Source organism: Microcoleus sp. AS-A8, assembly GCA_039962225.1.
Classification (GTDB): domain Bacteria; phylum Cyanobacteriota; class Cyanobacteriia; order Cyanobacteriales; family Coleofasciculaceae; genus Allocoleopsis.
The window spans coordinates 1-57,671 of the sequence record JAMPKV010000017.1 but is presented as its reverse complement, the minus strand read 5'-3'; the positions used below and the strand labels follow the sequence as shown (position 1 = coordinate 57,671).

Annotated in this window: 55 protein-coding genes, 1 tRNA gene and 1 pseudogene (1 of these 57 running past the window's edge); 19 read left to right on the top strand and 38 right to left on the bottom strand. The window is 47.0% G+C overall.

From position 1 onward, the window contains the following. Window positions 1–327: the final stretch of an McrC family protein gene (locus NDI48_23415; GenBank protein MEP0834117.1), read on the top strand. It extends 873 nt beyond the left edge of the window; the window shows 327 of its 1,200 coding nt (coding positions 874–1,200); its start codon lies beyond the left edge, outside the window; its stop codon occupies window positions 325–327. A gap of 29 nt (window positions 328–356) precedes the next feature. On the opposite strand, the gene NDI48_23410 is transcribed toward NDI48_23415, so the two are convergent. The 5 genes from NDI48_23410 to NDI48_23390 form a co-directional block, all read right to left on the bottom strand. Further along, window positions 357–578: a helix-turn-helix domain-containing protein gene (locus NDI48_23410; protein ID MEP0834116.1), complete on the bottom strand. Its 222-nt coding sequence runs from the start codon at window positions 576–578 to the stop codon at window positions 357–359. Continuing rightward, entirely contained in the window at window positions 578–790 is a 213-nt protein-coding gene (locus NDI48_23405) for a helix-turn-helix domain-containing protein (GenBank protein ID MEP0834115.1), read from the bottom strand. The genes NDI48_23410 and NDI48_23405 overlap by 1 nt, the downstream gene beginning before the upstream one ends. A 3-nt stretch (window positions 791–793) precedes the next feature. Further along, window positions 794–994 carry a helix-turn-helix domain-containing protein gene (locus tag NDI48_23400; protein MEP0834114.1) on the bottom strand — a complete coding sequence of 67 codons (201 nt, stop codon included), beginning with the start codon at window positions 992–994 and terminating at the stop codon, window positions 794–796. 3 nt (window positions 995–997) lie between these two features. Next, window positions 998–1,225 carry a helix-turn-helix domain-containing protein gene (locus NDI48_23395; protein MEP0834113.1) on the bottom strand — a complete coding sequence of 76 codons (228 nt, stop codon included), beginning with the start codon at window positions 1,223–1,225 and terminating at the stop codon, window positions 998–1,000. A 228-nt stretch (window positions 1,226–1,453) separates the two neighbouring features. Continuing rightward, a complete protein-coding gene (locus tag NDI48_23390; protein MEP0834112.1) occupies window positions 1,454–1,600 on the bottom strand; it encodes a hypothetical protein in 147 nt (48 codons plus the stop codon). Between the two features lie 16 nt (window positions 1,601–1,616). Here NDI48_23390 and NDI48_23385 point away from each other — a divergent pair, with 16 nt between their 5' ends. From NDI48_23385 to NDI48_23375, 3 genes are all read left to right on the top strand, one after another. Continuing rightward, on the top strand, window positions 1,617–2,111 hold the full coding sequence (locus tag NDI48_23385) for a hypothetical protein (protein ID MEP0834111.1): 495 nt from the start codon (window positions 1,617–1,619) through the stop codon (window positions 2,109–2,111). Between the two features lie 193 nt (window positions 2,112–2,304). After that, entirely contained in the window at window positions 2,305–2,772 is a 468-nt protein-coding gene (locus tag NDI48_23380) for a hypothetical protein (protein ID MEP0834110.1), read from the top strand. 60 nt (window positions 2,773–2,832) lie between these two features. Next, window positions 2,833–3,789 carry a type II secretion system F family protein gene (locus NDI48_23375; protein ID MEP0834109.1) on the top strand — a complete coding sequence of 319 codons (957 nt, stop codon included), beginning with the start codon at window positions 2,833–2,835 and terminating at the stop codon, window positions 3,787–3,789. Window positions 3,790–3,834: 45 nt separating this feature from the next. Here NDI48_23375 and NDI48_23370 read toward each other — a convergent pair whose 3' ends face one another. The 6 genes from NDI48_23370 to NDI48_23345 all read right to left on the bottom strand — a co-directional run bounded on the left by NDI48_23370 (window position 3,835) and on the right by NDI48_23345 (window position 10,245). Beyond that, window positions 3,835–4,737 carry a hypothetical protein gene (locus NDI48_23370; protein MEP0834108.1) on the bottom strand — a complete coding sequence of 301 codons (903 nt, stop codon included), beginning with the start codon at window positions 4,735–4,737 and terminating at the stop codon, window positions 3,835–3,837. 43 nt (window positions 4,738–4,780) lie between these two features. Next, window positions 4,781–5,302, bottom strand: a complete 522-nt coding sequence (locus NDI48_23365) for a DUF3368 domain-containing protein (GenBank protein MEP0834107.1) — start codon at window positions 5,300–5,302, stop codon at window positions 4,781–4,783. Further along, a complete protein-coding gene (locus tag NDI48_23360) occupies window positions 5,295–7,043 on the bottom strand; it encodes a tetratricopeptide repeat protein (protein ID MEP0834106.1) in 1,749 nt (582 codons plus the stop codon). The genes NDI48_23365 and NDI48_23360 overlap by 8 nt, the downstream gene beginning before the upstream one ends. Before the next feature lie 63 nt (window positions 7,044–7,106). Further along, entirely contained in the window at window positions 7,107–8,135 is a 1,029-nt protein-coding gene (locus NDI48_23355) for a tetratricopeptide repeat protein (GenBank protein MEP0834105.1), read from the bottom strand. A gap of 234 nt (window positions 8,136–8,369) precedes the next feature. Then, on the bottom strand, window positions 8,370–9,353 hold the full coding sequence (msrP, locus tag NDI48_23350; GenBank protein MEP0834104.1) for a protein-methionine-sulfoxide reductase catalytic subunit MsrP: 984 nt from the start codon (window positions 9,351–9,353) through the stop codon (window positions 8,370–8,372). 292 nt (window positions 9,354–9,645) lie between these two features. Further along, complete coding sequence (locus NDI48_23345) at window positions 9,646–10,245, bottom strand: hypothetical protein (protein MEP0834103.1); 600 nt, start codon at window positions 10,243–10,245, stop codon at window positions 9,646–9,648. Between the two features lie 562 nt (window positions 10,246–10,807). Between NDI48_23345 and NDI48_23340 the strand changes: the two genes are divergently transcribed. Next, window positions 10,808–12,556 (top strand): glycoside hydrolase family 9 protein, encoded by a 1,749-nt coding sequence (locus NDI48_23340; GenBank protein MEP0834102.1) that lies wholly within the window; start codon window positions 10,808–10,810, stop codon window positions 12,554–12,556. Between the two features lie 161 nt (window positions 12,557–12,717). On the opposite strand, the gene NDI48_23335 is transcribed toward NDI48_23340, so the two are convergent. After that, window positions 12,718–13,161: an Hsp20/alpha crystallin family protein gene (locus tag NDI48_23335; GenBank protein MEP0834101.1), complete on the bottom strand. Its 444-nt coding sequence runs from the start codon at window positions 13,159–13,161 to the stop codon at window positions 12,718–12,720. A 136-nt stretch (window positions 13,162–13,297) separates the two neighbouring features. After that, window positions 13,298–13,447: a hypothetical protein gene (locus NDI48_23330; GenBank protein MEP0834100.1), complete on the bottom strand. Its 150-nt coding sequence runs from the start codon at window positions 13,445–13,447 to the stop codon at window positions 13,298–13,300. 113 nt (window positions 13,448–13,560) lie between these two features. On the opposite strand from NDI48_23330, the gene NDI48_23325 reads away from it, so the two are divergent. From NDI48_23325 to glpK, 3 genes are all read left to right on the top strand, one after another. Continuing rightward, complete coding sequence (locus NDI48_23325) at window positions 13,561–13,935, top strand: hypothetical protein (protein MEP0834099.1); 375 nt, start codon at window positions 13,561–13,563, stop codon at window positions 13,933–13,935. A gap of 663 nt (window positions 13,936–14,598) precedes the next feature. Beyond that, window positions 14,599–14,904, top strand: a complete 306-nt coding sequence (locus tag NDI48_23320; GenBank protein MEP0834098.1) for an RNA-binding protein — start codon at window positions 14,599–14,601, stop codon at window positions 14,902–14,904. Window positions 14,905–15,516: 612 nt separating this feature from the next. Further along, window positions 15,517–17,121 carry a glycerol kinase GlpK gene (gene glpK / locus NDI48_23315; protein MEP0834097.1) on the top strand — a complete coding sequence of 535 codons (1,605 nt, stop codon included), beginning with the start codon at window positions 15,517–15,519 and terminating at the stop codon, window positions 17,119–17,121. 45 nt (window positions 17,122–17,166) lie between these two features. On the opposite strand, the gene NDI48_23310 is transcribed toward glpK, so the two are convergent. The 3 genes from NDI48_23310 to pdxA all read right to left on the bottom strand — a co-directional run bounded on the left by NDI48_23310 (window position 17,167) and on the right by pdxA (window position 19,900). Beyond that, entirely contained in the window at window positions 17,167–17,379 is a 213-nt protein-coding gene (locus NDI48_23310) for a hypothetical protein (protein ID MEP0834096.1), read from the bottom strand. Window positions 17,380–18,116: 737 nt separating this feature from the next. Further along, the gene (locus tag NDI48_23305) at window positions 18,117–18,572 is read right to left on the bottom strand and encodes a hypothetical protein (GenBank protein MEP0834095.1); all 456 of its coding nucleotides are present in this window, start codon (window positions 18,570–18,572) and stop codon (window positions 18,117–18,119) included. 218 nt (window positions 18,573–18,790) lie between these two features. After that, window positions 18,791–19,900, bottom strand: a complete 1,110-nt coding sequence (pdxA, locus tag NDI48_23300) for a 4-hydroxythreonine-4-phosphate dehydrogenase PdxA (GenBank protein MEP0834094.1) — start codon at window positions 19,898–19,900, stop codon at window positions 18,791–18,793. 280 nt (window positions 19,901–20,180) lie between these two features. Here pdxA and NDI48_23295 point away from each other — a divergent pair, with 280 nt between their 5' ends. From NDI48_23295 to NDI48_23285, 3 genes are all read left to right on the top strand, one after another. Further along, the gene (locus NDI48_23295) at window positions 20,181–20,291 is read left to right on the top strand and encodes a cytochrome B6 (protein ID MEP0834093.1); all 111 of its coding nucleotides are present in this window, start codon (window positions 20,181–20,183) and stop codon (window positions 20,289–20,291) included. Window positions 20,292–20,478: 187 nt separating this feature from the next. Further along, window positions 20,479–21,453 (top strand): SDR family oxidoreductase, encoded by a 975-nt coding sequence (locus NDI48_23290; protein ID MEP0834092.1) that lies wholly within the window; start codon window positions 20,479–20,481, stop codon window positions 21,451–21,453. A 263-nt stretch (window positions 21,454–21,716) separates the two neighbouring features. Then, entirely contained in the window at window positions 21,717–22,634 is a 918-nt protein-coding gene (locus NDI48_23285) for an NAD(+) kinase (protein ID MEP0834091.1), read from the top strand. Window positions 22,635–22,681: 47 nt separating this feature from the next. On the opposite strand, the gene NDI48_23280 is transcribed toward NDI48_23285, so the two are convergent. After that, on the bottom strand, window positions 22,682–23,410 hold the full coding sequence (locus NDI48_23280; protein ID MEP0834090.1) for a cupin domain-containing protein: 729 nt from the start codon (window positions 23,408–23,410) through the stop codon (window positions 22,682–22,684). A gap of 456 nt (window positions 23,411–23,866) precedes the next feature. Here NDI48_23280 and NDI48_23275 point away from each other — a divergent pair, with 456 nt between their 5' ends. Then, the gene (locus NDI48_23275) at window positions 23,867–29,443 is read left to right on the top strand and encodes a PAS domain S-box protein (GenBank protein ID MEP0834089.1); all 5,577 of its coding nucleotides are present in this window, start codon (window positions 23,867–23,869) and stop codon (window positions 29,441–29,443) included. 400 nt (window positions 29,444–29,843) lie between these two features. Here NDI48_23275 and NDI48_23270 read toward each other — a convergent pair whose 3' ends face one another. The 7 genes from NDI48_23270 to NDI48_23240 form a co-directional block, all read right to left on the bottom strand. Further along, the gene (locus NDI48_23270; protein MEP0834088.1) at window positions 29,844–31,046 is read right to left on the bottom strand and encodes a hypothetical protein; all 1,203 of its coding nucleotides are present in this window, start codon (window positions 31,044–31,046) and stop codon (window positions 29,844–29,846) included. Between the two features lie 205 nt (window positions 31,047–31,251). Next, window positions 31,252–31,557 carry an SH3 domain-containing protein gene (locus NDI48_23265; GenBank protein ID MEP0834087.1) on the bottom strand — a complete coding sequence of 102 codons (306 nt, stop codon included), beginning with the start codon at window positions 31,555–31,557 and terminating at the stop codon, window positions 31,252–31,254. Window positions 31,558–31,654: 97 nt separating this feature from the next. Beyond that, the gene (locus tag NDI48_23260) at window positions 31,655–32,113 is read right to left on the bottom strand and encodes a hypothetical protein (protein MEP0834086.1); all 459 of its coding nucleotides are present in this window, start codon (window positions 32,111–32,113) and stop codon (window positions 31,655–31,657) included. A 115-nt stretch (window positions 32,114–32,228) separates the two neighbouring features. Then, window positions 32,229–33,203, bottom strand: coding sequence for a hypothetical protein (locus tag NDI48_23255; GenBank protein ID MEP0834085.1), 975 nt, complete (start codon window positions 33,201–33,203; stop codon window positions 32,229–32,231). 144 nt (window positions 33,204–33,347) lie between these two features. Beyond that, on the bottom strand, window positions 33,348–34,955 hold the full coding sequence (locus NDI48_23250; protein ID MEP0834084.1) for an ATP-binding protein: 1,608 nt from the start codon (window positions 34,953–34,955) through the stop codon (window positions 33,348–33,350). A gap of 11 nt (window positions 34,956–34,966) precedes the next feature. Continuing rightward, window positions 34,967–35,407: a response regulator gene (locus tag NDI48_23245; GenBank protein MEP0834083.1), complete on the bottom strand. Its 441-nt coding sequence runs from the start codon at window positions 35,405–35,407 to the stop codon at window positions 34,967–34,969. Between the two features lie 101 nt (window positions 35,408–35,508). Beyond that, window positions 35,509–38,832, bottom strand: a complete 3,324-nt coding sequence (locus NDI48_23240) for a PAS domain S-box protein (protein ID MEP0834082.1) — start codon at window positions 38,830–38,832, stop codon at window positions 35,509–35,511. Window positions 38,833–39,098: 266 nt separating this feature from the next. On the opposite strand from NDI48_23240, the gene NDI48_23235 reads away from it, so the two are divergent. Beyond that, a complete protein-coding gene (locus tag NDI48_23235) occupies window positions 39,099–39,794 on the top strand; it encodes a response regulator transcription factor (protein ID MEP0834081.1) in 696 nt (231 codons plus the stop codon). 183 nt (window positions 39,795–39,977) lie between these two features. Then, the gene (locus NDI48_23230) at window positions 39,978–40,550 is read left to right on the top strand and encodes a DUF192 domain-containing protein (GenBank protein MEP0834080.1); all 573 of its coding nucleotides are present in this window, start codon (window positions 39,978–39,980) and stop codon (window positions 40,548–40,550) included. Between the two features lie 116 nt (window positions 40,551–40,666). On the opposite strand, the gene NDI48_23225 is transcribed toward NDI48_23230, so the two are convergent. Next, window positions 40,667–40,807, bottom strand: a complete 141-nt coding sequence (locus NDI48_23225; GenBank protein MEP0834079.1) for a hypothetical protein — start codon at window positions 40,805–40,807, stop codon at window positions 40,667–40,669. Between the two features lie 369 nt (window positions 40,808–41,176). Here NDI48_23225 and NDI48_23220 point away from each other — a divergent pair, with 369 nt between their 5' ends. Beyond that, window positions 41,177–41,368: a DUF2949 domain-containing protein gene (locus tag NDI48_23220; protein MEP0834078.1), complete on the top strand. Its 192-nt coding sequence runs from the start codon at window positions 41,177–41,179 to the stop codon at window positions 41,366–41,368. A 185-nt stretch (window positions 41,369–41,553) separates the two neighbouring features. Here NDI48_23220 and NDI48_23215 read toward each other — a convergent pair whose 3' ends face one another. From NDI48_23215 to lpdA, 4 genes are all read right to left on the bottom strand, one after another. Continuing rightward, complete coding sequence (locus tag NDI48_23215; protein ID MEP0834077.1) at window positions 41,554–42,705, bottom strand: alanine--glyoxylate aminotransferase family protein; 1,152 nt, start codon at window positions 42,703–42,705, stop codon at window positions 41,554–41,556. 423 nt (window positions 42,706–43,128) lie between these two features. Next, window positions 43,129–43,416, bottom strand: coding sequence for a DUF5340 domain-containing protein (locus NDI48_23210; protein MEP0834076.1), 288 nt, complete (start codon window positions 43,414–43,416; stop codon window positions 43,129–43,131). A gap of 148 nt (window positions 43,417–43,564) precedes the next feature. Beyond that, complete coding sequence (trpC, locus tag NDI48_23205) at window positions 43,565–44,452, bottom strand: indole-3-glycerol phosphate synthase TrpC (GenBank protein MEP0834075.1); 888 nt, start codon at window positions 44,450–44,452, stop codon at window positions 43,565–43,567. A 72-nt stretch (window positions 44,453–44,524) separates the two neighbouring features. Continuing rightward, entirely contained in the window at window positions 44,525–45,964 is a 1,440-nt protein-coding gene (lpdA, locus tag NDI48_23200; GenBank protein ID MEP0834074.1) for a dihydrolipoyl dehydrogenase, read from the bottom strand. A 422-nt stretch (window positions 45,965–46,386) separates the two neighbouring features. Here lpdA and NDI48_23195 point away from each other — a divergent pair, with 422 nt between their 5' ends. Beyond that, a complete protein-coding gene (locus tag NDI48_23195; protein ID MEP0834073.1) occupies window positions 46,387–46,635 on the top strand; it encodes a hypothetical protein in 249 nt (82 codons plus the stop codon). Between the two features lie 51 nt (window positions 46,636–46,686). Here NDI48_23195 and NDI48_23190 read toward each other — a convergent pair whose 3' ends face one another. Together NDI48_23190 and NDI48_23185 are read right to left on the bottom strand one after the other, a co-directional pair. Further along, entirely contained in the window at window positions 46,687–47,490 is an 804-nt protein-coding gene (locus NDI48_23190) for an RNA methyltransferase (protein MEP0834072.1), read from the bottom strand. A gap of 78 nt (window positions 47,491–47,568) precedes the next feature. Then, a tRNA-Leu gene (locus NDI48_23185) sits at window positions 47,569–47,652 on the bottom strand. Between the two features lie 174 nt (window positions 47,653–47,826). Between NDI48_23185 and murA the strand changes: the two genes are divergently transcribed. Then, entirely contained in the window at window positions 47,827–49,254 is a 1,428-nt protein-coding gene (gene murA, locus NDI48_23180; protein ID MEP0834071.1) for a UDP-N-acetylglucosamine 1-carboxyvinyltransferase, read from the top strand. Window positions 49,255–49,502: 248 nt separating this feature from the next. Here the strand turns inward: murA and NDI48_23175 are convergent, their stop codons facing one another. The 3 genes from NDI48_23175 to NDI48_23165 form a co-directional block, all read right to left on the bottom strand. Then, a complete protein-coding gene (locus NDI48_23175) occupies window positions 49,503–50,414 on the bottom strand; it encodes a TIGR01777 family oxidoreductase (GenBank protein ID MEP0834070.1) in 912 nt (303 codons plus the stop codon). Between the two features lie 3 nt (window positions 50,415–50,417). Beyond that, on the bottom strand, window positions 50,418–50,813 hold the full coding sequence (gene psb28, locus NDI48_23170; protein ID MEP0834069.1) for a photosystem II reaction center protein Psb28: 396 nt from the start codon (window positions 50,811–50,813) through the stop codon (window positions 50,418–50,420). A gap of 98 nt (window positions 50,814–50,911) precedes the next feature. Then, a complete protein-coding gene (locus NDI48_23165) occupies window positions 50,912–52,453 on the bottom strand; it encodes an FAD-binding oxidoreductase (GenBank protein ID MEP0834068.1) in 1,542 nt (513 codons plus the stop codon). Window positions 52,454–52,665: 212 nt separating this feature from the next. On the opposite strand from NDI48_23165, the pseudogene tnpA reads away from it, so the two are divergent. Continuing rightward, window positions 52,666–53,073, top strand: a pseudogene (gene tnpA / locus NDI48_23160) (IS200/IS605 family transposase). Between the two features lie 127 nt (window positions 53,074–53,200). Here tnpA and NDI48_23155 read toward each other — a convergent pair. The 4 genes from NDI48_23155 to NDI48_23140 form a co-directional block, all read right to left on the bottom strand. Then, window positions 53,201–54,286, bottom strand: coding sequence for an ATP-binding protein (locus NDI48_23155; protein MEP0834067.1), 1,086 nt, complete (start codon window positions 54,284–54,286; stop codon window positions 53,201–53,203). An 82-nt stretch (window positions 54,287–54,368) separates the two neighbouring features. After that, window positions 54,369–55,622 (bottom strand): beta-ketoacyl-ACP synthase, encoded by a 1,254-nt coding sequence (locus NDI48_23150; protein MEP0834066.1) that lies wholly within the window; start codon window positions 55,620–55,622, stop codon window positions 54,369–54,371. A gap of 113 nt (window positions 55,623–55,735) precedes the next feature. Further along, window positions 55,736–56,491: a peptidylprolyl isomerase gene (locus NDI48_23145; protein ID MEP0834065.1), complete on the bottom strand. Its 756-nt coding sequence runs from the start codon at window positions 56,489–56,491 to the stop codon at window positions 55,736–55,738. Window positions 56,492–56,578: 87 nt separating this feature from the next. Next, entirely contained in the window at window positions 56,579–57,145 is a 567-nt protein-coding gene (locus NDI48_23140) for a photosystem I assembly protein Ycf4 (protein MEP0834064.1), read from the bottom strand. 343 nt (window positions 57,146–57,488) lie between these two features. Here NDI48_23140 and NDI48_23135 point away from each other — a divergent pair. Then, window positions 57,489–57,671 (top strand): hypothetical protein (locus NDI48_23135; protein ID MEP0834063.1); only part of this gene is annotated, 183 nt, incomplete at its 3' end.

Genomic DNA, 57,671 nt, shown 5'->3' with positions numbered 1-57,671 from the left:
GAACAAGTCAATATCAGCAAAACCGTGTATTTTAAGACTGACTTAGTGGTGTACGATATCTCAACTGGAACAGCACGCTACATTCTGGACACAAAATACAAAACCCCCACTCAACCCGCAGCCGATGACATTGCTCAAGTGGTAGCCTATGCTGTGTCTAAAAATTGCCAGGAAGCGATTTTGGTTTACCCTGAAAATTTGGCTCATCCTTTAGATGAATGGGTAGGAGACATCCGAGTTCGTAGCTTAACTTTCTATTTAAAAGATGACCTCGATCACGCAGGACAAGTCTTTTTACAGAATTTACTTGTCTCCAAGAGTCGCTAGCGTCATCAATGCGATCGCTAATCTCCTTCTCACTCCGGCTTCTGTGCATCATTGAAGCTAGGTAATTCATCTAAGGAACATTGCAAGACCCGACATAGAGCCTGCATCTGACTAATAGTAAGCCTAGGTTCAAATCTCCCAGCTTCCCAATTACTTACACTTTGGTCAGTAACGCCTACTGCATCCGCTACTTGTTTTTGGGTCAGTCCCAGTCGTTTCCTTAGCCTCATCAGCTCACGGCCTGAGTTCATTATCCATCCTGCCACTCTGCTAAATCCTCTACCGTGAACTTCAGAATGTCACACAAGGCTTTCATCTGTTTTGGGTAGAGCTTAGGGATATGTCTGTCAGCTTCCCAGTTTTGCACAGTGGTTACAGTCACATCCAATTCAAGAGCAATTTGCCGCTGTGTCACATTCAGCGCTTCTCGTCGTTGTTTGAGCTTTTTCCCCAAACTAGTCATGAGTCAGTCTGCTAAATCCTCTAGTGTGAAGTTCAGAAGATCGCACAAGGCTTTCGTCTGTGGTAGATAGAGCTTTGGAATATATCTGCCAGCTTCCCAATTTTTCACAGTGGTTACAGTCACACCCAATTCATCAGCGACTTGCTGCTGCGTCAAATTGAGCAAATTGCGTCGTTGTTTGAGCTTTTCCCCCACACTAGCCATTGCTCAGTCTGCTGATTTCTCTCCATCCTGCCAGTCAGCTAGATCCTCGACTGTGAACTTCAAAACTTCACATAACGCTTTCATCTGTTTTGGATAGAGTTTAGGGATATGTCTGCCAGCCTCCCAGTTTTGCACAGTGATTATAGTTACACCCACTTCATCAGCAACTTTTCGCTGTGTTAAGTTGAGCGATTCTCGTTGTTGTTTGAGCTTTTCTCCCAAACTACCCATCAGTGTCTTATCCCCAGGGTTAATTTACTAAGTTGACTTAGTAAAAAGTTCCGCCTACTATGAAGGCATGATTTCAAACGGTCAGAAAGCCAGTGCGTCCCGGCGACCAACCTATCAGCACTGGCTCTGGCTCCAATTACATAAGGAGACAAGTTCATTATGCCTTACAAAGAACGTCTTACCCCTTGGGTGTTGATTCGCCTGCTGCCCAACATGCAACGATTGACGCTAAATATAGACATCTAAAGAAGAGCAGCGCTCCTTGAACTGATCAGAGCGCTCTAGAGTATCGCTGCCTTTTCTTAACCAGTTTGTAATTTTATGCAGTGCTGCGCTCACATAAGCAATCACTGCGATCGCCCTTTCTGAAGACATTACCCAGATTTTGACAATGAAACACTCCGACTGGCTGCGCCTTCAAACAGAAGGCGACAGAATCTGTGCAACCTTGCGCCAACAGGGATACAAATGCCACAAACAGACCCGACGCTTATCCTGGAAGCTTGGCAAAGAGGATCAGGAAGATTACGTTCTTACGCTTGCACCAGCACCTGTCAGCGATTGGACTTTGATACCCAACGATACCAGCCAACACCGGGAAAAGCTTTGGCAACTCATTGAACACACCCTAAGCAACCTCAGGGGTGAAGTCATAAAAACTCTGCCAAAACGTACTTCACAAACTGAAGACTACTCCCGTCCTTGGGCAATTATCCGACTCCTACCTGATGCCCGAAGGTATACAGTAGCCCGCTTTTTCAATCGTCAAGACGCGGAAGATCATCGACGCTTTCTAAAGCGCTTTATGCCTGCTGCTGAATTTGAAGTCCTCTTTGATGTTCCCGACGAACAACTTCAACAAGCAACTTACCAACAAGAAGATTAAGCCTCTTGCCAAAAGCTAGACCCCTCCCCAGCCCTCTCCTCACTAAAGCTCCGGTTAGCAAGGGGAGGGAGTAAGATTTATTTCTTCCCCATGAATAAAATTCTCTCTTTATAGTCCCCCCTTAATAAGGGGGGTTAGGGGGGTCAGATTTTGACTTTTGCAACAAGTTTATTAAACAAGAAATCAAGCAACCATGACAGCCTTATTTCGCCGCATCAACCCCGCACAAAAATTCCGCATCACCAAGCATCAAATTGCCAAATTATTGCGAATTCCAGAATCCCTAATTATCAAAATCGAATCCTGGCTCTACGTTATCTTCGTCCATCGCCTCGATAAAGGAGGACAATTCATCAGTTACCGCCAGATGGAACAATGGAAAAATGCCATTGCTTGTCAACTACAAAAATGCTCCACCCAGCAACAGCTACAACACTTGTGGAATGCAATTGAACGCGACCACACAAAACACAACTCTCAATACGCCAATTCCGTTCTGCCCTTCCTGAAAAAAATCAGGGCAAAATGCCTTTCCACAGAGGCTGAGCTTCTTCAAAACTACCTTGATGACAGCCAAACCTGCACAAATTCCATCGCCCCTGATCCACTGCAAGCACCAACCCCGCCGACTCGACCGAATATCAGAGACTTGGATTGCTAAGACTTCTGGCAACTGGGGTAAGGTAGAACTCAATACAATGGCAATGGTTGATGGCAAACAGTGGCTCTACCCAACCGATTAACGCTTCACCAAAAAGCCCAGTTCTTTTATCAGTTGGCATCTGCGCTCAACTCTGGCATGAGTGTGCAGCAGAGTTTAACCTTGATGCGTCAGAATGGGCATCCTTCATTCCAGCGCTATTTGCAACAGGTTAGTGTGGCGGTAGATGGGGGTCAAGACTTAGCTTCAGCACTGGCAGTTGACTCTGGCTATTTTGACAGTTGGACAATTAGCTTGATTCGCTTGGCAGAATATAGTGGTTCATTAGCCCAAACTTGTGAGCAATTAGCGATCGCAGCCGAAGCTCAAACCAGACGGAGACGACTGGGGCGTTCAGTGCGATTCTCAGTCATTACCACAATTTGGAGTCTACTGATTTTATCAGCCGCAATTCTTAATCCTAACGCCACAGGTCTGCTCAGACTGGAATTTTGGTTGAGAAGTTTAGCGATCGCACTACTGTTATGGGGCATCAGTTTCTTCCTTTCTCGCTATTCCAGTCAAGGTTCACGCCAACTCGCCATGAAGTTGCCGATTGTGGGTAAGCTAATTCAGGCGCGATCGCTGCTTGACTTAGCCCAGTTACGGTTACCTTTAAGTTGTGGTCTCTCCCCTCTCACCGCTGTAGAATTGCTCAAAGAGCATCTTCCAGACCCGATCATGAGAGCCAATCTCACCCGTGCTGCGCGACTCATCCGCATGGGGCAACCCCTCAGCCGTTCTCTGGAAGGTAAAGTACCGCCGACGGCGATGGAGATGATTCGCACAGGTGAAGCAACGGGCAATCTCGATACGGCACTGGAAAACGTAGCCCAATACTACGAAACAGAGTTAGAACAAGGACTAAAACTGCTACAAGCGAGTTTACGTCCCCTAAGCTTTGTGGCGATCGCAAGTTTGGTTGCCGTCGTAGGTATTCGGGGTTTAACCGTGTTGCTTGACTCACTACCCGGTTAAACCAGGATAGCGATCGCTATTCTGTTTAGCAGCCGCAAAGATTCGCTACCAATCCAAGTACACAGCCCCCCCCATATTCTCATCATCTGAACCTACAATCAGACCGCCATTCCGCCCCGGTACCAGTTCAATGGCTTCGATTTTGTGGTAGTTAAAGCGATACAGGGGAACAAGTTGAGAATTCTGGCGAAATATAATTTGCTGTTCGCGAATTCCAAATGCACCTGCCACATATAGAGCTGATGAAAAAGGCCCATCATCTCCGTTGTCTGTGGCGGAAGAGATGAACAGAACCCCGGCTGAGTCTACCTTTAGGTCGGAAATGTGGCGAACTGCTGAGAGAGGGAACGGTACTTTTAAGGGAACGGAACGGATCGAAGTAATCTGGTAAGTATTCAGGTCAAGCCGTCCCCAGTCAAGTACGGCTGGATCATCGTCTTCTCCCCGATGTGCCCATACCGCCATTAACTGCTCATCGATTTTCTGTACCGCAAATCCTTCAAAATTGCTGCCCTTGGCAATATTGGGTAAATCAAAAACGTTAAGAATTGAGATCGTTTGCTTCGAGGCATCCAAGCGGAAGTGATAAACCTTTCCCGCACTGGTAGCTGCCATAAAAGTAGGTTCAGATGTTCCAGGGACGGCAGTTAGAGATTCTAGATCGACAGGTAACGGGGCATTACTAGACCACTTTAAGGGGAAATATTGAGGTGACTCTTCACCCTTAATGGTAATAATTGCCAAACGTCCCTGATTTTTTTGTTTATTGTCATGAGCAACGAGAAAAGAATGGGAATCACTTTGCTGAGTGAGTAGCACCATCCCACTGATGCCAAACGCTATGCCACCGCGCACGGGACGCCACTGTTGGGAAAGAACGGGTTGGGGTACGAGAGAAAATGTTACCCAAGCAGCGAGGGTAATCAGGAATTTTGGAAATTGACGCATATTTTACCTGTGGGGGGCGCTCCTGAACCAAAGTCTAAAATTGCTAAAGGGTGCTGTCAAAGCCCTCACTCTCACCAGCTTGGTTAAGCGCAAAAGTGACGACTTTTTCACTCAGTCCAATACCTCGGTTTTTCATCCGCTCAATGGCTTCTTGCATAGAGAATGAGTACCCTTCCTTTTTGGCACGCAGCAAAATGCCAATAGAACCTGTGAGTAAAAGCCCATTTAATTTAGCAAAACGCCTGCCCACTGTCTCGTCGATGCAGACAGTCTTGATGCTTTCATTTATGGCTAGTTGAATCACAGCTGCCTCACCTCGATCCAGCGAAGACGTGAGCAAAGGCAGGGAAATCTCCAGAGGATTCGACCATTTCTCTAACCAAGTAGCAGCCTCAAATTCTGCTACTGCAAAACCACTGGAACCGCCTACAAGTATCTCCTGGCAGACTTCAAAAGGAACTAGCACTTGATAGTAAAGAGATTGTAGGACTTTTAAATCACCCAGAGCTGCTACAAGCGAAATGAGTGGCGCAGCATCAATTACAATTTTTTCAGTTTCAGGCATTCTCCAAGTCAGATAAAAGTTCCTCTTCTTCGAGGTCAATCATGGCTGCGCCATAACGATACAAGTTCAGCAGAAAAGTAACTCTATCTGTACCTAATAATTGAGCTGCTGTCCCCGAAGATATACGTTTCATTTCAAATAACTTGACTGCCATTGCCCATTTAGCTTCTTGCTCAAACTGTTCCCTTGTTTGTTGTAGAGCATCTGGAAGTGTAGCTGGATATTCGATTATGAGCTGTAAGGAAGTAGCTGAGTTGTACGTGTCTTCTTCAGGGTCTTTGAGGAAATCAAATGCTGGACTGCTGGCTGCTGCTCGAAGCCATTCTTGTTCGTCTATTTCTCCTTCTTCCCAATCGCTTTCTTCCTGAATTAAAGCCTGAAACCGCTCATCCTCTCGAATGCTGTCAAAATCTGAGTCAGTTTTTGCCTTCTCTCGGTATTCATCAGGACTCAGATTGATGGCTTGTCGTAAGTTCTCAATAGCTTGCTCAACATTGCCTTGAAAGGCATAACAGCAAGCTTTGTTGTACCAGGCTTCGTGGTAGTCCGGTTCGACTTCTAAGGCTTTGTTGTAGCTAGCGATCGCCTCGTCGTAGCGCCCCAAATTCACCAACGCATAACCCCGGTTGCTCCAGGCTTGGTGAAGGTCTAGTTTCATTCCTGTAGCTTTGTCAAAGCTAGCAATCGCCTCTTGAGAATATCCTAATTTCAAAAGAACAGTACCTTGGTTGTACCAGGCTTCGTACTTGTCTGGTTTAATTCCTATGGCTCTATTGAAGCTGGCGAGCGCCTTTTCCAGATATCCCAATTCCCCCAGCGCAGTACCCCGGTGGTACCAGACTTCGTACTCATTGGGTTTAATTGCAAGGGCTTTGTCGTAGCTAGCGACCGCCTCTTCTAGCCGTTCCAAGTTCCTTAACTCGATGCCTCGGTTGTACAAAGCTTCGTAGAAGTCTGGTTTGATTTTGAGTACTTTATCATAGCTAGCGAGCGCCTCTTCATGGTGTCCCAAGTCAGACAAGGCAATGCCCCGATTGTACTCAGCTTGATAGAAAGTGGGTTTCAATTCCAGAGCTTTGTCATAGCTAGCAATTGCTTCTTCATAGCATTCCAAGTCAGACAAGGCAATACCTCGGTTGTACCAGGCTTCATCTTTATCGGGTTTAATTTCAATGGCTTTGTTATAGCTAGCGATCGCCTCTTCATAGCGTCCCAATTTTCCCAGTGCAGCGCCCCGGTTGTTCCAGGCTTTGTCTTTGTCGTGTTTAATTGCAATGGCTTTATCATAGTTAGCGATCGCCTCTTCATAGCATCCTAACTTAAGCAGTGCATTGCCCCGGTTGTACCAGGCTTCGTGGTCATCAGGTTTAATTGCAATGGCTTTGTCGTAGCTGGCGATCTCTTCTTCATAAGCTCCCAAGCTAAACAGCGCAATGCCTCGGTTGTACCACGCTTCGTGAGAGTTTGGTTGAATTTGCAGGGCTTTGTCGTAACTGGCAATCGCTTCTTCATAGCGTCCCAAGTAAAACAATGCATTGCCTCGATTGTACCAGGCTTCATAGAAATTTGGTTGAATTTCTAGGGGTTTGTCGTAGCTAGCGATTGCCTCATCTAAGCGTCCTAAATTAAATAGTGCATTGCCCTGGTTGTACCAGGTATTGTCTTTATCGGGTTTATTTTCTAGAAGTTTTTCGAGGCTCGCAATTACTTCATCCTGACGTTCTAAAAGGAGGGTACTCATAGGGGTACTTCTTCGATTCAAGTTTTGCTAAATTGGTCATTAAGGTATCAATGCGATCACCCTTCACCTCCCCTTACCCTTACTATCCTCAATTAAAGCCTGAAACCGCTTATTCTTCCGCAGACAATCCAAACCTGGATCGGTTTTGGCAACTTGCCGATATTTATCTGGATTAATCTCAATCGCCTGTTCTATATAATTAACCGCTAATGTCACCTTACCCTGTCGAGCATAACAGTAACCTTTGTTATAAATAGCATTGACATGATTAGCATTAATCTCTAAAGCCTTCTCGAAATTTGCCATTGCTTCCTTGTACCGCCCCAACAAAACCAAGATATAACCCTGATTGTCCCAAGCTTCATAGTTCTCAGGCATACATTTCACGGCTTGTTCATAGCTGGCTACAGCTTCTTTCAAACGTCCCATCCGCCGCAAGATGAATCCACGATTATTCCAAGCGTGAGAGTCATTTGGCTGGATTTTTATCGCTTTTTCATAGCAAGCTAATGCCTCTTTTTGATTGCCTTGATTTGATAGTGAATTGCCGCGATTCATCCAAGACGGGACATGCTTTGGATTGATTTCTATTGCTTTGTCATAACTTGCGATCGCATCCTGTATTCTCCCCTCTGCCATCAACGTACAGCCCCGGTTGTACCACACTTCTGGGTCATCCGACTGAATGGATAGGGCTTTGTCATAGCAGGCAATAGCCCGCCGAAAGTGACCTAAGTTAAACTGTGCATTGGCTCGATTACTCCAAGCCTTATAGTAATTTGAATTAAATTTTATCGCCTTGTCATAATCAGCGATCGCATCTTGATGGCGACCCAATAACACCAGGGAATTACCCCGATTCGTCCAAGCTTCAGAGTCCTTGGGTTGAAGGGCTAAAACTTTATCAAAACTGGCAATTGCCTCTTCCTGTTTTCCCCACTCGGACAGAGAAATACCTCGATTTAACCAAATTCGCACATCCTTCGGATTCAACAGTACTGCGCGATTAAAGCTCTCAATTGACTCGGCGTAGCGCTGCAAATGCCCTAGCGTTAACCCTCGACAAGCCCAAGCCTCGGCATCATCAGGGATAAGTTTAACCGCATCATCGAAAAGAGCGATCGCGACTTCAAAATCTTGTAATTATAAACAGCGAACACCCTGTTGAAAAATGAGTTTAGCCGTGTTTGGGTCAGTCATATTGCCAATAAGCGCAATGCTCAACTATTTCAAGTAATAGCCATTTTCAACAATCCTAGGGGCGTTTCTAGTAGAGATTTCTTAGCTTCCCTTAAAAAGGGGGGGTAGGGGATCGATAGGTAAGCTCTAATACAAACTCGCCACATATTCTCCATAACCGTTATAAGGAAGCGTTGGGCGTTTTTTCCATTTCAGATCCGGCCCTTGGCTAATAAATTTCTCCGTCGCTTGTGACCAACGAGGGTGAGGTTTTTGGGGATTAACGTTGGCCTCAAAATCATATTCATGGGAATCGATAGTGTTCCAAAATGTTGCAGGCTGAGCCTCAACAAACTCAATTTTGACAATCGACTTTGCTCCCTTGAATCCATACTTCCAAGGCAACACGGCTCGAATTGGCGCACCATGCTGCTTCGGTAGCAGATGACCGTAATTGCCAATGGCAAAGAATGCCAGATCATTTGCCATTTCCTCAAGTCGCAACCCTTCCGTATAAGGCCATGGTAGCCTTTGCCCTAATGTCCAGAAAGGGCCGGCTGTGATTTTAGAATCATAATAAGAAATAAACCTGACAAACTTTGCTTTATCCATTGGCTCGACCGCCGCAATGAGCGATTTCATGGGGAATCCAATCCAGGGAATCACCATCGACCAAGCTTCGACACAGCGAAAGCGATAGAGGCGCTCTTCCATGGGAAAAGCTTTCTGCAAATCATCTAAATCATAAGTGCGCGGATTCTTCACCAAACCCCTCACCTCAACTTTCCAGTCTTCGGTTGGCAATGCCTGAGCCGCTTGCCAAATGGATTTGGTCATGCCGAACTCATAGTAGTTGTTATACTGTCCTGCCAGAATTTGCTCTGTAGTCGGTCGGTCAACCTCAGAAAAAGCGGGATTACGCTTAGCCTCTAAACTGGCGGTATCCAGAGTTACGGCTAATTTGCTATTGACTTCCTCTCTCTTCTCACAGCCGAGAATTGGCATCAGGCTTGCTCCGATACCAGCCCCCATCAGGGTTTTCAGGAATCGACGACGATTGAGATAGGCGGATTCTGGGGTAACGTCTCGCTCTGGGATTTCCCAGGATTTAGGCACGCGGATAATTGTCATTGGATATAAAGAAGCTTACGGCTGAAGTTGATTGCTCCTGTAGGCATGGAAGCAATCTGGCGATCCTTTAGAATCGTGTTACTGCTTAGATCCTATCGTTTCTGCCTCACTCGCAGGGGTTGGCAAAAAACAACCCACCCTTAATCAGGGTGGGCTGAACTTCAGTTATGGTAGGCGGCTAAACATCTAAGTCACCATAGCCTGGACAGGCAAAATGCCCCTTCCACAAGAAAGCTACGACTCATTCAGTTGTAAGTTAAACAAGCAAACGCTTAAAGCTCTTACTCTCTCCTTAGCGAGACCAAGATGAAGGAGTATATGCGGTGCCCTTACGGCAGGCTGGAGATGCACCAGCGTCAGGAAGTTGGCTCACATTGTAGTCCTGACCGTTAACTGTGATACTTCCAGAAGCACCCTTTATAGTCCCAAATCCGCAGGCGTTGATGGAAACTCGTCGAGTGGTGGGCGTTGGAATCCCTACAGCCACGCTTTGACTTGGCGTAAATCCTACTACCACAACCTTGCCTTCAGCCGTTTTGAAGTCAGTTGTCCGGGCTTCTGTAAATTGCCCATTTTTACAGCTAGGTAAACTTTGAGTGGGCAAGTTGGCAATCGTTAATGTTTTCGTGCCTACTTGTACCGTTGCAGGGGAAGTTTTAGGTAAAGTAATCTTGACTTCTCCACAACTCCCAGCCACTACAGCTTTGTTGCGTACACGGGCACCTAACCCGACTTCAACCTTGCTGCTTGCAGGAGCGCTGATGATTACATCCTGCCCAACCCGATACACTTTATTCGAGCCAAAGGGAATTGCCCCACCCGGTAATGCGGCGAAAGCCAATGCACTCAAACTCACAAGTGAAGCTTTTGCAAATTCTTGTAGATGTCCCATAGTTCTTCTGTACTGCCTTTTGACGTGGTTGTAGCTATCTTAAAAAGCTTCCCTTTGAATCAAAAACAGGTAAATTACGGAAAATTTTCTAGGCGCGGTGAGAAACTATTCCGAATATTTACTGATGAAAAAAAATTCCTCTAATGGCAGACAGCACTATCGCAGGACTAGCCTTTTTAGATAACATTTGAGCGGAATGCACGATTTAACTAGCTTTTTGGCTATCTAGTAATACGTCTCTCCAAAAGTAAAGAGACATTAAATGTATTGCTTTACACTCTTTTTTCAAAATTTTTATGCTAAGTCACGTCTCCTGACTTTTCTGTTGACCAAAGGAACATTAGGAGGGGTGGAGACGACAGGAGATTCTGATGGTCTCCCAATTGGGTAGTCTCTTTTAGCTCCCTCTCTTCCTCGTATGAGTTCCGGTGAAAAGGGGAGAAGCCAGATGTTGCTTGCGCTCTTTGTTCTGTGGAGAGCTGGGGTATCTCCCGGTGTTAAATCTCACGCTACCGAAGAGTATTGAGATCCCAGTCAGCTTGAAGGTAAAGCTTCAGACAAAATGAAAATCAGCAAAATGTTAATTTTTATTATCGTAATTGCGCTCAGCTGCGTTTTTGCGATCGCATACGGCTTCTCAGCCAAGAGTAATGCTCAAACTCCCAGTAAAGCTGCCGCCTCAAAAATTGTTATTAATCAAGTTGGCTACTATCCTAATACTACTAAGACAGCTCTATTGCTCAATTTGAGCGCTCCCCAACCGGGCAAAGTCCAACTGGTTAGCAACAGAACTAAACGGGCTGTTTTTGAAACTGAATTGAGCGCACCGCAACAAGATGCCGCCAGTCAGGATATCATCCAGACTATTGATTTTTCCAAATTTAATAAAGAAGGTTCTTATTACCTAAAATCCGGCGATATTAAGTCCTATCCTTTCCAGATTGGGAAAAACATCTATCGAGAATCCTTGAGCAAACTCCTGCGTTCTTACTACTTGCAGCGGTGCGGTGTTGCTGTAAGAGATTCGGCGAGTGGGGTGAATCATCCCCCCTGCCATATCAGCGATGGACTGGTTGCTCATACAGATGCCTTCAATCAAGATGGGAAGCCAAAACGCGCTACAGGTGGCTGGCATGATGCTGGGGATTACGGCAAATATGTTGGGCCAACTGCCGTGACTGTTGGTCGATTGTTAAGCCTGTACGAGCAATATCCTAATTTATTTAGCGATCGCCAACTTGCCATTCCTGAGAGTGGGAATCGTCGTCCCGACATCCTGGATGAAGTTAAAGTTGGATTGGATTGGATGCTGACGATGCAACGGGAGGATGGCGCTGTTTACCGCAAGCTCTCAGGAAAAGAGTGGCCTGGAGCAATTGTGCCCCATGAAGATAAACAACCCCGATATCTCTATGGCATCTCTACTCCAGAAACGGCCAAGTTTGCCGCTGCAATGGCAATGGCGAATAGAATTTATGCACCCTATGACGCTAAATTTGCTCAGAACTGTTTGAAAGCAGCTCAGAAAGCTTGGAGTTTTCTACAAACAGAACCCTCAACGAAAGTAGATTGGGTTCAAGGGGACGATAACGGTTCTGGTGGATACCTAAATCAGTCTCCTGAAGGTCGTCTGCAAACAGATACAAATGATAGGCTTTGGGCTGCCGCAGAATTGTTAATTACTACGGGTAACTCAGCCTTTGAGCAATACCTAACTCAAAACATCGCTTCTTGGACTTATAGCCTCTATGAATGGAGTGACCCTTCTCCTTTGGGCATGACTGACTATCTGATGCTGACAGGTCGGAAAGGTTCAGATCCTCTAAAACAACAAATTAAGGAAAAGCTCCTACAACGGGCAGACTCTCTGATGCAAAAGGTTGCTTCTAGTGGCTACCGTTTGGCTAATCAAGATTTCATCTGGGCTTCTAATAAAAGGGCGGCTGAAGAGGGAATCACTCTACTTTATGCCTATCGTCTCACAGGCAATCAAGACTACTTGAAAGCCGCCGTTGACCAGTTGGATTATCTAGTAGGACGAAATCATTTTAATAAATCCTTCATTACGGGGGTAGGCTCCAACTCGGTGCGGAACGTACATCACCGGATAGCACAAGCCAAAAAAATCGTAATTCCCGGTTTAATGGTGGGTGGGCCTAATGCTAAGGCGGAGGATGGAATTGCACCAAAAGGGTTGGGGCCGTTGAGCTATCTCGATGATGAACGGTCTTATGCCACAAATGAATATGCGATTGATTACAATGCTTCTGTGATTGGACTAATGGGAATGTTAATGGCAGAGGCGAATTGAATTCCACATTTTCAGAAGGGGCACGGCATGAGCACTATCGGGCCTAAGCCGAAATATTATGCTCGCCGTGCCTTTACCAAAGATGGATGGGTTTTGGGCTATCCCCCTTAACTCATCTAAAATTATGAATTTAGATTTGCTGAGACCAAACCCAAACAAGATTAACCGATGTTGACTTTAACGACTTTAGTCTTTTCGGCTTCAACTTTTGGTAAAGTCAAGCTCAAGATGCCATTCTTGTAATCCGCTTTAACTTTGTCATTTTGAATGGGAGTCGGTAACGGAATGACTCGCCGAAATTGACCGTAGCGGAATTCGCTGCGAGTAACGCCTTTTTCCTCCGACTGAATTTCAGATTGGCGTTCCCCGCTAATTGATACGGCTTCAGCCGTCACATGCACATCCAAATCTTTCGCCTCCATGCCAGGAATTTCCAGTTTTAACTGAATCGCTTCTGGAGTTTCGTGGATTTCAGCAGGAGGGATAAAGGCAACCCCCATGTTTTCATTGGTGGTAGGGGCGGGTGAAAGACTATCAAACAAACGGTTCATTTCCCGTTGTAGGCTGTCAATTTCTCGGAAAGGTTCCCAACGAATCAGTGCCATAGCTGTTTCCTCTTAGTTTGATGTTGTGGTTTCAGAGAATACAGTTCTGAATCTCTGTTTCTGATATTTAGAGTATTGCAAAGGGCAGAGTTCATCAATTCGGCTTTGACGAGCGAGTTGTTCGTAATTCCCGAACTCAGGTTGACCCTTGAAAAGCCATTAGTTCTACTTGTGTGTAATTTGCCGTACTTTGATTAAAGCCAACAGGTTGCCCCCTTGAGAAGAGGAGCGACACCAGGTTCGGATGAGCGATCGCAAGAATGTTGTTAAAATAATATGTATTCACATCAGCTCTCTCTAACATTATTGGTATATGTAGCCATAGAGGTCGAGCTTTAATTAATATCAGCGCACGGCAACCAAGAATAAAAAAAAATTAAATACAGGGAGCAGTTTGCCATGATACGTCAAATCCTTCTCATTTTAGGAACCACAGCAGTACTCACGGGTTTAGCCTCAACAGCCAACGCTCAGTCCACTAGCCCGTCTAGATCAAACAACAGTTCAGTGACGCTGTCGGGTCAATCTCTGCGTACTGTGGAAAATCGCTCGGTCTCCGACGATTTCCAAAACTTTTTCAGTGGAGCTTCCCAGGGAGGAGAATATCCTACGACAACGAATGTGGGTAGAGTGAGGCAATCTCCCTCAAGCTCCCCCATTGGTGATGGGGTAGAAGTGATTTTCAATGATACTCTCGATCCCAATAATCCCCTCAGCTTCCCCAATTCGGGATATACGAATGACAGCAGACAGCTAAGGGTACTCGTTCGTTGAGGCGGAAGTTGACCGATTAACAGAGTCAATATGCGCTCGAAGTGTACAAGGGTGGGCCAATATACGTTAGCCCATCCTTCGATTTCTAGTTTTCGATTTCTAGTTGTGGAGGGTCAACCCGTCTGCATGACCTATAGCAAAAGGCAGAAGGCAGAAGGCACAGGGCTTTTATATTTATTACTGGCACATCGTCGTTTCAACCGTTAAAGCGGTCCTAACCTTTATGGCGACAGCTATATATAAATGTATCCCCCATGACCCCTGCTAATGAAAGAACCGTCGTGCTGAGGCACGGCAAGAACTTTTATCGCAGTAGCAGCACCAGAACCGCTCCACTCAGCACCATTGTTTTTCAAGAAGCTAATGGGCACAAAAAACATCAATTAAGTCTGTCCCATCATCGAAATTGACAAAAATTATTTAGAGCTGTAATGCTCTGTGAATCAGCTTTCCAGTAATGTATAGCCCAAGTATTTCCTCTAAATTAGCCATTTTGCCCGTGACATCGAAACCATTTTCATCACTACCGTGCTACATTAGTAAGTGAGAATAAATTCGGTTGCAGTGTTTGTTGATAGTATTAATCGGCTTTTCCCTTTTGGTCTTGGCAGGCTTCTCTCCGAACTCTAAATCTCTACACCCCTCAGATTTTGGAGAAAATCTATGTCAATTTATGTAGGCAACTTGTCTTACGACGTTACGCAAGAAGACCTTAATGGTGTTTTTGCAGAGTATGGTTCGGTCAAGCGGGTTCAGCTACCCACTGACCGTGAAACAGGTCGTGTACGCGGCTTTGCTTTTGTGGAAATGGGAGCAGAGTCTGAAGAAACAGCTGCCATTGATGCACTTGATGGTGCTGAATGGATGGGTCGTGACCTGAAAGTTAATAAGGCCAAGCCTCGTGAAGACAGAGGGTCTTTTGGTGGTGGTGGTGGAAACCGAGGAAACAACAGTTTCTCTCGCCGCTAATAAGCTCAATGGCTCTCGCGCTAGCGAGTCCGTCTTTGCCTTGCTAAGCTATGCAGGGCTAACTCACAATTAAGCTGAATCAGTCTCATGACTGGATTCAACTGCTAAAAGGTTTAGGCATAAAAGCTTAAGCCTTTTTTGTGTGACATAGAAAGAGAACGCAAGAAAAATCCCCCAGCAGGAGCAGGGAGACAATCTCGAAGATAATAGCCTGTTGGGTTCCTGAAGTGGGAATGCCTATTTCAACAGCGCATGAAGGAATTCAATCCCCCATAGGTAACGAGTTAGTTAGACGGGTTATGGCGTTTGACAAAATTGATAGCTTTATCGGCTTGAGCCGCAGACATTTTTGTGCTCGAGCCGATTTTCAGATATTTGCACTCAGTGGTTTGTGATGTCATAGCTCGACGTGTACTCCAAAGAGGTTGTAATTATACTTATTGTTCCCACTGAGGAGTGGGGGGTATCAGCAAGCTTTGAAAAAAGAATTGCATAAGGTCAGCTCCCCTAGCAATAAATTGTTTCAAAAAGGGGGTAATCAACCCAGATTTGCTATAACACGGCTGTTGGAAACTATTAGTACTATAGGTACTAACAATCGCCAGCTAAACCATGACCGATCGCGCACCTGCCTATATTCTCGCCCTCGACCTTGGTACTACAGGCAATCGGGCAATTCTGTTCAATGCTGAAGGCGCAATTGTTAGCCAAGCGTATAAAGAACTGACTCAGTATTACCCGCAACCTGGTTGGTTAGAACATGACCCCAGAGCTATTTGGGAAGATACGTTGTGGGCAATGCAGACAGCATTGCAAAAGGCGGGGGTAGCAGCTTCTGCTGTTGCGGCAATTGGAATTAGCGTGCAGCGAGAAACCTGCTTGTTATGGGACAAAACTACAGGACGACCCTTGCATAATGCGATTGTATGGCAAGACCGTCGCACGGCACCCCTGTGCCATCAATTAGCTAAGCAGGGTTATGCCGCTGAAATTAGCGATCGCACAGGCTTAATCCTCGATGCCTACTTCTCTGCTACTAAGTTGGCTTGGTTACTAGAGCATATTCAAGGGCAGCAAGACCCCTCTATTGACCTCGATAACGTCCTGGCTGGAACCATTGATACTTGGATTCTCTGGAACTTGACAGGAGAACAGGTTCATGCAACAGAACACAGTAATGCCAGCCGCACGATGTTGATGAATCTGGCAGAACAGCAATGGGATAGCAAGTTGTTAGAACTTTTTGGCATTCCACGGCATTTGATGCCGAAGATTCAGCCAAGTTTGGGGTTGTTTGGTTACACCCAGCCTGAGGTATTGGGAGATGCGGTACCGATTACCGCAATGTTGGGCGACCAGCAGTCGGCCTTATTTGCTCATGGTTGCAATCGCCCTGGTTTGCTGAAGTGTACCTACGGGACGGGATGTTTTCTCATTGCTCATACGGGTGAACAGTTGCCGCGATCTGCGCGACGCTTCGGCAACGCCAAGGGCGAACGCAGCAGCGCTTCGCTATCGCAAAATCAGCTCCTCTCCACTATCGCTTGGACACAGCCAGAGATTGAGAGGAGGCAAGTCGGAGAAAATTCTCTCCATTCCTCGGATTACAAGGTCGGCTATGCCTTGGAAGGCAGTATCTTCACAACAGGAGCTTGTATTCAGTGGTTGCGAGATGGGATTAAGCTGATTACGGCGGCGGCGGATACAGAACTAATGGCGCAGCGAGTGGCAGATACCGGTGGTGTTTACTTTGTCCCGGCGCTGAGTGGATTAGGTGCGCCCCACTGGGATATGAGTGCCAGAGGAGCGTTCTTTGGTATTACAGGCGGGGTGCAACGGGAACACATGGTGCGATCGGTACTAGAGGCGATCGCATACCAAGTCAAAGAAGTCGTACAGGCTATTAATCAAGATACCAGTACTGAAATTGCTCGGTTAAAAGTAGATGGAGGAGCCTGTCAGAATAACTTCTTAATGCAATTTCAAGCGGATGTCTTGGGTATTCCTGTAGAACGTCCAAAAGTCCTAGATGCCTCAGCTCAAGGAGCAGCCTTTGCGGCTGGCTTGGCGGTGGGATTTTGGCAAGATTATGCGGCACTCACGTCAAGCCGCCAAATTGATCGCGTTTTCCAGCCCGGTGAAGGGGTTACCCAGGCGCAGGGGAGTTTTCCAACCTGGCTCGAAGCGGTTAAAAGAGCTAAGCACTGGGCACAATAACACTTTCAGAGGACGCCAAGACGTGGCGGCAGACAAATGATAGTCTCAACGGCTGTGCCTGTTGCCTTGATGGCTTTCAACACCACGAACTGTTCTAATCTCTCTGAGCAATATGAACAGTTTGATTCTTGCTGCGCCCTGAATGCCATGTTCATCAGCAAATCGCTGAATATCTTGAATCTCTTCTTGGGTGAATCCGGCTGCATCGTGGTGTGGCGTGGGACATCGGTTTCCCCTGGACTTCGTTTCAATAGTCATTGATTTCCCTCTCGTACTAATCACGATTAATTTTTCGTGTTCAGACTAGCCTTGGCCTAGTTTGCTGTTCATCTATTACTGAAAAGTTTTGTTATAAAATTTCTGGTTTAAGAGTTGCTATATCCTTGAACTTTGCTAATCTAATTCTAACAGATATAAAACGAATTTTGCTCTAGCTAAAACCTAGATCATCCGAATTCAAATTAGAGATTTTTTGTGTCAATTGTGAAAAGCGGCGAGGCTTGATTGATTGAGGAAACCAATGATTATAGGAATGCTCTGCTAAAAAATGAGATTTTCACAAATTCTTCACACTCATTTTATAGACTCAGAACTACTGCTTATATGCCCTCACCATTGGAAGATACGGGAGGGCATTTTTTTCAGAAAAACTCTCATGTTTTTTGTTTCCGATTTGCCGAATTCACAAAATTTTCACAACCGATTAGTAAATTGTTAGTTGGAAGCTTTTGGACTACTAATTTGCCCTCCTTCCGTGCTTGGGGGGCAGTTTTTTTTTCTTATTTTCAGCCCAAAGCCCAGCCGACCGTCTAACTTGGCTGCTCGTAAGGAACTTGTAGATGCCCCTTGGCCAGGATATAACTCATTGTGAGTGGCAGCAGACAATTGTGTACTCTGTATTTTTAAGATGGTTGTGCTTATCCTTTGAGGCAATGCCTTAGGTTTGAATGTCTACTACACAACTGGGCAATCACTCTGGCTCGAATTGCTCACGTCTATCGCTTAGCAAAGATTCCCAATCCAAAATAACAAGACTGTAGGGAGCATTTTTCCATTTTCACCGTGATCTGATATCTGTTCTCGGATGGTGGCTTAAAGGTGACGACAGCAACAGGATCAGCCGTGGGAGTGACCATAATGCTTTTGCCATCCTTGTCTTTAATCGCCAACTTAAGCTGCTCGCAATTGCGATCGCACACAGCAACGAAACTATACTCGCGATTCGGATAGAGCATTACCATCTTGGGTGCTTCTGCTTTGCGAGCCAACTTCGCCACATTAGGAGGGAACGATAGCTGATAGCCCTCATTTTTGGCGGTTTGAATAGCGTGTTGAAGCTGATTAGTCACTTCTTGCTCATATTGCTCTAGAGGTCCGGCTGTTGCTGCTCTATTGAGCAGAGTGCTAAACAGCACAGCGATAGTCAGAAAAATGAGAGGCTTAATCTTCATTGTATTTTTTGGCTGTTCTAAACATCTGTAAACCTGTCAATGACAGGGAATTTTATCCTCAGTACACAGTAGACTAAAACACGTCTATATGGTGTGCGCCCCAAGAACTGTCGCCATATTGTAGGAGCAATGATGAGTCTGTTGTTAAACGTTCCCTGCGCCAGCTTGTTGAAGCAATCTGCACAACTGGCTCGCTAGCCTACACAACAGAAAGCGTTCTAAACCTTCCTTAAACGCTGATTGACGAGTTCAGCGGCTAGCTGAATAGCCGCTTTCATACTTGTGGCATTGGCAATACCTTGACCTGCAATATCAAACGCTGTGCCGTGATCGGGAGAGGTACGCACAAAGGGTAGACCAATGGTGGTGTTGATCGCTCGGTCAAATGCCATGAGTTTGACAGGAATTAAGCCTTGGTCGTGGTACAGCGCCAGATAGGCATCCGGGAGATTTTGGATGTTAGATTTTGGGTGTTGGATGGAAGATCCGTACCAGGCTTGCCCAGCTTTAACCCACAGCGTATCGGGTGGAACTGGCCCCTCAAGCCACACTTTAGGGCGTGACTGACGCTCTTGCTCTAGCCAAGGCATGAGCCAATCTTGTTCTTCACGACCCAACTGCCCTTGCTCACCACTATGAGGATTTAAGCCAGAAATGGCAATCCGAGGTGTCTCGACACCAAAATCAACCCGCAAGCACTCCACGAGCAAGTCCAGTTTTTTGGTCATTAATTCCGGTGTTAGGGTATCTGGGACTTGACATAGTGGAATATGTGTGGTTGCCAGAAGAGTGCGAAGTAACCAAGCGGTGTGGGGCGATCGCGCCACAAATAACATCCCAAATCGCTCAACTCCGGCATACTTTGCCAGTACTTCAGTTTGTCCCGGATAATTATGTCCTGCGGCCTTCCATAATGACTTGGCGATGGGGGCGGTAACAATGCCATCAAACTCACCTGCAAGAGTACCAGCGATCGCCCTTTCTAAATAGGCAAAACTTGCGGCACCACTCGCGGCTGTCCCAACCCCTGCCGTAATTTGATGCTCAAGGGCTGCCTCTACAGGAATATCGAGAATCGATAATCGTTCTGGATCAACCAATGCCTCTTGATGTTCCAGGGTTTGCCGCAGTTGGGTGTAGGTGGTTTGCAAAAGCGCCCGACTGCCTATGACCGTCGTGTCACAATCGTTCATTACTTCTGGGTCTGCCAATGCTTTGAGTATCACCTCTGGGCCAATTCCCGCAGGGTCTCCCAATGTAACCGCTAAGCGAGGACGCCCTGGCTGTGAGCGGTTTTTTTCTGTAAAGAAAGTTTTCCCGGTCTTCATTTTTGGCTTTCCCCTCCAATTCTGAGCCACGACAACCATTGGTAGCACCTATTCCTGGAGATTGACTCTCGCGCTGTTCTACAATACACCCAATGAGTCTGGATGCTTTAAAGCATCTGGTTCCAGGCGGGATGAGCAGGCTTACTGATTAGGTGTAAGCTTTCAAACGGCTCCAACGGTTTGGCGATCGCACGATGCACACGCTTGGCAAATACCTTTGCCCCGTGGGGCGCTCACCCTTTGACACACACTTTACCAATCCATTAGGAGATTAAAAAGAATGAACGGTGAGATGTTTAACGCAGCAGTATTGTCTTTTACTCTGATTTTGGTTGGTTTGGGCTTGGGCTTTTTACTGCTCAAAATCCAGGGAGGCGAGGAGGAAGCTTAAGGCTTGAGCCGATGTGAGGTGAGCAGGGCAAGCCACAGTACCGCTTGGTTTTGTGCCTCCATCGGCCTGCTGCAAAACTAGAGTTTTGGCAAGGTTAGAGTGCTTTGACTGACTTTTACATGGAATCGATCGCAGATTTCTGATAATATTATTGAGAAAGTTTAAGATTCTTTACTAAAATTCCTTGATGAATTTGTTGGTCGTAGGTGCAACTGGCACCCTGGGGAGACAGGTGGTTCGTCGTGCACTCGACGAAGGCCATCAGGTCCGATGTTTGGTACGCAGTCCCAGAAAAGCTGCCTTTCTCAAAGAATGGGGAGCCGAACTTGTACAAGGGGATCTCACCGCCCCCGAAACCCTGAAGCCCGCCCTCGAAGAAGTCACGGCTGTCATTGATGCAGCAACATCAAGAGCAACAGACTCTCTCACCATTAAACAGGTGGATTGGGACGGCAAAGTTTCATTGATTCAAGCGGCGGTGGCGGCAGGTGTTGAACACTTTATTTTCTTCTCAATTCTAGATGCTCAAAATTTTCCCAATGTCCCGCTGATGGAAATCAAGCGGTGTACGGAACTTTTCTTGGCTGAATCGGGATTAAAATACACGATTTTGCGACCCTGTGGCTTTATGCAAGGGCTAATTGGTCAGTACGCCATTCCGATTTTAGACAAACAGGCGGTTTGGATTACTGGGGAGAGTTCTCCCATTGCCTACATGGACACTCAAGACGTTGCCAAATTTGCGGTTCGTGCCCTTGAGGTTCCAGAAACTGTAAATAAGTCTTTTCCCGTGGTGGGCACTAGGGCTTGGGGAGCTTATGAGATTATCCGCCTGTGTGAGCGATTGTCAGGGAAAGAAGCCAAAATTGCCCGACTCCCCCTGAATTTACTGCGGGCTGTGCGCCAGATTCTGCGGTTTTTTCAGTGGGGCTGGAATGTATCGGATCGCTTAGCCTTTACCGAAGTGTTGGCAAACGGGAAACCCCTGGATGCTCCAATGGATGAAGTTTACGAAGTATTGGGTCTAGACCCTAAAGAAACGACAACCTTAGAAGCTTACCTAAAAGACTACTTCAGCCGAATCATGAAAAAGCTCAAGGAGATCGAATTCGAGAAAGACAAAGCGAAAAAGAAGAAGAAAACTCCCTTTAAAACTCAGTAAAGGATGTTTCGACACAGAAAAGGCGATTATCATATATCAAGATAAAATAAGTTGATAAGCAAAAATACTGGATTCCTTCCTCAAGGCATTCCCTGAAAAAGGCATAGGAGTGATGGTTGAGTGCTACTACTCTCTACTCCGTGCCTCTTTACGTAGTCGCTCTCGTAGTGAACCGCTGGTAAAGTATTGCCAGGGAAATCCTTGTTTAAGGTCACACCAAAGCGCTAGTTCAGTTTACTTGACCCCTACGCAGACTGGTGAGCATACCCAAAGCAGGCATCATTTATAACGATCTCAAACCCGCAGCTTGTCGCCTTGCCGTAGAGTTGCAAGACAAGTTGAGTGCGGCGGGTTGGGACGTTTATATGGCTACAGGAGTCGGAGGAATTCTGGGTTATTCTCGCCCTGACTCGCCGATTTGTCATACACCGATCGATAAGTTGGCACCTCCTGGTTTTGATGAAAAGATGACCTTTGCGATCGCATTGGGAGGAGATGGTACAGTTTTAGCTGCGTTTCGCCAGGTAGCGCCCTATGGTATCCCGTTGCTCACCATCAATACGGGTCACATGGGCTTCTTAACTGAGGCTTATGTGAACGAGTTGCCCCGTGTGTTGGAAAAGTTGCTAGCGGGAGAGTATGAGATTGAAGAGCGGACGATGCTGGCAGTTCAGGTTGTTCGCAAGGAAGCGATTTGGTGGGAAGCGCTGTGCTTGAATGAGCTGGTACTCCATCGGGAGCCGTTAACCTGTATGTGCCATTTTGAGATTCAAATTGGGCATCATGCATTGGTGGATATTGCGGCAGATGGTGTGATTCTCTCCACGCCAACTGGCTCGACGGCTTATGCGCTCAGTGCTGGGGGCGCGGTGGTGACACCAGGAGTACCGGTGTTGCAATTGGTGCCCATTTGTCCTCACTCGTTGGCGTCTAGGGCACTGGTATTTGCGGATAGTGAACCGGTGACGATTTTTCCGGCAGCGCCCAATCAGCTAATTTTAGTGGTGGATGGCAATGCCGGGTGTTACGTGTTGCCGGATGATAGCGTCAAGGTTGAGCGATCGCAATTTTCAGCTCGATTCATCCGTTTACAATCTCCGGAGTTTTTCCGAATTTTACGCGAAAAGCTAGGTTGGGGTTTGCCTCATATTGCCAAACCTACGTCGGTAGAATTGCCGTAGAGTGCAATTCTCTCAGACCGAACCTTAACTGTAAGACTTATTCACAGTCAAAACCTTTTAAATATTTTATTTTTGAGTTTGAGTAGGAATGGAGAGAACGTTGATTCTTCGAGGGGACTATCATTAAAATTATTGAACGAAATTCCCAAGGTTAAATGTAACGACTGTTCTTGAGAGGCAACCGCTTGATGCCAATGTCCCCTTGGCAAATATAATAAGTCTCCTGGCTTTAACACGCGCTCCAAATACGGTTTTCTTCCACGATTCAACTGGACTTGCCACTTTTTATAGCCTTGAATTTGCAAAACGAAAACATCAAAGCGATCGTAGTGTAAGTGAGCGCCAGGACGATTGGGATGCGAGCAGAACGCATACATCTTTGTCGAAGCTTTTAGGTCTTCCGCAATCTGCCCAGACAACTGTTCTAAAGCTGGCACTAATTTTTCAATTCTTTCGATATGAAGAGTTTGACCTTGATGCCATCTTTGTAGCAGGTTGGCCTTTTCTCCTGGAATTGGAGGCCCATTATCAAAACACTTCATTTGATTTTCCGGACATTCAATTAATAGGTTTTGCAATTGCTCCCAATGCAATAGCTGGCGAAACTTTTGAGGATTGTCATCAGCAATGATAGCCGCTTTTCTTTTCCAGTATTTTTTAAAAAATTCTTTTAAAGAAAGTGGCGCTATCAGAGTTTCTAAACTTTTGATATTTTCAGTTTTCCGGTATGATTGCTGCTGAGATAAGGTCGATAACTGAGTTAAAAATGCTGTCATCACAGTCTTTCAGTAAGTGCTGTCAACTATTAAGGCTTTCGCCTTGATGGCTTGAAAAATTTTTAGGCGAGTGTCATACGCCTCATCATACGTTTGTCTTACGAAAAACGTATTTCTCTGTGCTCAATATACTCTTAAGGTGCAACTCCTCTGCATCCGTAAAAACCCTGATTTTATGGTTCAGTAGAAATACTGGTTTTATAATTAATTCGATTGGGTAAAATTTATGAGCGATTTTAGTTGGTGTTATTTAATAATAAAAATAGGTCAGAAAGAATTCGTCTTGAATTTACCAGCTATCGCGTGTAATCAAAATGCACATAATTGAATCCGAAGCAACTCTCTAAGGTTTATTCCTCAGCTCAAAATGCAAAGCATCAGTCTTCAGGCGGATTCTCCTCAGAGAGTAAGTCAGTTTGAATGGAGAAGACCGTGTATGTATACGGATGGCTCTTCATGAAGCGCGACGCCACAGGCAAGTTTGTTAACAATTGGAACTCGGAGACAAAACAACGAGTTAGCGTATCTCTGACCAATACAGCATGGCGATCACTCGATCAAGAGGCTCATAAACGAGGAATCTCTCGCTCTGAAGTCATTGAACGCTTTGCCCGCACTCTTGAAGGCGAACAGTTGCTCGCTGCCCAAGAAACTGAACACAAGGTGGCAACGATTCTTGAAAGCATTACGGATGCGTTTGTCGCCTTCGATCGCGACTGGCGTTACACCTACGTGAATCGGGCGGCGGCTAAAATCCTGCACAAAACGCCAGAAGAGTTACTGGGAAAACACGTTTGGAATGAGGTTTTTCCCGATCTGGTCGGTAGAATTGCTTATCGGGAACTACATCGGGCAGTGATGGAACAGGTTCCTGTTTCCTGGGAAGAATTTGAGGAACCTATCCAGTATTGGTTAGAGGTGAATGCCTATCCCTCTACAGCAGGGGTAGCCGTTTATTTTCGGGATGTGACGGAGCGCAAGCAAGGGGAGGCAGAACGAGAACAATTGTTGCACGAGCTGGAAATTGAACGCGCCCGATTTGAAGCCGTTTTGCGACAAATGCCTGCTGGAGTCATGATTGCCGATGCAGCATCCAATAAATTAGTTCTGGCGAACGAACAAACCAAGCAAATTGTTGGGTATGGCTATGAACAATTGCTGGAGATTGAGGACTATGCACCCATTATTCCAAGTGAAATCTTTCACTTAGATGGTCAACTCTATTCGCCTCATGAGTATCCATTGGTGCGATCGCTAAAAACAGGTGAAGTCGTTACCAACGAAGAGATAGAAATTCATCGAAATGATGGTAGCCGCATTTTCATTAACGTCAACTCAGCACCAATTTTAGATAAGCAGGGGCAGATTGTTGCAGCCGTTGTTGTCTTCCAAGACGTGAGCGAACAGCAAGCTGCGCTACGCGAACGCCAACGTGTAGAGCAAGCCTTACGCGAGAGTGAATCGCGGCTACGAGGATTATTGGAGGCAAATCTCATTGGCATTATTATTGGCGACTTTCAAGGCAATATTCTGGAAGTCAACGACGCTTGGTTAGCAACTTTAGGCTACACGCGAGAAGAAGTTTTATCGGGAGAGGTAAACTTCCTAGAGATTACTCCACCGGAGTTTCGGCATTTAGACGAGCAAGCAATGGCACAGATGAAACAAGTTGGTCGCCATGCGCCGTTTGAGAAAGAATACATTCGTAAAGATGGTCGCCGGGTTCCCGTTTTAATTGGGACTGCCTATTTAGGAGGACCCAACAATTTAGGTGTAGGCTTCTTAATCGACTTAACGGAGCGCAAACGCTTGGAACGCCAACTGCGGCAGCGAGAGCAACAGTTCAAAATGGTGGCTGAAAATGCCCCAGACATTATTAGCCGAATTGATTCAGAATTTCGTCACCTTTATGTCAGCCCTTCTATAGAACTGGCAACAGGTATTCCATCAGAGCAATTTCTTGGCAGGACTAATGCCGAGCTAGGAATGCCAGAAGACATGTATCGCATTTTGCATGACAGTTTGCAGCAAGTCTTTGAAACCGGACAAGAACAAACGATTGAATTTAAGTTTCCGACTCTCAATGGTATTCGATGGTATCAGTCGCGTCTCGTACCTGAATTTGCCAGTGATGGCTCCGTGGAAACAGTACTGAGTATTGCGCGTGATGTGACCGATTACAAACAAGTTGAACAGGCATTACGAGAGAGCGAAGAACGCTTACGATTGGCACTGACAGCGGCTCAGATGGTTGTCTGGGATATGGATTTGCAGAGCAATCGAGTGGTGTGTTCTGCTAATGCTCTAGACGTTTGGGGTCTTCATGAAGGGACGGGAGAAGAGTTTGTTGCGCTCATTCATCCAGACGATCGACAACAGGTGCTCCAAGCGACGGTAGGGGCAATAGCTGGAGAACAGCCCTACGCACCGGAGTATCGGGTAATTTGTCCAGACGGCGTTGTGCGCTGGCTCAACAGTCAGGGGCAAGTCTATCGGGATGAGACGGGGCAAGGAGTTCGCATGATTGGCGTTTCGGTTGATATTACAGAACGCAAACAGATCGAAGCAGAACGCGATCGCCTTTTAAAACGAGAACAAACTGCCCGACTCGAAGCAGAAAGCGAACGCAAGCGGTTGTATGACATCCTGATGCAGTTCCCTGCGATGATTGGCATTGTGAAAGGTCCCGATCTTGTGTATGAATTTGCCAATCCCACCTATCTGCAAGGGACTGGACGCACTCCAGACATGATCGGGAAATCAATGCGGGAGGTTTTCCCGGAGCTAGAGGGGCAAATTTACTTTGATGTCATTGAGCGCGTTTACCGGACGGGAGAAACATTTATTCGGAATGAGTCGCCTGCTTACTGGGATCGGAACGGCGATGGTGTGTTGGAAGAGGGATTTTTCAACTGCATCTGTCCGGCTTGGCGGGATGCCGAAGGAACCATTCAGGGCGTGTTGATTTATAACATTGAAGTGACAGCCCAGGTGCGGGCAAGGCAACAAATTGAACAACTACTCAAGAACCTCCAGCAGAAAGAAGAAATTCAGCAATTCCTAATCGAATTGAATGACGCGATTCGTGCCATTCAAGACCCTAAAGAAATTATGTGGCAGGTGGTTTGTGCCACAGGGCGACACTTTGATGTCACTCGCTGTACCTACGGCGAAATTGATTCTACTCAGGAATACGTTATCGTCGATCACGACTATTGCAATGGTGTAATCAGCATCGTCGGTAGCCATCACATGGATTCGTTTGGTCATGAACTGATTGCTGAATTAAAGCAAGGCAGAACAATCGCCGTGGACGATGTCGATCGCGATCCTCGGACTGCCGGATCGGGGGCTGCTACCTTTGACGCAATTCAAACCAAATCTCTCCTATGTGTTCCCTTGGTGAAAGAAGGGCGATTTGTTGCATTGTTGGTGTTGCACCATGTCTCTGTTCGCCACTGGACGGAGGACGATGTGGTGCTGATGGAGCGAATTGCTCAAAAAACTTGGCTAGCCGTAGAGCGATCGCGCTCAGAAGAGGAATTGCGAGAAAGTGAAGCTCACCTGAAACTCGCGCTGAAGGTCGGACGTATGGGAACTTGGGACTGGGATATGCAGACCCATGCATCGCTTTGGTCAGAAGGACACTTCACCGTCTTGGGTCTGCAACCCAATGAGTGTGAACCCAGCTATGAGATTTGGGCAAGTCGGGTTCATCCCGATGACTTAGCAGAAGTTGAGGCAAAGCTTCAGCAAGCCTTAGCTGACAAGAAGGAGTTTCACGATGAATATCGTCTGCGTTGGTCAGATGGCTCCATTCACTGGGTCGAAGTGAGAGGACAGTTTACTTATGATTCTCAGGGAAAGGCCAAGCACTCGATCGGAGTTGTCATTGAGATCACAGAGCGCAAGCAAGCCGAACAGGAACGAGAACAACTACTAGAGCGCGAACGCATTGCCCGTTCTCAGGCAGAAGCCGCACAGCACCAACTGGCAACTATTTTTGACACGTCTCCGGTTGGACTTGCCCTGTTAGATGAAAAGCAGCGATTTATTGCCATCAACGAAGCATTAGCAGAAATTAATGGATTAACCCGAAAACAACACTTAGGACATTCCATTCCAGAACTTTTTGGTCAATCCGATCCCAAATTAGTCGAAGTCTTTCATCAGATTTACGCCACAGGCAATCCTTTCATCTCACCCAACTTTGCGGTGAATGTTCCCGGACGCAGCGATCGCCGTCCCGGTTATTACAACGTTTACTATCTTCCGACTGTTAACTCAAATGGTCAGGTAGAAGGGGTTTTAATTTATGTAGTCGATGTGACTGAACGCGTCAGGTTAGAGCTTGCCCAACGCTTTCTCTCTGAGGCAAGTGCGGTGCTTGCATCCTCACTCGATTATCAAACGACTCTAGAGCGAGTCGCGCAGCTTACAGTGCCGGAATTAGCGGACTGGTGTACGGTTCACATGATAGAAGAGGAGGGTGCGATCGAGCAGATTGCAGTTGCTCACATCGACCCTGCCAAGCTGGAATGGGCCTATCAGATTAGAGACAAGTATCCTATAAACCCCGATGACCCTCGCGGTGCTGCATTTACATTGCGAACTGGGGAATCTGATTTGGTGCCGGAGATTCCCGATGAACTGTTGGTACAGGCAGCGCGTGATTCAGAGCATTTAGAGATTCTGCGGCAGGTTGGATTCAGATCCGTAATGACGGTGCCACTACGAACTCAGGCACGAATTCTAGGGGTCATTTCCTTTATCTCAGCCGAATCTGGACGACGGTATACCTCAGCAGATTTGCAACTGGCAGAGGAATTGGCGCGTCGTGCTTCCTTGGCGATCGACAATGCTCAGTTGTACCGGGTGGCTCAACGCGATCGCGCAAAAGCAGAAGCCGCTAACCGGATTAAAGACGAATTCTTGGCGGTGTTGTCCCACGAGTTGCGATCGCCCCTCAATCCGATTCTGGGTTGGACAAAATTGCTCCGAACTGGGCGACTAGATGCCACAAAAACCCAGCAAGCCCTGGAAACGATCGAACGCAACGCCAAGCTGCAAGCGCAATTAATTGAGGACTTGTTGGATGTCTCGCGCATTCTGCAAGGAAAAATGACGTTAAACGTCGCTCCTGTGAATCTAGGGGCAACGATTGAAGCCGCCCTGGAAACGGTACGACTGGCAGCTGAAGCCAAACACATTCAAATCCAGACCACATTTAATCCGATTTCAGGAACGGTTGCAGGTGATACAAATCGCCTGCAACAGGTAGTTTGGAACCTCGTCTCCAATGCCGTGAAGTTCACCCCAAGTGGAGGACGAATCGAGGTGCAACTAGAGCAAGTTGGCACCTATGCTCAGATTCAAGTCAAAGATACTGGAAAAGGCATCAGTCCAGAGTTCTTACCTTATGTGTTTGACTACTTCCGTCAAGAAGATGGCACAACAACCCGGCAATTCGGCGGATTGGGATTGGGGCTGGCGATCGTCCGCCATTTTACCGAACTGCATGGAGGAACCGTTCAAGCAGACAGCTTAGGACAGAATTTAGGGGCTACATTTACCATCCGGCTACCATTAAACATCGTAGAGCCGGAACCCTCTTCTGATGACAGACACCCAGAAAGTGCGACAGACTTAGCAGGTGTTCATGTTTTGGTTGTGGACGACGATGCAGATATGCGGGAGTTGGCAGCATTCACCCTGATGGGGTCTGGTGCACAAGTTACGACAGCCGCTTCGGCTGCACAGGCGTTAACGTTCCTGAATCAATCGGTTCCCGATCTGCTGTTATGTGATATCGGGATGCCGGAGATGGATGGTTATGCCCTGATTCGGCAAATTAGAAAGTGGTCGCCTGAACAGGGAGGCATGATTCCTGCGATCGCACTTACTGCCTATGCCGGAGAAATCAATCAACAGCAAGCCTTAGCTGCCGGATTTGGGATGCATATCTCCAAGCCTGTCGAACCTGAGGAATTGGTAAAAGCGATCGCGTGTTTGCTTACAGCCGTTTTCAGGTAGATAGACCACATTCTGTGGTCTTTTGAGAACTGTCTTATCAATCGAGAGCGCTCTCAAACAAACGTTCAGGGGGCGACGAGGGAGACAAGGAGAGCAAGGGGGAGTAGGGGGACTAGGGGGACAAGAGAACATCTCTTGCAAAAGTCAAAATCTGACCCCCCGGACTGCGTCTCGCGACGCTAACAGTCCCCCCTTGAGTTCGGGGGGAAGCAAGTGAATTCTAGTTCCCTCCCCTTTCTAAGGGGAGGGTTAGGGAGGGGTTCTTTATATTTTTTGCAAAAGGTCTAAAGTTCAGGGGGGCTAGGGAGAGAAAGTACTATGTACGGTACGTTAGCGAAGCGGCTCTGTAGGAGCAACGCAACTTCGTATGATAAGGGTTTAGGCAGGTATCCCCATCACGTTACTTTCGGGCGAGACGCCGATATTTCTCTAAAACAGTCGTGATTGCTTGAACTCGTCGCATCTGATCGCCATAGACACATTGCCATTCGGTTACCGGACGATTCTCTCTAGCACAGATACCCAACAGCCCCGATGCTTGGTTTATGCCTTTTTCTATATCTAACTCATTATTGGAGTTGAGGTAGAAAGATGCAGTTCTTGCCCAAGCGATCGCGTCAATTCCGTTTAGTCCGCCCCGGCGTGCGATCGCTAGAGCTCGAGGAAAATAACGGGAGTGAATGGGGCTTGCCTGATTGTATAAATCCGCCGTGTTGAGCAGGGCTTCGATGTCCCCGACTGGATTAATCCCAGCAGCGTTTAAATCAACCAACTGAACGGGCAGTGCATTAAGCGCTCGCTCTAGGCACATTTGCTCCGCCAAAGCCATATTTCCACCACTACGCCCTTGGTCGCTACACGGGCCGAAGTTGGTCACCACAGCGCCCCAAGATAAGTTTCCCGGATCGGTATGTCCGAAGTAAAGTGGTGTCTGCTCCACGTAGAGGACACCGTTTTTTACGACCAATCGATAATTTCCCTCTGCCACACCAATCGCCACCATTCCTAACGATGTAGGGGTGGCAAACAGAGGAGACAAACTAATCAGGCTTTTCTGGAGATTGAAAGGAGGAACTGGGATTTTCTGAGTACCCTTAGGTTTTGTTGCAGATTTTTTGCCATTCCTAGGTTTTGTTGCAGATTTTTTGCCATTTCCAGGCTTGATGGAAGCTTTTTTGTCATCTCCAGGTTTTGTTGCAGTTTTTTCACCATCCCCAGACTTGATGGAAGCTTTTTTGTCAACTCCAGGTTTTGTTGCAGTTTTTTCACCGTTCCCAGACTGCATGGAAACTTTTTTGTCAACTCCAGGTTTTGTTGCAGCTTTTTCGCCATCCCCAGACTGGATTGAAACTTTTTTGCCATCTCCAGCTTCCATCGGGAAATCGGGTTGAGGGATAGACGTGGGTGGCATAGGAGCAGACAAATTTAGGACTGTCATCTCCTCTGGCGTGATAGCAGCCGCTTGGATGCGAGCGGCTTCATCGGTAGCTTTGGCGCGATCGCTGTTGTTCTTACCAGGCGTTGTGAATAATAAAGCGGCAAGGGCACCAGTCCCCACCAAACTCAGTAACGTTACTCGTGATAGCCAAACCCAAATAGACATGAATGAGCCATGAATCTCCGACCCAATATTTTAGCAGTGAGTGTTTGAGCCGACAGATCGCCTTGTGCCAGGACATCATCATAATTACGCATGACGCCTTAATAATTCCGGATTTTTCAGGTAATCGCGCTTTGCTCCTTCTGTCAACAGCCTTGTTCTCACTAACGCTCCGGTGTAATGCCTAGCAGTGAGAATTAGGAGGACGTTAGCTCCCATAGCAACTGATAAATTCTCGAAGTACCCAGCCCCAAATTCTGTATTCACCCTTGTAATAACCACCTATCTTCGCCCACGGGCGACCCTTACTATCGTTGGTTATGGCTTCAATATTGACTTCTCTGCCATTTTTTAAAGTATTGATGACTCGACCATTGGGCTGAGTGCGAACATTGAGTGGAGTACCCGTAGGGTCTGTTACTTTGCAAACTTTTGCGGCTTGAGCGGGTAGCCCTACAGTAATCACAGAAGCGGAAAAAGCTAGAGCTAACCAAAAATTAGAGCAATTTCTCATCCAATCTTTCTCCCTCTTATGTTTTAGAACAGGTCAGTTGTAAGTTGTAGGGTGCGTTATTTAACGCACCTTACTACTTTTATAGATTCAAGTAGGGTTATTTTCTCCGCAGCCGAGTTACACTCGGTTGGTTAGGATTTCTCAAATTCAACTGATACTCTGTCAAAGGTACGCGACTGCCATTCCCTTCGGCTACCGTAACCACAAAAACAGTATTGCTGTTAGGAGCTTTGACGATTTTGCGAATAAATTGATTTTGGAGTTGACTCACCTTCAAGGGTTGAGGTTCTTTAAAATTGGGTTTAGAAAAACAAAGAAGGTAAGCTCCATCCTGATAGCGAGCCGCTAAAAACCAATAGGTTTGGCGATTTGCTTTAAACTCCCATTGATAAGAGAGAAAGGCTGCATCAGACTCTGGTAATCTTGAGTTGGGTCGGCAGCGGTCATCTAGTAGAAATTCACCAGCAATGACAGACTTGGAAAAAGAGACGAGGCTTCCGGTCAATACAGTCAAAACCAATACAGAAATAGTCAAGCTTTGTTTTACACTAGCCATATTAACGTTGAAGCCTCCAAAAAAGAAAGAAAAGACCAAACACGCATTCGCTCACACTGTACTATTTTCACAATAGAAAAGTGTGGCTATCAGGCTTGATGAATTTTAAGATCGCTTAATAATCTTTTTTCTTTTTTTTATCCTTATCCTTGTCCTTTTTCTTTTTCTCTTTGTCTTTGTCTTTATCTTTATCTTTGACTTTCCCCTTAGTCTCTTGAGCTGCACGTAAAATCAGGTTTCGGGCAACGGTCTGAGTACCCGTGTGTTCATAATAGTTAGTTGACATGTCAAGGAAGGCAGCTACATAGTCTAACTTACTATCAGCAACGTTCATAAACTGTTGCAAGTGTACGACTACTTTTTCGGGTGTTAAGTTCCGAGACATAACAAAATTATTCATCCAGCCTTTAACTGAGGCAAAATTTTCGCCGATAAAGCCCAATTTACCAGCCGTCGTGCCGCCAGGAATTGCGCTGCTGATGTTTTGATAGGTTGGATTTCCTTCTAGTTGAGCGGTATTTAATTGCCCAAGAACAGATTGAGCTTTTAGGATGAAGTTGGGGCCAAGGGGAATTAATCCATCAACTGCAATCAGAGCAGCCATCCGGATTACGGACTCATTATGATAGTTAGCTAAGGATGCTTTAAACGCGTCAATATTGGTAGGAATACCATGCAGTCGGCAAAAAGCGATCGCTTCGACAACGAGTTTCAAGCACAGATCGATGGTTTGGACGGTGTCGGCTTTGGGAGTTAGCTGATTTAAGAAGCCCAAAAAGCTGATTTTTTCGCCAATTTTATTCGCTAGTGCGGCTGCACCGATCGCATTATCAGCCCGATCAACGGTTTGATAAAGCCATAAGGTTTGTTGATAAACTTCAGAAGGGTTATTGTAAAGTGCGATCGCCCTCTGACCAATTTCCTCAATTAAGTATCTATCCGTAACACCCGTAACCGCACGAATCGTGTTGTCAAACCCTACTACGTTTTGCCATTCACCGGGGACGATAAAATCTAGCGATCGCAGCATGTAAACGGTCATGCTATTGGTTGGTAGGTTATCGACCAACTTAGAGATAGATTGGCTCACTGATGCAACTTCCTTATTTACGATCAAAACTCGCTTATGCGGCCTATCTCCGATATTAGCTTTCGGGAGCGGGTGGTGGCATCAGCACAGCACTTCTTTCCCCCCTACACAGACAGTTCCAGGTTTTTCACCCTAATTTACCCTTTAGAGGGCGTGATATTGCTTCGCGTCGCGCTGTCCCTCTATAGATTTCTGGCTATTCAACGGCAGTATAACTGTAAACGTCGTGCCCACTCCCACATCACTTTGAATACTAATCTTCCCGTCATGCAAGTCCACAAAGTGTTTGACAATGGACAGTCCTAGTCCTGTACCAGGAATCTTACCGACATTTCGCCCTCGATGAAACGATTCAAACAATTGTTGTTGATCTTCTAGCGGAATGCCAATCCCCTGATCTTGAACTTGGAAGATGGCGTTACCATGTTGATACGAGAGTTCCAACCAGATGTTGCCACCTTCGGGTGAATATTTAATCGCATTCGATAACAAATTAACCAGAATATGTTTCAGGAGATTTTCATCCAGATAAACCGAGTTGCACTCCCCTCGAATGGCCAATAATAGCCTATGTTTACTTCCTGCCTCAATCTGCATTTCTTCTACCAGATTAGAGCAGAATTCCGCCAAATTAAACCGATTTAAGTTTAATGTTAATTTTCCGACTTCTGCTCTAGTAAGAATTAAAATATCTTCTAATAGCTGTGTCATTTCTCTAGCCGCAGATTCTAGATTGTTAAGACAGCGTTCTTGTTGATCCTCCGTCGTTTTATCTTTAAAGTTTTTGAGTAATTCACTCGAAACTCGGATGCGCGTGAGTGGATTGCGGAACTCATGGGACATCATAGAAACGAAGTTGAATCTACCTTCACTCAGTTCTCTTTCTCTTAAAAGTGTATTCCGAACTTCTTCAGCTCGCTTACGCTCTGTGATGTCGCGGGAATTGAGTACAATACTCGACCTTTTGCCAGGAATAATACTACTCTCCAATCCCACTTGATTAGAGGTGGCAAAGCGGCTACTGTTATTGCGTTCTAGAAGATGTTTTCCGACTGCCTCAAGAATTCGCCAAGAACCATCTTGATGCTGAAAACGGAACTCGATAGATAGGGCAAGGTTGAAATTTTGGACGAGCTGATTCAGGGTCTGAACGAGGTTTGCTCTATCTTCAAGGTGAATGTAATCAAAAATATTTTTCCCGACTAAATCCTCTGGTTTATAACCCAAAACCCTTTCAATAGAGGGGCTTTCATAGTCAATAATTCCATCAGCATTAACAACTGTGATAATGTCTAAAGCATTTTCAATTAAGGCTCGAAAACGTTCTTCATTCTGGCGCACAGCTTGCTCAGCTTCACGTCGCTTGTGTCGCTCACTAGCCTCGCGTAACTCCCGCTCTATCGTGGGTGCCAGTCGAGCCAATTTTCCTTTCATTAAGTAATCATGCGCCCCCGCTTTCATTGCCGCAACGGCAATATCCTCACCAATCGTGCCGGACACAATAATGAAGGGTAAATCTAGCTGTCTTTCCTGCAAAAGAGTCAACGCGGCTGGGGCACTAAAACTAGGCAAAGTATAATCAGCGATAATAATATCCCAGGTCTGTTGAGCGAGTGCGGCGTTCATTTTCGAGGCTGTATCCACTCGTTCATAGATTAATTCGTAACCACTGCACTCTAGTTCATACGCTAACAGCTCGGCATCGTCCTCCGAGTCTTCCACGAGCAAAACACGCAGTGGTCTATTTATCATGAGCAAAGTCCTTAGATAGCTGGTAGTTCGTTCAAAATTAGCCAATACATCCCCAATTGCTGTACGGCTGTCATAAATTGTTGAAAATCTACAGGTTTGCGAATGTAGCTGTTGCATCCAAGACTGTAACTATTCATCAAGTCTTGCTGTTCATTGGATGTTGTCAGAATCACGACAGGAAGAAATTTTGTTCGGTTGTTGGCACGCAATCGCTGTAATACTTCCAATCCATTTATTCTAGGTAATTGTAAATCTAGGAGGATTAGAGCTGGCATGACGCTCAAGTCACGACTTGCGTACATTCCTGTACCGAATAAATAGTCTAGCGCTTCTACTCCGTCATGGGCTACCACGACCTCATTGGTAATCCTGCTTTGCTCGAAAGCCAGCAACGTTAATTCTTCATCGTCAGGATTATCTTCCACAAGGAGTAGAGCGTTTCTTTGGCCCACCTGTTTAGCCCTTTGAGAACTAGTAAAGAACCTCCTTTTAGCTTACAGCCTCAAGAATGTTAACGCCTATTTATAATAAGAGGGCAAGAATTTTTTTGAGGTTACAAGGTGAAATAGAATTTAGCCCCTTGTTCAACGGCTCCTTCTGCCCACACACGACCTCCATGTCGGTGAATAATGCGTTGGACGGTGGCTAGTCCAATCCCACTACCGGGAAATTGAGCTTGGCTGTGTAAGCGCTGGAAGGCTCCAAAAAGTTTATTGGCGTAAGCCATCTCGAAGCCTGCACCGTTGTCATTCACAAAGTAGACAGTTTTAGCATCTTCCTGAAGTTGGCTATCAAATTCAATCCGTGCCAGCATCCGCGCTGACGTAAATTTCCAAGAATTGTTAAGCAGATTCTCCAACACAATTCGCACAAGCCTCGCATCTCCATAGGCAATCAGTCTAGGTGCGATCGCCCATTCCACTTGCCGTTCAGGTTGTGTACGTTGGAGTTCTGCGGCGATCTCCCTTGCCAAGGCGCTCAAATCGACTTGTGTGCGCTGCATCTCACTACGGGTGACTCGCGATAACTTGAGCAAATCATCAATGAGTTCGCCCATCCGCTGCGTACCTGTACGAATTCGTTGGAGGTAGTGTTTGCCTTTCTCATCGAGCTGGTCAACGTAGCGGTCTAAAAGGGCTTGGCTAAAGCCATCAATTCCCCGCAAAGGTGCTCGTAGATCGTGAGAAACTGAATAAGAAAAAGATTCAAGTTCCTGATTGATGGCTTTAAGTTCGGCTGTGCGTTCGGTAACACGACGTTCTAAGTTTTGATTGAGTTCTTTAATTTCCTGCTCGGCTCGTTTGCGATCGGTGATATCTCTGGCAATCAAAATGACACCAATGGCATTTCCTTGAGCATCTCGCCAGACGCTTTTTGTAGAAAGATACGTTTTTTGAACGCCTTCGATGAGTAGCTCTTCCTCAATAATTTCTGTTTCACCTGTACTGATGATGCGACGATCATTTTCCATGATCAGAAGCGCCGTATCAGATGGGAACAACTCACTATCATCTCGACCCAGAATTTCTGATTCAGGCTTTCCTTGGATATCGCAAACCGCCGCATTGATCATCACATAGCGGCTTTGCAAATCCTTAACTACAATGGCATCCGGGGTGCTATTAATGACGGATTGTAGGAGGTTATAGCTTTTTTGCAGTTCTTTCTGTGCCCGTTTGCGCTCCGTAATATCGCGGGTTACTGTTGCGATCGCGATCGCCTCATCAGTTCGCGAGTCTGTGATCAGAAAACAGTTATGATGCACTACAATTGGCTGGTTTGTTTTGAAGTTCCTGAAGCGATATTCGTCCTCCCAACGTCCGTTTTTCATCAAGAGTGGCACAATTTGCTCTAGGTACTCGACCCGATTGTCTTCCATCAGGTAGTCGAGTACGAGTGTACTCTTAACCTCGTCATTACTATCGAGTCCTACTAGCTGTTTACCCGCCTCATTCACGTAGAGGACTTCTCCCGTCATTGAAGCTAAGGCAATAAAATCAGAACTATTTTCAATCAGTGAAACTAATTTTTTGTGTTCTTCTTCAGTCGTTTTGCGAGCGCTAATATCTTCAATAATAACAATAAAGTACTGCGGTTCGCCGGACGAATCTCGGACAATCGAAGCGGTCAGATTAATCCAAAGGGGGAGAGAATTTTTACAAATGTAGCGTTTTTCCAGCGAGTAAGTTTGAATCTCACCAGCCATCATTTGCTGAAGGTATTTGAGGCTAATATTTTGGTCATCAGGGTGAGTAATATCTTGGAACGTTTGCTGTAAAAGTTCCTGACTCGTGTAACCCACAATGTCACACAACTTTTGGTTCACCAGTAACCATTTTCCATCAAGTCCCACCTGTGCAATACCAACAGCGGCTTGATTGAAGATAGCGCCTAATCTCTGTTCGCTTTCTCGTAGAGCCTTTTCTGCCTGTTGGCGCTCAACAAGCATTTGGGCGTTCTCCAGGGCTACGGCTGCACTGGCAGCCAAACCTTGTAGCATCGTAATATCATTGTCACTAAACGGACGTTGATTGGCTTTATTATGAAGTTCAAAACAGCCGATTAATTCTTCTTTGCGATTAAAAATAGGAATGTTTACTAGATTATAAAAAGTAAAACTTTTTTGTAGATACGGTAAGATGTGAGGGTCGCTTTCAATATTATTAGATATATAAGGTTTTCGGGTCTCCATAACCCAACCGGAAACCCCCATTCCCCGCTCACAGGTGATATCAATCGAGTAAATTTTGCCATTTTGATTGTATTCAGTAAAAACCATTTGCCCTTGCTTGTTTATTCCGTAAGTCCCAGCCGATGCTCCTGCCAGCTCGATCGCTGAAGCCATCATGGTTCTCATTACTGTTGGGATTTCCAGTACAGTGTTAATCTGATGACTAGCGCGGGAAAGAATTTCCAATTGGCGACTGCGCCTTAACAAAGCTTCCTCGACCTGCTTGTGTTCACTGATATCACGCGCAATGGAAAGCGTCGATTTAATCGAGCCATCCTTTGCCAATTCCGGCACAAGACGAACTTGATAATATCTCAGTCCGCTGGGAGTAGGAAACTGAAATGCAAGGGACTCTTCTTGACCATTTTTAAACACTTTATGTACAAAACTCTCCCACGAAAGAACCAAGTCTTCTGGCATCCCTAAGTCTCGATTCGTTTTGCCGATAAATGTCTCAGGTAATAATCCTGTTGCTCGTGTTATGGCTGGGTTGATGTAGACATGACGCAAGTCGCGATCGAACCGTGCGATGATATCTGGAGCATGTTCAACAAGCGCTTTGAATTCTTGTTCGCGTCGGTTTAGCACTTCTTCTTGATGCTTACGCGCTTCTATTTCTATTTGCAGTGATTCGTTGATTTTGGCTAACTCTGCGGTACATTTCTGAAGTCTGATTTCTAGCTGTTCATTCACTCTTTGTAGCGCTTCTTCGGCTTCTTTCCGTTGAGTAATTTCGCTTCTTAGTTCAAGGTTAATCCCTTCTAACTGGGCTAGGCTGGAGAGAGCCAGTGCTTTAGGAATCAAGGCCATCACTATCACTGCCGTACCCACTGATACCCAAGCGGTAATTGCTTTGATCAATCCCGAAAGCCAGTAAGTTGGGTGCCAGAGTGTCCATACCTCGAATAAATGAGTCGTACCACAGGCGACGATAAAGCTGCCAAACATGAGAAAAATCCAGTTAAAGGGCAAATCTCGCCTTTTATGAACAAAATAAATTAACAGGAAGGAAATTGAATAATAAGAAATTCCTGTCACCGCATCTGCTGCAACATGGAGCCAGACTAGCTCAGGTTTCCAAAGATAGCAGTGTCCTTGAGGAATAAAGCCTCTTGCATCTACAAGGGTTCGTACAAATTCCAGCATGAACTTTCCCTTATTAAGCTTTCCGTAATTAACATTCCCTAAAACTCCGCTCTAATATTCATCATGAGTAGTCTCAACACGGAAATAAGGCAAATGCATCAGATTCCCTTCCTCTCTTTTTTGACGTTTGGCAAAAGTCTCAAGCGATTGTTTGATTAGTGAATCGATGTTTTAAGCCAAACCCCTGTGTAACGGACGGTCAAGACATGCTACAACAAGGAAGATAGCTCAGGTATATACCCAGGTTGAAAGTACAAGCTCTGCCCATGCACTCTGCTACCCTTGACCCTAATCCCTGTGTCTTAGTTGTAGAAACAGACGAAGCTTTTGCTGAACGACTGAGCCTGGATTTGAAAGAAGCAGGATATTGTACTGTCGTTGCACATGATGCTAGTAGCGGCTGGCATCAAGCCTGTGAACTCCAACCGGCTATGGTTGTTGTGGATCGAGCGCTTGCTGGCGAGTCAGGACTGAGATTGTGTACTCAAATTAGAAGTTCCGGCTCTCGCGTGCCGATACTCCTGCTGATGGCTCGTGACACCGTAGATGATCGGGTGGCTTGTCTGGAGTCTGGAGCTGATGATTATTTCCTTAAACCTTATCGCACTGAACCTTTTCTACAGATGGTGCGGCTGTATCTAGAGCCGAAAACAAATGCTACGGAACAGCTAAGATTTGGGGAACTGGTTTTAGATTTGACAACGCGTCGTGCGATGCGCGGAGGGCGGGCGATTGACTTAACCATGAAGGAGTTTGAACTCCTTAAATATTTAATGATGCATCCCCGCGAGGTCTTAACCCGCGAACAAATTCTCGAAAATGTTTGGGGTTACGATTTTATGGGAGAGTCGAATGTGATTGAGGTCTACATTCGTTATTTACGTCTCAAAATTGAAGATGAAGGCGAAAAGCGCTTGATTCAAACTGTGCGGGGCGTCGGGTATGTATTGCGAGAGTCGTAGAGCGTTGGGAATGGCAGTGGGGAATGGCTTTTCCTCGGCTCTCGCTGTTGAGCATCAACCTCTCTGAGTCGGGAACATTACCAACCGATCAGCGCTCACTTAGCGATTAAGGGTGTTCCGTACCAGAGACGGATGGGTGAACATCCTTTGAGAATAAATGGCATATTGAGCGGAAAGACGTTGATGAAGTGTCAGATGGGTTTATCAGGAATAGTATTGAGTCTTTTGTTAATGAGCTGTGCCTCATCCGTGCCAGCCGAATCGGGGCAGGAGAGGCTCTTAAGTCAACAACCAACGCCTGCTCCAGTCGTCTCCTCGTCACCTACAAATGCCGGTCAAATGTTACCTATTTCTGCTCAAGCTGAGATCAGAGGTCAGCGGATTTCACTCGAAGTGGCACGGACGCGCCAGCAGCAGCAAATGGGGTTGATGTATCGAACGTCTCTAGCGGATAACCGGGGAATGTTGTTTCCCTTTGACCCGCCGCAACCGACCAGCTTTTGGATGAAGAATACTAAAATTCCCCTCGATATGATTTTTTTGCGAGACGGGCAAGTGAAAGCCATTGTCGCCAATGTCCCCCCCTGTAAGGCCGACCCCTGTCCCTCTTATGGCCCTCAAAACACGATCCTGATTGACCAAGTGATTGAACTGCGTGCGGGGCGTGCGGCAGAACTCGGTTTAAAGGTGGGCGATCGCGTCAGCATTCAATTCCTGGACAGCAATAACCCCCCTACCCCTCGACCCACTTCTTAAATTCTTATTAAGAATCTTGAAAAAAAATCATGAACATTTTATAGTTTTGTAGCGAAAATGAGCTACTCTTTCCATAGGCAGACTTCAGTGGTCAAAATTTTAGGTATTATTGACTACTAATAACCTAATCGCGCTTGAGCTATCCAAAGGCTGAGCCGAGAAGGAAAGAGTGTACGAGTCGCCAAGGGGGTTCCCGTTGGCAGGATGGTGTGAGGAGAGTTTAACAAATAACGTACACCCGGTGGGAAATCTGCCATTTTACAGATGGCTTGAATTCAATCGCTGGAGTAGATCATCATTAAGCAAACTTGGCTTAAGGTTGCCGTGTTTTGGTTTTGAGTATCCAGTTCAGCAAAGCGGGCTTGACCGACTTACGATCTTATCCTATCTAAGGGCATAGCTTTTAGTAGCGAAATTTTGTAGGGCGCTCAGCGTAAGAAACAAACTCAACTGATGAAAATCTCTGATAGCTGGTGATTTGGAACACAAGTCACAATGGTTCTTACCCTCAACATAGAGAACAAGAATCAGCAAACGGTGGACGGATTGAAGACTGGCTACCGAAGCTTTCAGGATGCAACCCTCTAATTCCAAAATAGAGCAGACCAGAGGAGGTGAAAGCAACTATGACCCCTACAACCTATACTCGATTTCTTCGCTTTCTTCAAGAAGAGTTAGCCATTCCCACAGACTCGCTGGCGATCGCGCAACGGTATCGTGAGCATGACCCAGGCCCATTGCCGATGATTCTTTGGCAGTACGGTTTAGTAACCCTTGAGCAGCTAGACCGAATTTATGACTGGCTGGAAACAGTCTGAGACTGAACCAATCGGCGAGGAGCAAACGAATCATGTCCAAGCGCTTACGCCTTTGGGTTAACCTAACTCCTAGGCAATTTTCAATATTTTGTTTTCCTTCACAATTTATCCCATATAAAAAAGAGCGGGTCAATGAGCGACTCGCTCTTTTAGTCATGAATCCAGGTGATAAATCATGAGGATTTCTAATGACTCATGACTCTGGCTGCTGCTGCCACACCGACTCCAGGCATGAAAGATTCATAGGCCAATTCTTGAAGAGTGCTTTCGAGAGCCGCAATCAGGCACAGAATGTCGCGATCGCTCACAAAGCCAAGGTGACCAATACGGAAGATTTTTCCTTTAAGGTGGTCTTGTCCCCCCGCCAGAGCAATATCAAAGCGCTTTTGTATCACAGATCTGATTTGTTCTGAGTCAACCGATACAGGTGCCACAGCCGTAATGGCTGGACTCGCCACCTCATCCGCCGCAAACAGAGGTAGCGAGAGAGCTTTCAGAGCTTCCCGTGTTGCCTTCATCAGACGCTGATGACGAGCGAAGATAGAATCTAACCCTTCTGCTTGCATCATCCGCAGCGCCACTTGTAGCGCCACAACCAAGTTGACGGGTGGAGTAAAGGGATTAATATTATTCGCCGCCGCTTTTTTGTACACCCCTAAATCTAGGTAAAAACGGGGCAACTTAGCGGTTTGATAAGCTTCCCAGGCTTTGGGGCTAACCGAAACAAAGGCCAATCCAGGGGGAGTCATATAGCCCTTTTGGGAACCCGAAGCCACGACATCAAGCCCCCAGCGATCAATCGGTAGATGAACCGAACCTAAGCTCGTAACCGCGTCAACAATTATCAGCGCTTCGCCATGTTCTTTGACATGACGGTTAAGGGTTTCTAGGTCGTTGAGGACACCCGTCGAGGTTTCAGAATGGGTGATGATCACCGCTTTGATTTGCTTGTCCCTGTCGGCGGCTAGTTTTTCTCTAAACTGCTCCGTATCTAAAGATTTACCCCATTGAGCCGTAATTTTTTCGACTTCAAGGCCAAAGGCGGCACACAAATCCGCCCAGCGATCACCAAATTTCCCGTTACATCCCACCAAAACGCGATCGCCGGGACTTAAAAAGTTAATAATCCCTGCTTCCATCGCACCGGTACCACTCGCCGTCAACACCAACACATCATTCTCAGTCTGGTGCAGCCATTTGAGGTTTTGGGTCACCTCTGCCATAATGGCGCTAAATTCGTCGCTACGGTGGCTGATTGGGTGCCCAGCCAAGGCCAATAACACTTGTTCTGGTACCGGTGTCGGCCCAGGAATCATCAGCATGTGCTTGTTGTCCATTGGGTAGTTCTCCATCTTCTCGCTCCGCCTGCTCCAGGATCTCACAATCGGTTGGCCTGTGCTGGAAGCAAGGGATTTTCTTGGCTTTATTTGACCCTTGAATCTCTTGGGAAAGTCAAAAAGTCAAAAGTTAAGAAAAATAAGTGTCATTGTTTGTTGTGAGCGCTAGCTCATATCAAATCCGAATTGTAGACCCCTTTTTTAAGGGCCTAAACAATCTCCTCCACTCTCCCCCTCCTTTGGGGAATAAGGGAGTTATCGAAACAGATGGGGTATCAGGGGGTGTTCACCAGCCACAACCAACCTTTCACGGGGTAAGCGGGATACCTAGCCCACGAGAAAATTTCTTGATGGTGGGATGGGCATCCCGCCCACCCTCTGATTTTTCTCGGCCTTAAAATGTAGATGCAACTGGATAGGAACTCACTTGCTAACTTCAGGTTTCTGACCTAGGGGAAAAACGTCGGCAGAATGGTCTGGCTCCAAGCTAGCGCTATTGAGAGACCAGCGATACTCAACGGGTATGTTAGCTCGCTGACAGCTTTGTTCAAGTTGCTTCTGCTGAGCCAAGGCTTTGCGGAGGGTGCTGATTAATTGATGAACTTGCTCTCGAACGGCTGGTTTTTGACTCACCGCAAAGGAAGTTTGACGCTCTAGAAGTTGGAGAAGCAGTTCGTAATGGATATAAGAGGGAAGGGGGATTGGCTCCATGAAAGCTGGTTTACCTCGAAATGGACGAATCTGCGGTAGCGAAACATCCTCTTAGGGGCGCTTAGCGCTTGAGGTGAGCCGGAAACTCACTCGTGCCTACAAGCCCCTGAGAGTTCTCGCCATTGAAAAAGCATTCCTAGGGTACAAGTCATGCCTTAGCAAACAAATCGGCGATCGCAATAGCTGGGTCAGGTTGTTTCACCAATGACTCACCGATAAGAACGGCAGTCGCCCCCGCACAGGCCACTCGCTCCAAATCAGCGGTTGTATGAAGTCCCGATTCGCTGACAACCGCTATACCGCGCTCTTGGAGCTGATGACTCCGCGCCTCTAGCAGATGGCAGGTTGTTTGCAGATCGATCGAAAAGTCTTCCAAGTTGCGATTATTAATACCCACCAGGGTAACCCCATCTAGAGATAACACGCGGTCTAACTCTTGAAGAGTATGAACCTCAATCAAGGGGGTCATGGACAAAGATTTAGCAATTTTGACAAAGTACTGGAGGTCTTGATCAGACAGAATGGCGGCAATCAGTAAAACCGCATCGGCTCCATAACAGCGGGCGAGGTAGATTTGATAAGGATAGATAATGAACTCTTTACATAAGACTGGTAGGTCAATGGCAGCACGAACCTGACTCAAATTTTCCCAACTGCCCTGAAAGAATTTTTGATCCGTGAGCACAGAGATCGCCGTTGCACCGCCTTGGTGGTAGGCTTGAGCGATCGCGGCTGGATCAAAATCCTCACGGATGACTCCCTTACTGGGTGATGCCTTTTTGACTTCAGCAATCAAGGCTGGACGCGTTTTACCACAGAGCAAGGCAGCTTGGAAGTCACGGGGAGCCGGTGCGGTTTGCACCTGCTTACGCAATTCCACCAACGGCAGGCGTTCTCGCATCTGGTCAACTTCCGCCTCTTTGTGCCAGACAATTTCTTCCAGGATATGGCGTGGCTCAGCGTCTGGGACTTTAACTTGATAACGAATGATGCTGATGTCAACAGGGGGACTAGGTGGGCGTCGGCGAATTTGCATGAGTTAGGTTAGGGGTCATTGGTCATTGGTCATTAGTCATTGGTTTTGGGTCAACTGACAACGTTGAACTGACTAATGACTCAGCACAGCTCGTTTGTAGGCTTCATCCAGCACTTCCGACAGGGTGGGGTGAGCATGGACTAAGTAGGCAAGAGTGTTAACGGACTGACGCTGCGCGATTGCATTGGATGCCTCGTGAATCAAATCAGAGGCGTGGAGTCCCAAAATATGAACACCGAGGACTTCGCCTGTATCTGGACGGTAGATTACTTTAGCTATACCATCGGCTTCTCCTTCTGCGATCGCTTTAGAATTCCCCTTAAAGTATGACCGAACCGTAGCCACCTCAAATCCCTCTTTCTCACCCAGTTCTTTAGCAGCGGGTTCTGTCAGTCCCACATAGCTAATTTCTGGATGAGTAAAGGCGGCGGCTGGGATGCTGCGATAGTCTACAGTACGGTGACGACCACACATATTTTCGACTGCCGCAATTCCTTGAGCGGAGGCGGCATGAGCCAGCATCATTTGACCCGTCGCATCGCCAATCGCCCACAAGTGTGGCACTGGCTCACCTCCTGACAGGACTGCCATGGTGTCATTGACCGGAATAAAGCCCCTGCGATCGGTTTCGGCACCCACCGCGTCTAGTCCTAGATTTTTGGTGGCTGGAATCCGACCGGTTGCCACCAGGCAGGCATCCACTTCCAGAACATCCACGACTTCTTTGGTTTTGGGGTTCGTCAGTTCAATCACCACGGGTGAACCCGGAATCACTTTTGTGGCAAACACACCCACATGGGTTTCAATATCACGGGGTGTGATCAGAATGCGTGTTGCCAATTTAGCAATATCCGGGTCAAAGGTCGGCATCAATTGGTCGAGGGCTTCGATCATCGTAATTTCAGACCCTAGAGCCGTGTAAACATCAGCAAACTCCAGACCAATGTAACCACTGCCAATAATGGCGACCCAGTCGGGTAGCCAATCTAGCTTTACGGCATCGTCACTGGTAAACACCGTTTTGCCATCAATCTCTATCCCCGGAGGGACGAAAGGAATGGAACCTGTGGATAGCAGAATATCTTTTGCTGTAATGGTTTTTTCGCCACTGTCTGTAGCCACGGTGACTTTTTGCTGTCCAGCGACCCTACCCCAACCCTGAATAATATCAACACCTAAACGTTTGAGGCTATTGGTAAGATCGCCGCGAATTTTACTCACCAGATTGGTCGCATGGCTGGAGATCGCTTGCCGATCAAACTCCACACTGCCCACCTGAATACCCAAGGACTTCAGGTGGTGGGCGTTCCGTAGCTCCCGCACCCGCCCCGATGCGGCCAATAACGCTTTTGATGGGATGCAGCCTCGATTGACACAGGTACCCCCCATCTGTGCCGCTTCAATAATTGCGGTTTTCAATCCACAGCTAACGGCATGTAAAGCCGCGCCATGTCCGCCCACACCAGCTCCAATAATCACCAAATCGTAATCAAATTCTTGACTCACATTCATCTGTGTAATGCCTATCGCCCTCCCTATTCTTAACTTGTGCAATCTATGAACACAAGTATTTAGTTTAATTCACTCGTTCCTCTGGCTGCCATAGCGGGAACCCTAGCAGCAGTTATGGTTTGAGTTTCTCCGCCCAACTAAAATCCCAAATTTTATAGCGTGGTTGGTCGTTGCCCTAATTGGAGGATGAACAAATTGGGCATGGAGGATGTTACAAAATTTTGTTTGGTTGCAGTCCCCAGTCGTCAGTTTTTTCGGAATCGGGAAGTCGGAAACCCTTCAGACTGCATCGTTCCTACTGTAATTCTTTAGAATTTTTCCTGCCTGATTATGGCCTTCAAACTTCCCCAAGCATCATGATGTATCTTAGAAGTTTTCATCGGCTGTTCTGCGATTAAAGGGTGTTTTGGGAGTCAATCATTATGCAAGAGCATCAGCCAAATCTACGGAACTTTGCGGACAGAGCTTTTAGGGAATCGTTGGAGCAGTTAGAGAATATCTTACCTCCAGAGCTTCAAGCCACGGAATCTGATTTGCCGTTAGAAGGTGACTTTTCTCGCCAAAACCAGCATGACTCCAATCTGTGGGAAGAAGCGGCGGCTGATCTAGCTGCCTTTTTTGAGGACAAACAGCTACCACAAGCTGGAATGTTGGATGACGAGGCTGAATAGACAAGTCCAACTTTCCCACCCAGCCTTGGGAGGGGCTAGGTAGAACAACCTTCAACCCTGCTTGTGGCGTTGTCGTTGGGCTTCATATAGCATCAAAGCGGCCGCGATCGCCACATTTAAGGACTCTACTCCCGGCATGAGCGGAATTTTGACCTGTCGATCCGCTTGGATGGCTAAGTCAGTTCTAAGTCCAGCCGCCTCATTCCCTAGCAGAATTAGGGTGGGGCCGCGCAAATCGATGTCCCAGTAATTCAATGTGGCATCCGGGAGTGTGGCGACGACTTGTATTCCTTGAGCCTGACATTGGCTAACAACCTCTTGCAAATCAGGGCTGATTGTCACAGGAAGCCGGAACCACTGACCTGCTGAAGAGCGCAACACTTTCGGATTGTCCACGTCCACACTATCCGTACTCAACCACAAGCGATCGGTACCTGCGGCGGCGGCTGTGCGAATGATCGTTCCGAGGTTGCCTGGATCTTGCAGCGTCTCCAAAGCTAGACCGACACCCGTGAGGAGAGGTACCTCTGGGAGAGGCGCTGAATCAGAGGTAAGAAAGCGCTGTGCCGTTGCCACAACCCCATCCGGTTGAACAGTCGTTGCGAGCGCCTTAAGGACTTCCGGACTCACCAATTCGGCTCGTTGACATCGCGAAGCCGCATCTTGCCAAAGTTGCTGATGACGCTCTTGCCATTCTGGCGTAAAGCAAACCGTAACCAAGGGATAACCTACCGCACAAGCTTCTTCTAAAAGGTGAGTTCCCTCTAACAAAAAGAGTTGCTGCTCTCGCCGTCCCTTGGCATTGTGCAGCTTCCTAATTTGCTTAACGAGAGGATTCTGAAGACTGGTCAGCATCGTATTTTTAGATTTTAAACTTGGATTTTAGATGGGCGATCAATCCAAAATTTAAAATCTTTGCATTCAAAATTGTGATGCGGAACCCGGGACTTGAACCCGGAAGTCTTTGCAGACACTAGAACCTGAATCTAGCGCGTCTACCAATTCCGCCAGTTCCGCTTGCGCTTTTTTCCACGCAGTTTCCTATAGTGCTGCATTTGTGAGAGTTTGTCAACTAATTTTTCTGATAAGGAATAAGAATAGGGTTAAATTCAAAACTTGTGGACGATTAAGCTGGCTTTTTATGTAGACATTTAAAATCTTTCAGGTAGAATCAGAACCAAATTTTAAAAAATGCCAAGGAATTCCCTGATTCTGGAGGATAGACCCATCAATCACTCTCTGAGCCTGACAGATAGCCACTCTTTACCCGAAGAAGACAAATCCGTGTTACAGATTTGGGGCAGAAATTCCCTACACGGGCAGGTCAAAATTAGTGGAGCCAAAAACTCGGCCTTGGCCATCATGGCAGGGGCTGTACTTTGTCCTGATGATTGCCGACTGCGTAATGTGCCCTCTCTGGTAGATGTGGCACGGATGAGCCAGATTCTAGCGGCTCTAGGTCTGAAGATAGAACGTAACGGTGACACGCTCGACATTGATGCTCGTCACCTCCAACAGTCCCAAGCGCCTTACGAATTGGTCAGCCAGCTACGAGCTAGCTTCTTTGTAATTGGTCCTGTGCTAGCGCGATTGGGAGCGGCTCGTGTCCCGTTACCGGGCGGTTGTGCCATTGGTGCTAGACCCGTAGACCTCCATGTCCGGGGCTTACAAGCGATGGGAGCCGAGGTACACATCGATCATGGAATGGTTCACGCCTATGTCCCTGGACGGAACCCCAAGTTAAAAGGGGCAAAAATTTACCTGGACTACCCCAGCGTAGGAGCCACGGAAACCCTGATGATGGCGGCAACCTTAGCCGAAGGCGAAACGACGCTGGAAAATGCCGCCCAGGAGCCAGAAGTGGTAGATTTGGCGAATTTCTGTAAAGCGATGGGAGCCAGGATTCGCGGTGCTGGCACAAACACCATTGTGATTTCCGGTGTTCCCAACTTACACTCGGTGGACTACCCGATTATTCCTGATCGAATTGAGGCAGGAACCTTTTTAGTGGCTGGAGCCATTACCCACTCGGAAATCACCATCTCCCCCGTTGTGCCCGATCATCTCACGGCTGTGATTGCTAAGCTACAAGACATTGGGGCTAAGGTAATTGCAGAGGGACCCAATTGCCTACGGCTTGTTCCAGGCCGACTCCGGGCAACGGATATTGAAACCTTGCCTTATCCAGGATTTCCGACAGATATGCAAGCGCCGTTTATGGCCCTCTTAACCAAGAGTGAAGGGGACAGCGTGATTACCGAAACGGTGTTTGAGAATCGTCTGGGTCATGTTGCTGAGTTAAATCGCATGGGCGCAGATATTCGTGTGAAAGGGAAACATGCCTTAATCAGAGGGGTATCGATGCTATCCGGTGCTCCTGTTGTTGCCACAGACTTACGAGCCTCAGCTGCGTTGGTGATAGCTGCGCTAGCGGCTGATGGAAAAACGACGATTCAGCGCCTGCATCATTTAGATCGGGGTTACTATGACTTAGAAGGGAAGTTGCGGCAATTGGGAGCAAAAATTGAGCGCGTGCAGGATAAGACTGATGCAGGGGTTGAAGCCGATCAGACGTTGACGGCTCCAAACCAAGTGCCTACGACGCCGTCGCATTCATAGACTGAGTTCGACCTCCAGAGCAAACGGCTATTGACTCAACGTCAGTCCTCAACTATGAGTCCTGTCTTGGATTGGCTCTGATCTGCCAGCCACTTTCAGCACTAATGGCTCAGCACTGAATGGATGAAGCGATCGCCGTTTATTAACTCTCGCGCTTATCTCCTGTGGCAGCCAAAAGTGAAAGAGGGGATGAGATAGTTATTCCCTCCCCCAAACTCCCACAACGACTAAAATCGATTCAGTCCGTTCTAGCTAGAACTCAAAATTTCTGTCAAAGCTTCCCTGACGATTGGATATTGATATTTAAAACCATAGCTAATGGTTCTTTTGGGAAGTACCTGTTGACCTTCTAAAACAACTTTAGCCCCCTCTCCCAGCAGCGCTTCCAGGGCGAAACTAGGTACTGGCAACCAGGAAGGACGATGGAGAACATCCCCCAGCTTCTCAGAGAGTTCTGACATCCGCACAGGATTGGGTGCAGTGGCATTGAAAACGCCCTCCATGTCAGATCGGTTTAGGGCTTCCATAATCAAGCCGACAAGGTCGTCCTGGTGAATCCAAGCGAACCACTGCTGGCCGGTACCGATCGGGCCGCCCGCAAAGAATTGGAATGGGGGTATCATTTTGGCGAGTGCCCCACCATTTCCTAGGACAATACCAAACCGGAGAATCACCAGTCGGACACCCACATCCTTCACTTTCTGAGCTTCGGCCTCCCAAGCTTGACAAACTTCCGCCAGAAAATCGTTACCCGGAGGACTGGTTTCGTCAAAGGTGGCGGTTTCGCTAGTCCCGTAGTAACCGATTGCAGAAGCGTTCACTAATACCTTTGGCTTAGGATTCGCTTGAGCGATCGCTTCCACTATTTTTTGCGTGCCCAACTTGCGGCTGTTGAGAATCTCCTCTTTTTGCTGCGGTGTCCAGCGATTCTCTGCGATCGGTTCTCCGGCTAGATGTACCACGGCGTCACAACCTGCGATCGCCTTTTGCCAGTCACCGGATTCAGTAGGCGTATAGGCTACAATTTCCAAATTGGGGAACTTGCGTAACCCCGCTTCCCGATTGCGGGTGAATATAAGTGGCTGATGTCCTTGTGCCTGGAGTTGCTCCACGAGGCGACTGCCCACAAATCCAGTTGCTCCAGTAATTGCTACTTTCATGGTTTAGTTTTTGTTACTCTGTGTCGATTTCCCGATTTCGCTGTAAGCCATATCATTGACTTCGGCGTAGCGCTGCATAAAGCGCATAAAGCGTTCCCAATAATCTTCCCGCTCAATCTCAAACTGGCACTCCACTCGTTGGAGTTCATCCCCCTCGGCACCACCGAATAAAATTTGCACGGAAGAAGGTTCAACGGTAATGACACCTTCTTCATCGGTTAACAAGATGGAATTAGACGAGCGTTTCGTAAAGCTATGAAATCGTTCTAAAGCCTTTAATGTATTGAAGGTCATCAAGACTGAACGGACTCCGGTGTTCCGATTCTGCCGCAAGCTGACGTTGCTCAGTTCTTCGAAAATTCCTTCAAAAAATTGAATCGAGGGGGTTTGGGAAGTCATGTTAAAAGTGAATTTAATATTAAATTAGTATACAAAAGTTAAAACCTCTACAGAAAATATTCTGCTTGGCCTATTTTTTTGAGGTTGACGTTTCTCACTCAATGGTCATTCCCAGACCCATAGCGCCATGATTCAATCCAACGGCGGCAGTAATATTGAGAAATCGGCGGTAGCGTTTTTACAGAGCCACTGATGAGCTGCCCTAATGGATATAAGCCGGTATAGATGCCTAGATTGATGTAATGAATTAGCCAATCTAAGAGCGTTCTCAGGCCGACTTGAGGAATCACTGGAAGTACAAGTCCCGGTTTAGTAAGTGACGTGACGAATAGTGTTTTGGATAGCCCTGAGAATTGCACAACGTCTTGTAAGAAGGGGCGGAGTACATCGTCTCCTAGCTGTTCCATTGCCTGAAATACGCCTGTGAGAAGCTGGTTAATTTGATTGGTAGGTAATTGTTGTTCGATCCCGACGCTCATCGCTCGTTGAAATAACCAGGTGACGGCGATGTTCGGTTGATAAGGCTGTAGCTGGGTTAACGCATTTTGGGTTAAGGCGTCATATTCCAGGGCTTCATGAATTCCCTCCGTTAGACGCTTGAGATGTCTCACCATGGAGCCAAACCCACCAAAACTTACCGGAGATTGACCTCCACTGCTATCACCCACGGGTAAAATTCGGCTCCAAGGTAGACGAATCGGCGAGTCACGGTAGGCAGGAAAGAAGCCAAACAGCACCCGTTGAAAATCAAGTTGGGATAATTCGACAGCTTGGTATTCTGGCAAGAGGCGCAGGTATTCCTCAAATAAAAACTCCAAACTGGGGCGTTCTGGGTGAGCATCCAGGTAGGTGAATAAATAAGTGGTTCTACCATCCCGTGCCGGAAATGCCTCCCAAAAATATTGGCATTGATTTTGGATGGGCGTAAAAGAAACGATTAAATCGCCTGTTTCATTTTGGGGAAAGCCTTGAGCACAACTACCAACAACTAAGCAGACACCTTCTGGTTTTTCGCCTTGTCGTGCCTGTTTGACAATGGGCGAAAAATGTCCCATCGCGTCGATGAGCAACCGCGTTTTTAATCCACCAGCTGCGTCAACGAAAACCCCATCGGGATGAACGATAGCACCCTCGAATGATGTCTTTTCCAACAGTTGACCCCCCGCGTCCAGAAATGTTGACTTGAGGGTATCGAGGAGAAAGATGGGGTCAACCCCAATGTTGAGAACATCCTTTATCCAGAAATCAGAGCCTTGGTGAAAGCTGATGCGAGCGGGGTTATATTCAGTTGCGATCGCTTGTTCTAATTGTGCTTCCTCTAGCAGTTCCAGTTCTAAAAATACCTGTAATTCTTTGCGGGAGATATTCCACTCCTGTTCCCTTCCTCGCAAAATTCCTCGTTCAATTAGAGCCACTCGCCAGCCGCGTTTTTGCAGGGCAGCGCCGATTAAAATTCCTAAGGTGCCACCACAGATGACAACATCCCAATCCACTGTTCCTAAAGGCTCTTGGCTCTGTTTGACCACAAACGGAATTGGGGCTGTGTCTTCCCGCAGCGCTTGCCAAGCTTGATCTGCACTCCGAAGGCGTCCGAGAAGGTTACCGGGTAGCTGAGAGAGAATTTGCTCGGTTTGGCTCATGGCTGTCTTTTTTGGCGGGGATGCTCCCTTTTCATCCTAATGGGCTTGGAGTCTGGAGGAGGAAGCCCTACGAGTGAACTCGCGGCTATACAAACGAAGCCTGCCTACGCAGGCTAAATTCTTAATAGCCCCCGAAGGCCCGGAGCTTTAGCGAGGACTTTGCTCGTATAGCCCCACCCTGAAGGGTGAGGGTCTTCTTTACTAGAGGGAAAATGCATCGAAATTTTACACAGTTGTACCTTCACCTAGTTTGGGGAACTTGGGATAGATTACCCTTAGTAACACCAGACATTCAAGAAGTGATTTATGCCGCAATAGTGAAACAATGTAGCCAATTAGAATGCACAGTAATTACTATTGGCGGCATGGCAGATCACGTTCACCTATTAACGGGTTTCCCACCAAAGTTGACTATATCTGATCTAATTGACAAAGCAAAAGGCAGCTCTTCTCACTGAATCACCCACGAAATCAAACCAGGCGAATTTTTCAAATGGCAAGGTGGCTATGGCGCATTTACAGTCAGTAATAATCAAATTGATCAAATCGCTGATTACATTCGCAACCAAGCGCAGCACCATCGCCAAAAATCTCTCATCTCCGACTGGGAACTCAGCTAAGGAGCCGCGCTTTTAACGTCAAGCTTTCTCCCCCTGGCTGATAAACTTGCTAATTATAGCCTGCGTAGGCAGGTTTCATTCGTATAGCCCCACCCTTTAGGGTGCGGGAATATTTAGATTAGAGAGTTCACAAGGGAAGGCTGATGTAAAAGGTTGTTCCTTGCTGGCAACTGGACTCAAAAGAAATCTGCCCCCCATGAGCATCGATAATCGACTTTGCGATCGCGGTTCCCAATCCAGTGCCACTATGTTTACCATAGGTCACAAATGCCTCAAATAAGCGGTCTTTAATGGCGTCTGGAATGCCTGGGCCATTATCACGAATCTTGATATTCACCCCTGACTCGTTCACCCAAGCTGTCAGTTCCACACGACCCCCACACCCCTTAAAAGCTTCAACCGCGTTTCCCACCAAATTTTGCACAACACGCAAGAGTTTGTTTTCATCCACATTCACGACGACATCTGCTGCCTGAATCACAAACTCAACTTGTGCCTCGTGAAAGTAAACACGATTGAGTTTTTCAAAAAGCTGCAATACCACAGCAAGGTTAATCGGTTGTTTATTTAATACGGAATTGCCCCGCACAAATTCCAAAAATTCTTCTGCCATTGCTGACATTCGATGAGCCTGGGCTTGAATCAAATAGCACCACTCAACGGTTTCTTCATCGGAGTGTAGTTCCTGAATCATGCCACTAGCTAGATTAATTCCGCTCAAAGGACTTTTAAAATCATGGATAACAGTGTTCAGCATCTCCCCAAGCAGAACCATTTTCTCTTTGTGAACCACTTGTTTCACATATTCGTCCGTGGAGTCCCTGAGACGTTGAATCATGTAACTAAACAGCTTAATGGCTACATTGCCTTTTGTGTTTTCCAAGATTTGCATCAGAGCATGACCTGGAATCTTGGCTAAAGTAGCCTCTTGACAAGCAATCGCCTGGGTGCTGCGGGGTTGTCCATCCAAAATCCCAAGTTCCCCAAAGAAACCATTCGGCAGAGCTTTGGTTAGGGTTTGATAGTGATTAGGGCTGATCCGTTTTCTAAATTCCACTTGACCAGCTAAAACCAGGTACAAGAAATCGGCGGGATCGCCTTCATCAAAAATTAGGGTCTGATCAGGTAAGTCTTCGACAATCGCTATGCGGCATAGTTCTGAAGCTTGTTCAGGCTCAAAAAAGGATATAAATTTATGCGATTTCAGTTCCATAGGAGAGAAAACTGCATCGTTAGTCTCACAAATTGCTTGATTTTAGCTTGACATCTGTCGCCCGTCTAAAGAGTGCGATGGCTCACGTTGATGCCTGAGCCAAAGCTAGCACCGCATTCTGACCGCCAAATCCAAAACTCAAACATAGCACCTGCCGAATCTGGCCTGGGCGAGGTGTCTTTACGAAATCCAACTCAAAATCAGGTTCCGTCAACCCCACACAAGGGGGTAAAAGTTGATGCTTTAAGGCTTTTAAACCAAAAGCCACGCCTAAGGCTCCAGATGCCCCGAGAGTATGACCTGTTCCGCCTTTGGTCGAACTAACCGGAACCTCCCTGGCAAACACCCTCTGAATCAACTCAGCTTCGTTGTAGTCGTTGAGTTGGGTAGCAGTACCGTGAGCGTGGATGTAGTCAATATCCGATGAGGAAAGATGACTGCGTTCTAGACATTGCTTGACAGCGGCGATCGCACTGCGTCGATCTGGATTTGGGGCACTGACGTGATAAGCATCACTCGTTAAACCAAACCCCAGCAACTTTCCATAAACTCGATCACCTCGATGGACGACCAAGTCGGCTGACTCTAAGACTAAGACAGCCGCTCCTTCTCCTAAAACTAAACCTTCCCGCCGCTTGTCAAAAGGGTAGGCTCCTGTTTGAGCCAGAGCACCCATTTTATCAAACCCTGTCAGTGTGAGTGGAGTGATGGGAGCTTCAACTGCACCCGCAATCACTCGCTGACATTGACCTGTCTGGATCAGTTCCATGCCTTGAGCGATCGCCCAGACTCCTGTCGCACAAGCCGCCATTGGTGCAAGCACCGGCCCTAGTGACCCAACTTGACGGGCGGCTGTAATCGCGGCGCTATGCGGCAGCGTATCCAACCAATTGTCTAAGTTTAGGATTGGGGAGGGGGAAGAAGACGCCGAGAGGGGAAAACGCGGGGATGCGGAAAGTTCTTCAAACTCGCCATGTCCCTTTGTCTCCCCAGTCAAGCTTTGAGTGTTTCCATATTGTCTCCTCCCCAGCCTTTTGGCGAGTTGCTCCCATGATGCCTGACAGCTACGACTTGAGCCAATCACCACGCCACAGTCGGGCAATGGCATAGGTAAATCAGCATCCTGAAGGGCATCAGCCACAACCTGCTGCGTGAGCGTCTTGAGGGATGTTACGGTTTGACCTATCAGCGCTAGGGGACGGGCGGGAAACTCTGGAAACGGTTGATGTTGCTGGATTCCAGATTTTCCGTTAATTAGATGCCGCCAGCTAGATTCCAGACTACCTAAAGCTGAGAGCAAACCGATGCCAGTAACGACTACCTCCACCGCAGCCAAAGCTAATTGCTCCCAAGTGTTCCAGCAAACCTCATCAAGTCTAAACTATCGAGGGGATTTTCAGCCAACGGCTTTGAAGGGGAAGAGGTAGAGTGTGGAGATTCGCAAACCTACTATTTTTTGAGATTTTCGATTCCTTTGGTCACCTCAGCTGACTCAATGCGATCGCCCTGCTGAATCTTGTCTACCACGTTCATACCATTGGTGACATACCCAAAGACCGCATAGTTTCCATCCAAAAAGGGCAGTTCGGTTAGGGCAATATAAAACTGTGACGAGGCTGAGTCAGGGGGGGTTGAGCGAGCCATCGCCACCGCACCACGAGTATGTTTGAGTTGAGGGGGAACAGCAATGCCAGCTTTATCGAAAGTTTGGCTATAGATCGGAGCTTGTGCGTCTTTGGGCTTAATCTCTAGCGGTACATAGCGTTCTTGAGTGGTTTGGGGATCGATAAAACCCCCCGTTCCCAATCGCTCTACCGGAAAGTTCGGATCTTTCCCTTGAGGGTCACCCCCCTGAACAACAAAGGGTTCCGGGGTTCGCACCACCCGGTGAAAAACCAGTCCCTTGTAGACGCCGCGCTGGACAAGGTCTACAAAATTTCCTGCTGTAATGGGGGCATTGGTTCCATCAACTTCGATGGTGAGCGGTGAGCCTTTTACCTTGAGTACCACTGTGGCCTTTCCTTCCAGTCTTGGCAACTTGCTCTGCTGAGAACTGGGTAGCTCAGCCGCTGGAGCAGAGGCTGTTTCAGCGGCTTTTGGGTTACTGGATTTGAGGGGAGTCGGTTCTTGCGTGCTACATCCCCCCATCACCAAACCTACAACAATCAAAAGTATCGATAACCAACGCTGGATTTTTATCTGCATGTTTAATTCACCGTTCTTGTAGCCTTAGCTACTGAATCATAGTAAGCAGATCTGTTCCCACTCAACAGCATGAATTACAAGATTGAGTTACAAGCCCTCTAGGGGAACTGCTAGAAAACGAGCAATTTCTGCGCCCTGATTTTCGAGCTCAGACAAGGATAGGGGCTGCCCAACGCGAGTCAGAGGAATTTCCCTGCGGTCTTTAGCTCGAAGATAAAGGGCTCTTTTTGGGTTAAGACCTTCTTTGAGATCTACTCGAATCGACTGGACATCTTGTAAGCGGCAGCTAAACTCGATGCGACGGTTCTTCCCAGGAAACCCCCAGCGAAAAATTTTCACCATACCGGTTTCTTTGCTGAACTCATTGTAACCGCCACCAACATCCAACAAAATAACGAGCCACAGGTAAAGGGCTAAGAGCAGACCCGCAAGGCCATAGAACCCCATCGCCGCCCCCTGAGGGATAAATATCAGTTGGGTCGCATCTCCCACAGGAAGCAGATTCACCTTGGTGTAACTTGAAAGTGCTGCCAAGAAAAAGCCTGTTGCTCCCACAGAGACAATGATTGCCCACCAGTAGTTACTGAATCGGCGAGAACCTAAAATCGGCTGACGAATGACGCGATTCTCGCGTTGGGTTGTTTGTGCTGTCATGGAACAATCCTGCCCCCTCTATCTCACGATTTGCATAACACACTCTGCCATTACTATGGCATTTTTAGCAAAGGCAGAGCGGATCTCTCGAAATTCTGAGGACGTATGTGTCAATTTGTAAAAAATTTGATATCCATTATGATTAGAAAGTAAACGCTGCAAGCCTTACCTCCTTTACAGGAGATCGGGGTAGCCGCGTAAAAATGTGATAAGTTAAGAAACATTAAACAGCCACGAGCTAATAGGCTAGTGAGTGGTACTGGGTGGCTGACACATCCTTTCTGAGAGAAGTTAGTCTGACAGGCTGGCCTCACAGGAACTTCACGCTGATTTAGCTGTGGAGATGTCAACAACCCTACGCGAAAGCGTCAAACTGGAATCCTTGCAAATTATTGATGTCAGAGGATTTGAAACTATGACAATAGCAGTCGGACGCGCGGCAAGTACGAGAGGATGGTTTGACGTCCTCGACGACTGGCTCAAGCGCGATCGCTTCGTCTTCGTCGGCTGGTCCGGCCTGCTGCTG

What these genes read in the sequence shown, in the direction of transcription:
- NDI48_23410 (MEP0834116.1), bottom strand. Translation starts at nt 578, where the DNA reads ATGAACTCAGGCCGTGAGCTGATGAGGCTAAGGAAACGACTGGGACTG.
- NDI48_23405 (MEP0834115.1), bottom strand. Translation starts at nt 790, where the DNA reads ATGACTAGTTTGGGGAAAAAGCTCAAACAACGACGAGAAGCGCTGAAT.
- NDI48_23400 (MEP0834114.1), bottom strand. Translation starts at nt 994, where the DNA reads ATGGCTAGTGTGGGGGAAAAGCTCAAACAACGACGCAATTTGCTCAAT.
- NDI48_23395 (MEP0834113.1), bottom strand. Translation starts at nt 1,225, where the DNA reads ATGGGTAGTTTGGGAGAAAAGCTCAAACAACAACGAGAATCGCTCAAC.
- NDI48_23390 (MEP0834112.1), bottom strand. Translation starts at nt 1,600, where the DNA reads ATGTCTTCAGAAAGGGCGATCGCAGTGATTGCTTATGTGAGCGCAGCA.
- NDI48_23385 (MEP0834111.1), top strand. Translation starts at nt 1,617, where the DNA reads ATGAAACACTCCGACTGGCTGCGCCTTCAAACAGAAGGCGACAGAATC.
- NDI48_23380 (MEP0834110.1), top strand. Translation starts at nt 2,305, where the DNA reads ATGACAGCCTTATTTCGCCGCATCAACCCCGCACAAAAATTCCGCATC.
- NDI48_23370 (MEP0834108.1), bottom strand. Translation starts at nt 4,737, where the DNA reads ATGCGTCAATTTCCAAAATTCCTGATTACCCTCGCTGCTTGGGTAACA.
- NDI48_23365 (MEP0834107.1), bottom strand. Translation starts at nt 5,302, where the DNA reads ATGCCTGAAACTGAAAAAATTGTAATTGATGCTGCGCCACTCATTTCG.
- NDI48_23360 (MEP0834106.1), bottom strand. Translation starts at nt 7,043, where the DNA reads ATGAGTACCCTCCTTTTAGAACGTCAGGATGAAGTAATTGCGAGCCTC.
- msrP (MEP0834104.1), bottom strand. Translation starts at nt 9,353, where the DNA reads ATGACAATTATCCGCGTGCCTAAATCCTGGGAAATCCCAGAGCGAGAC.
- NDI48_23345 (MEP0834103.1), bottom strand. Translation starts at nt 10,245, where the DNA reads ATGGGACATCTACAAGAATTTGCAAAAGCTTCACTTGTGAGTTTGAGT.
- NDI48_23340 (MEP0834102.1), top strand. Translation starts at nt 10,808, where the DNA reads ATGAAAATCAGCAAAATGTTAATTTTTATTATCGTAATTGCGCTCAGC.
- NDI48_23335 (MEP0834101.1), bottom strand. Translation starts at nt 13,161, where the DNA reads ATGGCACTGATTCGTTGGGAACCTTTCCGAGAAATTGACAGCCTACAA.
- NDI48_23325 (MEP0834099.1), top strand. Translation starts at nt 13,561, where the DNA reads ATGATACGTCAAATCCTTCTCATTTTAGGAACCACAGCAGTACTCACG.
- NDI48_23320 (MEP0834098.1), top strand. Translation starts at nt 14,599, where the DNA reads ATGTCAATTTATGTAGGCAACTTGTCTTACGACGTTACGCAAGAAGAC.
- glpK (MEP0834097.1), top strand. Translation starts at nt 15,517, where the DNA reads ATGACCGATCGCGCACCTGCCTATATTCTCGCCCTCGACCTTGGTACT.
- NDI48_23310 (MEP0834096.1), bottom strand. Translation starts at nt 17,379, where the DNA reads ATGACTATTGAAACGAAGTCCAGGGGAAACCGATGTCCCACGCCACAC.
- NDI48_23305 (MEP0834095.1), bottom strand. Translation starts at nt 18,572, where the DNA reads ATGAAGATTAAGCCTCTCATTTTTCTGACTATCGCTGTGCTGTTTAGC.
- pdxA (MEP0834094.1), bottom strand. Translation starts at nt 19,900, where the DNA reads ATGAAGACCGGGAAAACTTTCTTTACAGAAAAAAACCGCTCACAGCCA.
- NDI48_23295 (MEP0834093.1), top strand. Translation starts at nt 20,181, where the DNA reads ATGAACGGTGAGATGTTTAACGCAGCAGTATTGTCTTTTACTCTGATT.
- NDI48_23290 (MEP0834092.1), top strand. Translation starts at nt 20,479, where the DNA reads ATGAATTTGTTGGTCGTAGGTGCAACTGGCACCCTGGGGAGACAGGTG.
- NDI48_23280 (MEP0834090.1), bottom strand. Translation starts at nt 23,410, where the DNA reads ATGACAGCATTTTTAACTCAGTTATCGACCTTATCTCAGCAGCAATCA.
- NDI48_23275 (MEP0834089.1), top strand. Translation starts at nt 23,867, where the DNA reads ATGAAGCGCGACGCCACAGGCAAGTTTGTTAACAATTGGAACTCGGAG.
- NDI48_23270 (MEP0834088.1), bottom strand. Translation starts at nt 31,046, where the DNA reads ATGTCTATTTGGGTTTGGCTATCACGAGTAACGTTACTGAGTTTGGTG.
- NDI48_23265 (MEP0834087.1), bottom strand. Translation starts at nt 31,557, where the DNA reads ATGAGAAATTGCTCTAATTTTTGGTTAGCTCTAGCTTTTTCCGCTTCT.
- NDI48_23260 (MEP0834086.1), bottom strand. Translation starts at nt 32,113, where the DNA reads ATGGCTAGTGTAAAACAAAGCTTGACTATTTCTGTATTGGTTTTGACT.
- NDI48_23250 (MEP0834084.1), bottom strand. Translation starts at nt 34,955, where the DNA reads ATGATAAATAGACCACTGCGTGTTTTGCTCGTGGAAGACTCGGAGGAC.
- NDI48_23240 (MEP0834082.1), bottom strand. Translation starts at nt 38,832, where the DNA reads ATGCTGGAATTTGTACGAACCCTTGTAGATGCAAGAGGCTTTATTCCT.
- NDI48_23235 (MEP0834081.1), top strand. Translation starts at nt 39,099, where the DNA reads ATGCACTCTGCTACCCTTGACCCTAATCCCTGTGTCTTAGTTGTAGAA.
- NDI48_23230 (MEP0834080.1), top strand. Translation starts at nt 39,978, where the DNA reads ATGAAGTGTCAGATGGGTTTATCAGGAATAGTATTGAGTCTTTTGTTA.
- NDI48_23225 (MEP0834079.1), bottom strand. Translation starts at nt 40,807, where the DNA reads ATGGCAGATTTCCCACCGGGTGTACGTTATTTGTTAAACTCTCCTCAC.
- NDI48_23220 (MEP0834078.1), top strand. Translation starts at nt 41,177, where the DNA reads ATGACCCCTACAACCTATACTCGATTTCTTCGCTTTCTTCAAGAAGAG.
- NDI48_23215 (MEP0834077.1), bottom strand. Translation starts at nt 42,705, where the DNA reads ATGGACAACAAGCACATGCTGATGATTCCTGGGCCGACACCGGTACCA.
- NDI48_23210 (MEP0834076.1), bottom strand. Translation starts at nt 43,416, where the DNA reads ATGGAGCCAATCCCCCTTCCCTCTTATATCCATTACGAACTGCTTCTC.
- trpC (MEP0834075.1), bottom strand. Translation starts at nt 44,452, where the DNA reads ATGCAAATTCGCCGACGCCCACCTAGTCCCCCTGTTGACATCAGCATC.
- lpdA (MEP0834074.1), bottom strand. Translation starts at nt 45,964, where the DNA reads ATGAATGTGAGTCAAGAATTTGATTACGATTTGGTGATTATTGGAGCT.
- NDI48_23195 (MEP0834073.1), top strand. Translation starts at nt 46,387, where the DNA reads ATGCAAGAGCATCAGCCAAATCTACGGAACTTTGCGGACAGAGCTTTT.
- NDI48_23190 (MEP0834072.1), bottom strand. Translation starts at nt 47,490, where the DNA reads ATGCTGACCAGTCTTCAGAATCCTCTCGTTAAGCAAATTAGGAAGCTG.
- murA (MEP0834071.1), top strand. Translation starts at nt 47,827, where the DNA reads ATGCCAAGGAATTCCCTGATTCTGGAGGATAGACCCATCAATCACTCT.
- NDI48_23175 (MEP0834070.1), bottom strand. Translation starts at nt 50,414, where the DNA reads ATGAAAGTAGCAATTACTGGAGCAACTGGATTTGTGGGCAGTCGCCTC.
- psb28 (MEP0834069.1), bottom strand. Translation starts at nt 50,813, where the DNA reads ATGACTTCCCAAACCCCCTCGATTCAATTTTTTGAAGGAATTTTCGAA.
- NDI48_23165 (MEP0834068.1), bottom strand. Translation starts at nt 52,453, where the DNA reads ATGAGCCAAACCGAGCAAATTCTCTCTCAGCTACCCGGTAACCTTCTC.
- NDI48_23155 (MEP0834067.1), bottom strand. Translation starts at nt 54,286, where the DNA reads ATGGAACTGAAATCGCATAAATTTATATCCTTTTTTGAGCCTGAACAA.
- NDI48_23145 (MEP0834065.1), bottom strand. Translation starts at nt 56,491, where the DNA reads ATGCAGATAAAAATCCAGCGTTGGTTATCGATACTTTTGATTGTTGTA.
- NDI48_23140 (MEP0834064.1), bottom strand. Translation starts at nt 57,145, where the DNA reads ATGACAGCACAAACAACCCAACGCGAGAATCGCGTCATTCGTCAGCCG.